Below are 56,517 nucleotides of genomic sequence, written 5' to 3' on the forward strand. Positions count from 1 at the left end.
CCTCCATGCCGTGACCGGCATCTTTGTCGGGGGTTTCATCGTCTTTCTGGCGCTGACCGGCATGCCCTGGTCCTCGGTCTGGGGGGACAAGGTCAATCAATGGGCCAATGGCAGTAACTTTGGCTATCCTGCGGGGCTGCGCATAGACGTGCCGATGTCGGATGAGCATCTCGGCCATGTGGCAAAAACCTCCTGGTCGCTGGAACAGGCGCAACTCCCGGAAAGCCTGCCGCCGGAAGGCCCTCCGGGCGCCATGACGATGGAGCCGGTCGGCCTCGACTTTGCCATCGGGGCTTTTGACGCCCTTGGCCTGCATCCGGGCTATGCCGTCAGTCTGCCGCAATCCGCATCCGGGGTCTATTCCGGCTCGGTTTATCCCGATGATCTGACGGCGCAGCGCGTGGTTCATCTGGACCAGTACAGCGGCGCACCGCTGATCGACATGAGCTATGGTGATTACGGACCGCTGGGGCGCGGCCTCGAATGGGGGATCAATACCCATATGGGCCAGACCTATGGCCTTGCCAATCAGATCGTGCTGCTGCTGGCCTGTGCCGGGATGGTGCTGCTTTCGGTCTCGGCGGCGGTGATGTGGTGGAAACGCCGCCCTTCGGGGTCGCTCGGGGTGCCGCCACTGCCGGCAGAGCGCAAAGTGTTCATCGGCCTCTTCCTGCTTCTCGGGATTGGGGGCCTGCTGTTCCCGCTGACCGGGCTGTCGCTCGTGGTGATGATCGGGCTGGATCTTCTGTGGCAGCGGATCGCGGCAAGGCGGCCCCCAACCGCCCTCGGATAAGCAAAGACCCCGGGCGTGCGCAGAATATCGGCACGCCCGGGCCCGGGTGCAATGTCCGGGTGGCTGTTCCGGGCCCCGATCCGCCGGACAACCTGACAGAGCCCCTTCGTGCAGGGCTTTGACCGTCCGGCGCGGAAAAGGGGGCCGGTCAGGGCGATTTACATGGGGATAGTCAGGCTGTTTTCATCGCCCATTCCGAGATGCGTTAGAGGGTCTTACCCCAGCAGTTCATCGGACACACCACTCCAGAGGCGCAAAGCGCCAGGCATGAGTTCAAATCCGTTGCCCTTCAGCCATGTCAAAGCTCTGTCGTGATAACCCGGACATAACGGGCTGTTCTTCTGCGTGAGGATCGTGACCCGAAGGGTCGGAGACAGCTGTCCCCGGCCATCCGGTGCTCATGGTGCTGATCGTCGAAACAGGGAACACCTGGAACGAAGGTCCGTTCAGGCTCTGCGCCGGCGCAGCACATCAAGCCCTGCCGCGAGCACCAGAACGATCCCGGTAACCATAAGCCCCATTTCGGCCCTGGCATTCATCAGAATAAGGCCGTTGGCGAGCATTCCCAGCAGAACCACCCCAAGCGCCACCCGCAAGAGCGACCCACGGCCACCCGCAAAAGGCACACCTCCCAGCAGAACTGCGGTCAGCACACTCAGTTCCATCCCGATGCCAAGCGTTCCCGATGGCGCTGAGTTGATCCGTGCGATGGTCATCAGCGCTGCAAGGGCAGTTGCGAGACCAACTGCAACATAAAGCCAGATCGTCGTGCGCGCCACACCGATACCAACCAGAAAGGCGGCTCGCTCGTTCACACCCAGTGCAATGGCATGCCGGCTCATGGTCGCGTAACGCATGAAGATCAGCCCGAGGATCAGCACTGTCAGCATGATCCAGGTCAGGACAGGCAGTCCCAGCACCCGGCCATAGCCAATCCAAGTGAAGGCCTCGGGAAAGCCAAAAAGCGGGTTGGGCGACAGCCATTGTGCGAAGCCGCGAAACAGGGTCAGTCCGCCCAAGGTCACGATGATCGGCGACATTTTCAGCGCGCCGACCAGCACGCCGTTGATCAGACCGGTCAAGGCCCCCGTGCCGAGGACAAGCAGGACCGTGCCGGCAATCCCCAGATATGGAAAGGCGAGGCCCGCAATGACCGAGAACAATGCCAGTTGCGATCCGATGCTCAGATCTACCTTACCCGCCATCATCAGCACCGCAAAGGGAATGGCGATAGTCATCAATGTGGCAATCTGCACCGAGATGCTGATCAGATTGTCCAGCGTCAGAAAGACCGGGGACTGCAGGGTAAAAAACAGTCCCAGCATCAGGACGGCAAGCGGCAGCGCAGCCATTCCGACAGGGCCGGAAAGGTTGCGACGCGGCGCCGCTGCCGTGGTGGATGCAGACGTTACCGGCGGGGTTTGGGAAATCGTCATCGGGCAGCCCCTTCCTGTGCCTTGACCTCTGGCAGCGGCGGCGCCTCGATGGTTGCGGCAGTTTCGGTCTGATGCGTGTATTTATGGGCATACTCAACGAGAAGCCCGGCGGTGATGTCTTCGTCCATGCAGGCCACCTGGCGCCCTCTGGCGAGGATGATTGCCCGGTCACAGAGGCTGGCAATCTCTTCAGGGTCGGAAGAGGCAACCAGAATGGAGCCCCCTGTTGCTGTAAAGCGGCGCAGCAGTTGATAAAGATCTTCGCGGGCACCGATGTCGACGCCCTGTGTCGGCTCATCCAGCAGAAGCACACGGATACCGAGATCCGGGAACAGCCAGCGTCCCATCATCAGCTTTTGTGCATTGCCGCCGCTGAACAGATGGCCGGCCTGACCAGGCAGATTGGGGCGCAGCTGCATGAGGTCAGCTATTTCAGCGAACAGGCGCTTCTGACGGCGGGCACCGCCCGCAAAATCGCCGAAATGCGGCATAAGCAGGTTTTCCAGCGCAGTCAGCTCTCCGAAAAGACCTTGCTCCTTGCGATCGGATGCGACAAGCGCCAGTCCGGCCCGCCGCGCCGTTCCCGGGTCTTTCGGCCGTATTTCGCGGCCTGCGAGGCAGCGCCGCCCTGCCTGCTGTGGTCGCACGCCTGCAAGGCTCTCCAGAAGATCCGTGCGCCCCGAGCCAAGAAGGCCGTAAAGCCCGATGACCTCACCCGCATGTAATTGCAAAGTCACCGGGCCGGTATAGTCTGATCGGTAATCCTGCAGGTCCAGAACAACCGGGGCCTTTGCCCGCCGGGCCGAAACCCGGGTCGTGGCCGTGGCCAGATCCGGCGCGATTGCCTGTGTGATGGCGCTGTGTGAGGCTTCGGAAGCGGAGCGGGTCCAGATCACGCGACCATCGCGCAGGATCGAGACCACATCCGCAATGAGGGCAATTTCATCGATAAGATGCGTGACATAGATGACCGCCAGATTCTCGACATGGGCGAGATGGCGCACCACCCGGTGCAAGGCCTCCATCTCGCGGGTCGAAAGGGCAGCCGTTGGTTCGTCAAGGATCAGCGCCTCGGGTTCAAGATGCAGGGCGCGGGCAATCTCGACCAATTGCCGTTCACCGACACTTAGCGTTTCGAGCCGCGCTTGCGGGTCAAGGCTGACGCCCAGCCGGGCCAGCAGCTTTGCTGCTTGCCGGTTCTGCTCTTTTGTCTGCACCCGGCCCAGAGATTTGATTTCGGCGCCGAGAAAGATGTTATCTGCAACCGTCAGTCCCTCAATGACCTGGAAATGCTGGTATATGATCGCAATCCCCTGGTTTCGCGCTTCCATGGGTGTCAGAGCGTGGTTGAGGCGGCCCGCGATGGTGATGCTGCCCGAGCCAGGCCTGACCGCGCCGGACAGACATCCCAGAAAGGTGGATTTTCCTGCCCCATTTGCGCCGAGAAAGGCGTGAATCTCGCCGCGCCGGAACGTCAGGCTGAGCCCCTTCAGCACGTCATTCGCGCCATAGGATTTCCGCAGATCGCGGATCTCGATCATATCGGTCATCGGTTCTGTCCTGTTGGCGGATGCACCAGCCCTGCCCGGGCCGGGCTGGCAAAGAGGGTCGTGCTGCTCAGTCAGTGAAATTCGCCAGCAGCTGATCCAACAGTTCCTGATCGGCCTTGCTGGCCAGAACCGTCGGCGTATAGGCAAAGCTCGGCCCGCTGGCATTGATCGCATTCAGCGCCAGATTGACGATGTTCTGTCCAAGATCGCTGACCATCAGCGCTGAACTGGCGCGGTAGCTGCCGCCCTTGTCGATCTCGACCAGCGCTTCATAAGATCCGTCCTGGCCCCCGACGAAAAGCCCCGCGGGGTCCTTGCCGGCCATCACGATGGCACGGTTGGCGCCAAGGGCGGCATCATCATTCAGCCCGATGATGATGTTGAGATCGGGGTGCTGGCGCAGGACGGCCTCGGCGATCGTCAGGCCAGAGGCCTGGTCAGCGGAATCCTGCATCGCGACAATGGTGATGCCGGCTTCGGCAAAGCGGCGTTCCACCTCGGTCCAGCGCGGCGCGACAGAGGGCAGGCCGGTCAGTGTGGTGACCAGCGCTTTCGCATCGGTGATGCCATTGGCTTTGGTCCAGTCGATTGCGGCCTGGGCGATCAGTTGCCCCGACTGGGCATGGTCAAAGCCGACAAAGCCATCGGCCCCTGCCATCGGGCTGACATAGGTCAGCCATCTGATCCCCTTTTGCTGTGCCTGAGCTTGCAGCGGCTTCAGCGCATTCTCGTCAATCGGTGTAACGATGATGGCGTCCACGCCAATGGTGATCCAGCCCTGAACCGCATTGATCTGCGCCTCGAGATTGTTGGCCTGGGTATTGTCATGCATCACTTCGACGCAGCCCAACTCTGCCGCCCGCGCATCGGCAAAACCACGCAGACGCCTCACGAAGGCCGCTTCAGAGACGGAATGGCTATAGGCGATGGTATAGGTCTTGCCACCCGCGCAGGCATTGGCGGTGGTCTCGCGCAGGAGGGATATTTCCACCAGTTCAACCGCTGCCACGCCATGTGGTGACGCGGTTTCGGCCCTGGCAGGGGTAACTGAGAGCCCGGCAGACAGGGCGAGCAGAGAAATGGCAAAAAGGAGCTGTCTTGGCATGGGGAAGGGTCCTCCAAAAGCGCTGTTGGGGTCGTTTCTTGTTATTTTGCCCCGCAGCCTCGTTTTGGGTTGCGGCGGGTTCGGTTTAAGGGGGGCGGATCGATCCGCCCCCCTTGGTCAGCCATCAGCCTTTGCCTGGCCCGGCGAAGTCGCGCAGCACATTGGTGAGCATCCGGGCCAGCGGATTGTCAAAACCGTTCCAGGCCACCGCGCCGATGCAGGCGATGGAACCTGCTGACAACACCTCGCCACCACCTTCGGTACGGAAATAGACGATATCGGCCCGCACCATGTCAGGGCGGTGCACACCGTCCTGATTGGGGGAGGTCAGCGTCGTGTCCTCGATCACCAGCTGGTATTCGCGCCCGAGCGGGGTCGAAGTGGCAAGGATCTCGGCATGGGCAGGGCTGCCCTGGTTCAGATCGAAGCGGTCAACCTCATCGGCCACCGCGCCGCCAAGGATATAGCCCTGATCGCCGATGATCTCTTCTTCGATCCCGACAAAGAAACGACTTCCCTCTCCTTCGTAGGACGCCGGCAGCCGTTTGAAGGCGGCGGCGCGGCCCCAGCCTTCGGCGGCAAAACCGATCCCGGCAATCATATTCGGTGCCCGGCCACGCAGGCGCCAGATCCCGCCCAGTTCGGCCGTAGAGGCATGGCGCCTTTCCCCGAATGGTGCATCCCAGCTGCGGGTCGATCCATTGTCGCGGCGGATCTCCATCACCCAGGGACGGTCGGGGAAACGGGTGGTGACCCAGTAGAAGCCGTTGCCGCCGAGATAGATCATCCTGCCCTGGCCGCCGAGCCAGGATTGCAGCGCATGAAGCGCGCCGCTTTCCCAGTATTCAGGATGCGAGCCGGTCACCACAACCGAATACCTGTCGAGAAGCGTGCGGCCTTCAATCTCAAGCAGTTCATCAGTGGCGACGTGATAGGGAATGCCAGCCTGTTCCAGCCATTCGATATAATAAAGATCGGTGGCGAAGTGGCGGTAGCTGTCGGTCAGCCAGCTGCGGGCGGTGGGTCGGGATGTCACGAGCGACCGCCGCGCACTTGCATAGCGCGCGGGGGTGCCGTCGCCGTGGGTGTCATAGACCGAGCGGCCAAATCGCGGATCCGACAGAACCTCACGTATTTCGGGATCGACATCGAGCTGATGCTCCATCGCGAATGACAGGTCCAGCGTCGCCAGCCGGTCATTGCCATAAGCGAGGTAGGTATTCGTCGGCACGAGGAACAGGACCGGCGCGCGCTCTCCAGCGGCGGCGGCGAGGAAAAATGGCACTTCGACGCGCTCTTTGCCGTCATCAAGCTGCACGGCATAGACACCGCTGCGCAGATCGGCCGGCAAGGTGAAGTCCAGATCATAGTCCCAGCCCGCATCCTCGACATCATCGTCATGGAACTGCAGCGCCTGATACTGATCCGGTCGGTCAAGACAGGATTCCGTCTCGCCGTTCCAGTTGCGGCCGGTGACGGCCTTTTCGGCGCCGTTGAAGATGCGACCCGCAGCGGCCTGTCCATGCAGTGCGGCGATCCGCACCGTTCCCCAACCGGCATCGTGATCGGGGCCGAGAGCCCAGGCGGCCAGCGGGCGCTCCCCCGGCAGATCGCCACGCCCGGCCAGAGCCAGGCCGGGATCACTCAGTGCTCCTGCATAAAGGCGTGGCAGATCGACCTTGCCATTGAAGGGCTGCACAGGTGCCCCATTCGCATGATGCCCCGCCGCCGAGAGCATCAACGCCGGGCCGTTCAACTCACCCCCGGCCTTTCCGCTGACCTGGACGGGTGCGGCTGTGGTAAAGCCTTTTGACTGGCGCAGATCCATCACGATATCGTTGCCTGCGACCCGCACGGCCACCGAGTACCAGCGTTTCGCGGTCAGGCGCAGCGACGAGGAAACCGATCCGTCGCGTCCGGTCACCTGCAACCGACCTGCAACAAGTTCCAGCCGGAAATCGCCCAGGCTCCAGATGGTTTGTGGCGTTTCGCGATCAGGGGCGGCAGGCCAGATCCAGCAATGGACCGTAAGGTCAGACGGGAGCCCCCCGGTCAGTGGCAATTCCGCCCATGAGCCGACTGCGGTATCCTGCACACGACCGGGAAGGGTTCTTTCCAGATGGGCCGCGTAATCCTCGACACGAAGGGCCCTTTCATCCCGCGCCCCGGGCCCGCCGACAAAGCGGACGAGTTTTGCCCGCACTTCTGGCTGTTCTGTACTGATGGCCAGCCGGGCAGTATCACCCGCCCGCAGCGTCCAGTTCTCAAAATATCCGTGAAGCGGCATGGCATTCCTCCTGTGGGTAGCGAGCTGGCAGACATGTGCCCCGGGTGGCAGTTCCCGTTCAGGGTCAGATCCCTGTGCCAGCCGGCGGATCGTTCCTCTTTCTTATGTGCCCCGGCCTTCGGGTCGCATGGCATTCAGCGGCGCGCGTTCAGGATGATTTCCTGTGCCATGCGATCAGCGGCGATATGGGGCGCGATATTCTCGCGCGCGGCCCGTTCCAGAACCTCCAGCGTCGTGCCACGGATGATCGCTGCGCGACGCTTGCGTTCTTCCATGCCGACCGTCTCACCCTGGAGCGGGATGCCCAGGACCCCCCCGGCATTCACCACATAATCGGGGCAATAGATGATGCCCTGATCCTTCAGGCGCTGACCATCGGCCGGGGTCTCAAGCTGGTTGTTCGCGGCCCCCGCGATGACACGGGCGCGGATTTGCGGGATGGTGCGGGCATTCAGCCCGGCTCCCATCGCGCAAGGGGCGAAAACCGCTGCTTCGACCATATGGCCCGTACCGGCAGGAACCGTGCTCGCACCAAAGCGGCGACAGGCCTCTTCGGTCTTTGCCTTGTCGATATCCGAGACGACGAGCCTTGCTCCGCCTTCGGCGAGGTGGTGCAGCAGGTCCATGCCGACCGCCCCCAGCCCCTCGACCGAGATCACCGCATCTGAAAGCGGAACCCCGGCAAATTCCAGCCCCGACTGAATGCCAAGCCAGGTGCCAAGGGCCGTTACCGGCGAGGGACTGTCGCCCGCACCAAAACCAAGATTGCGCACATGTGCGGTCCGTGTCGCGATGATTTCCATATCGGCGGGGGTACTGTTGGAATCCTCGGCCGTGATATATGCCCCGCCCAGGCGGTCGACCTGATCGCCGAAAGAGGCCAGCCGCTCCGGCGTCTTGCCGTTTTGCGGATCGGCGATCAGCACCGCCTTGCCACCGCCAAGCGGCAATCCGGCAAGAGCGTTCTTGTAAGACATGCCGCGCGAGAGCCGCAGCACATCACGCAGTGCCGCCGCATCACTTTCATAGGCGCGCACCCGGCACCCTCCAAGCGCAGGGCCGAGGGTTGTGTCATGGATTGCGATAATGGCGCGCAGGCCAGTCCTGGCATCGGCGCAGAAAACGATCGATTCATGGTCGTCGAATTCCGGATGATCGAAACAGGCCATCGGACCCTCCCCTGTTGACGGTTCTCTGGCTGGGGGCGTCTGCCTCCCCGCCAGAGGCTCTGTTCACATCCGCATCAGCAGGCCGCCATCGACCGGCAGCTCGGTGCCGGTGATATAGCCTGCGGCATCCGACAGAAGGAAAAGCGCGGCATTGGCCATATCCTGCGGGGTGCCGATCCGGCCAAGGGGGGCATAGGCCGCAACCGCCGCCAGGGTTTCATCATTATCCCAGCGGGCCTGGAGCGGCGTGACCGTCATGCCCGGACAAATCGCATTCGAGCGGATGCCTTCCGCCGCCAGCTGCATTGCCAGCGATTTCGACAATGCGCAGAGCCCGGCTTTCGACGCCTGATAGGCGTCCTGCGGATTGGGGTCGCCGCGATACCACTGGATGGTCGAGAAATGCACCATCGCCCCGCCGCGCCCGGTCTTGCGCATGAACGGCACTGCCGCGCGTGCGGTCAGAGCAGGGGCGGTCAGGTTGATGGCAAAGACCTGATCCCAGACAGCCATATCCATCTCAAGCACGGATCTGTCGCGCCCGAACCAGAGAACCCCGGCCACATTGGCCAGGTAATCGATGCCGCCATGCGCCTCGCCTGCACGGGTGATCGTGTCCGAGATAAAGGCCGGATCGGCCAGATCGCCGGTATAATAGGTCAACCGTCCCTCATGCCTGGCAAGGCTTTCGGGCTGCGGCTTGAGATCAATCGCCGTCACCGCAGCGCCCGCCTCCAGCAGCGAACGCGCGATGGCTTCGCCCATGCCTCCACCGGCCCCGGTGACGACAGCATGTCGCCCGGTAAAGTCGTAAGTGATCATTCTGTAACTCCCGGAGGCCGTTATCTGGGCCTTCATTCCTTGATTGGATCGAGCCTGAAGCCGTTTGAAATGAAAATCAAGCTGAAATAGAAAAAAGTTGCTAAAATAGAAATTTTACGATTGGATTGCGAAAATTTGGAAACTCAACAGGGTCTGACATGTCTCAGGATGGCTTCGCCGTGGTCTCTCCGGTCGATGGATCGGTTTATCTGCAGCGCCCCTATGCCCGTGCGGGCGAAATTGCAGAGCGGATGATCGCAGCGGAAGCCGCGCGCAAGGCATGGCGGCGGGTGCCGCTTGCTGAACGTGGTGCGATCCTTCTTCGCTTTGGCGAAGAGATGAAGGCGCGCGCAGGCCAGCTGGCTGAGGCGGTGACCTGGGGGATCGGGCGCCCGCTGTGGCAGGCGGATGAGACGCCGCGCCTTGCACTGATCGGGGAATTGCTGACGGTGGCGGCCTCCGGCACGCTGGCGGATACCGAGTTCCAGTCTGAAAGCGGCATTCAGCGATTTACCCGCCCGGTGGCCAGCGGGCTTCATCTTTCGATCTGCGCATGGAATTACCCGACCGCGATGCTGGGCTATCTGGTCAGCCAGCCGCTGCTGGCCGGGAATGTGGTGATCCTGAAGCACTCGCCCCAGGTGCCGCAGATCGGTGAACTGGCCGAAGAGGCATGGCTGGCGGCGGGCGGCATGGCGGGGGCCTTCCAGTCGCTGCATCTGTCACACCAGGACGCGGAAGCCCTGATCGCGGCAGGCCGCTTCCAGGCGGTGAATTTCATCGGCTCGGTTGCAGGGGGCAAACGGGTTCACGCGGCGGCGGGTGGCACCATGACCAGCGTGCATCTGGAACTGGGCGGCAAGGATCCGACCTATATCCGCGCCGATGCCGACATCGACCGTATCGTCGGTGACATTGCCGAGGGCTGTTTCTCGAATGCAGGGCAAAGCTGCTGTTCGGTCGAGCGTATCTATGTCGATCAGCGGATCGAGGCGCGCTTTACCGAGGCCCTGCTGGCCGAGGCCACGAAATGGACCATCGGTCACCCGGTCAGTGACAAGGCGATGCTGGGGCCGGTGGTCAGCATGGCGGCGGCAGAGCGGATCCGCGGCCAGATCGCAGCGGCGGTGGCGGCGGGCGGGCGGACCCTCCTGAGCGTCACCGGAGATATGGGCGGCGCGGCATATGTTCCGGCGATGGTGCTGGCGGGTCTGGATCATTCCATGTCGATCATGCGCGACGAACTGTTCGGGCCCGTGGCCTGTATCCAGACGGTATCGGGCGATGACGAAGCCATCGCGCTGATGAACGATTCCGCTTACGGGCTGGCCGCGAGCATCTGGACCTCGGATACCGAACGCGGTCTGGCGCTTCTGGATGAGGTCGAGGCGGGCACGGTCTATCTGAACCGTTGTGATCATGCCGATCTTTACCTGCCCTGGGGCGGCGTGAAGGATTCCGGTCTTGGCCGTACCAATGGCCGCGTCGGCCTGATTGAGACGACCGCCGCGAAATCTTTCCACGTGCGGACCCTGGACTGATCATGCAGCTGAACGCCAGGCTGGTCGAAACGCTTGCAGCCGCCTCGGTCGAGGTGCTGCGGGAGACCGAAATATCGCCACTTCTGCTGCTGTGCGAACATGCGGGGGCAGAGATCCCCGCACCCTGGGCAAATCTGGGGCTGGATCCGGCTTTCCTTTCCACCCATTACGCCTGGGATCCCGGGGTGGACGGGCTGACGCGCGATCTGTCGCAACGGCTCGGCGCCCCGGCAGTGCTGACGCGCTATTCGCGGATATTCACCGATTACAACCGTTTCGCCAATGACTGGGATCATATGCGCCCCGATCTGGGCGGCATTCCGGTGCCCGGCAACCAGCGGATCAGCCCGGAAGAGCGTTCACTGCGCCGCGCGATTGCGGTGCATCCGGTCGAGCGCGCGATCCGCCAGCTTGTCGACGGACGGCGGGCGGTGGTTTCGGTTCATTCCTTCACCCCTGTCATGGCCGGCGAGGAACGGGCGGTGGATATTGGCATCCTGTGGCGCGAGGACACGCCCTTCACGCGTGCCGCTCTCGACGGGCTGCAGCGTCTTGGACCGGGGCGGGGCTTTCGAATCGGGGACAATGCGCCCTATGACTGGAACAAGGTCGATGCTTACAGCCTTGATGCCCATGGGTTGCGGCGCGGATTGCCGTGCTTCTATCTGGAGATCAACAACAGCCTGTTCGGGACCGAACGCGCGGCGCTCATTGCACCGCTGCTGGCCGAGATCCTGACGGATGCGCTGGAGCTTGCGGGTTTTCAGGGCAAAAGCCGGAGTGTAACGACCGGCTGACAGCCAGGCCCACAGTGCCTATATAACAATGGACATGGTATAGCCGCTATCACAGAAGGAAACGAAATGCTCCCGGAGGAAGGTGGCGCGGGCGATCTGGGCGGTGCGATCCGCAAGACCCGCAAACAGCTGAAGCTCTCGCTGAAAGAACTCAGCGAAAGATCAGGGCTGGCCGTGTCACAGCTCTCGAAGCTTGAAAATGGCAAGCAGCGCATCTCGGTCGATCTTGCACTGCGCATTGCAGGTGTGCTGCATGTGCCGGTAACTTCGTTTCTGGCCTCGCCGGCGGCGCGACCGCTTGCGCGACGTTCGGTCGTGCGGGCGGGGACGGGCACCCGGCATGAGACGCGGGGCATGATTTTCGAGGTGCTCAGCAGCGATTTTCGCGACAAGAGCAATCTCTTCTGGAATGTCACTGTCACCGGTCGTTCGCTTGAGGAAACCGGCGGCTGGCGTTCACATGCAGGCGAGGAATTCCTTCAGATCCTTTCGGGCAGTCTTTTGCTCCATACCCAGCATTATGAACCGCTGTTGCTGGAAACCGGCGACAGCATTCTGTTCGATGGCGAGATGGAACATGGTTATGTCAATTCCGGCGAGGCGCCTGCGGTGATGTTCATGTCCAATTCCGTGCGCCCTGCTCTGCCGCCTGGCCTTGGACCGGCGCTGCTGCCTGATCCGCCCGGTTCCGCATCAAACGACGAAGGCAATGCCTGAATGCAGCGGCTTCTCATTCTGAAAGCGGGGACACTGGCTCCCTATTCCGAGGTTTTTACCCGCCGTTACGGGGATACCGAAGATACGTTCATCACAGCGGCTGGCCTCACGCCGGATCAGGTCGAGGTGGTTGACATCTATCTTGATCAGCCTTTGCCGGAGCCGGGCCGTCATGCGGGCGTTCTGGTAACCGGCGCTGCCGCCATGGTCACCGAAGAGGCGCCCTGGATGTTGCGCAGCGCCGCCTGGCTGCGCGAAGTCGCAGCTTTGGGCCAGCCTTTGCTGGGCGTTTGCTTTGGTCATCAGTTGCTTGCCCATGCGCTTGGCGGTGAGGTCGGTCCAAATCCCGCCGGGCTTGAGACCGGCTCGCTTCCCATCACGCTGCGGGCGCCCGGGGATGATCCGCTGTTTGGCGAAATTCCCGATGGCAGCTGCTTTCAGGAACATCACTACCAGACGGTGCTGACCCCGCCGCCCGGATCGGTGGCGCTTGGGTACAGCCCGATGGACGCGCATCAGGTGCTGCGCCATGGCCCGCGTGCCTGGGGGGTGCAATTCCATCCCGAACTCTCGGCCGGGATGATGCGCCTGCTGCTGGAGGGAATGCGGGAAGAACATGCCGCCCTGGGCATTGACCCTGATCAGCTGGATGAAACCATTGCCGATACGCCCGAAGGTCCGGCGCTGCTGCGCCGTTTCATGGCGCTGAGCGGGATCTGATACCGGCTTATCCGCCCGGAGATACGGCCCGTTCATGATGACCGGGCCGTTTTTCTTTCCGTCAGACGAAGTAGCGCTGCCATTCGAAATCGGTGATGCGCTGCGAGGCCCAGGTCTCATAGGCCGCGATCTCATTGCGGCGGCTGTCGGCATAGTGGTCGACAAACTGATCGCCAAAGGCCGCACGGCAGAAATCAGAAGCTGCGAAATCTGCCACCGCCGCGCCAAGGTTTGGTTGCAGGGGTCGGGCATCACGCGGCATCCCGGGCGAGGCCGGCAGCGGTTCCGTCTGTTGCGCGATTCCGTCGGCTCCTGCTGCGAGGATCGCCGCAAGCGTCAGATAGGGGTTGATGTCTGCACCAGGCACGCGATGTTCGAAACGGCAGGCCCCCGGGGTCGGCGTGGTGATGGTACGGATTGCCGCCGTGCGGTTCTCATAGCCCCAGGACACATCGGTCGGCGACCATGCGCCCTGGTCAAAGCGGCGATAGGAATTCAGGGTCGGGCGGAACATCACATGGGTGTCCCGCAAATGGTTCAGCATCCCGCCAAGGAAATGCTGCCCGACGGGCGAGAGCGCGTTTACCCCCGCCGCCAGCACCGGCACCTCATCCTGCCAGAGGCTGATATGGTGATGCGCGCCGCAGGCACTTTCTTTGCCCGGCGGCTGGAAACGGGTCATGAAGGTGGCGACAAGCCCGCGCTCGGCGCAAAGCTCGCGCAGATGCAGTTTCGCGCGCATCGCATCATCCGCCGCCTCGACGGCCGGCTTGGGTGTCAGCGCGAATTCATACATGCCATAGCCATATTCGGTGACGAATGAGGCGACGCCGATACCCATCATTTCCATCCGGCGCATGAATTCGGTGACCAGATCCTGGTAGTCACCGCTGCGCACCAGGTCATAATTGACCAGAGAATGTCCCCATGGCTGCAATTCGCGGTAGCGCCCCTGCTGCATCAGGGCGTGATCGGCATGGAAGATGCCGAATTCATATTCCAGCGCCACCTTCGCCTCATAGCCAAGTGCCCGCAGCCGGTTATCCGCTGCCTGCAGCACATGGCGCGGGTCCACGGGGCAGGGCGAGCCGTCGAGCATATAGCCGTTCATGATGATCGAGGCCGTATCTGGTCGCCAGCCATGGTGGCGGATGCTGCCGGGATCGGCCATTGCCTGGATATTGGGATAGCCGTTTTCATCCGAAGCCATCGCCGAGGCAAAGGCTGTGTCGCCGATCGGCTGGCCGTCGCCATGTGAAATGCAATAGAGGATGCCATTCAGCGCATCGCCCGAAGCCGAGAGTTTCAGGGGGGAGATCTTCGAGCGAAACCCGCCCGCCATATCGACCATATGGCTTTGCAAAAAGGTGACGCCCGCGGCCTTCAGCTTTTTATACTGCGCCTCATAGTCGGATGCCCAGGCCAGCGCCTGTTCGGCAAGTTGCATTTCAGTTCCTCCTGTTATTCGTCGCGTGTGCGCGGCGCTTTGCGCCATTTCGCCACGAAATCATCTGTTTCCCGGTGGCCAAGCAGGCCCTGGGGGCGCAGGGCCATGCAAAGGACGATCACACCTCCAAGGGCGACGCCCGACAGGCCCAGCAAGGTCGGTGTGGTATAGTTTCCGATGGTGATGCCGGATTCGACGGTGCGGATCAGTTCCAGCATCACGGAAAGGATCACCGCGCCCGCGACCGCACCAGAGACGCTGCCCATGCCCCCAAGGATCAGCATGGCAAGGGTCAGCATGACCTGCTGGAAGTAGAAAAGGCGCGGGCTGATCGTGCCGCTGAACAGCGCGAAGAGAATGCCCGCAAAGCCGCAGATCAGCGCCGACATGATCCAGGCCCGCCGTCGCAACGCCCGGCTGTCAATCGCGATGGAATCGGCGGCCAGCTGATCCTGTGCGGCGGCGCGCAGCTGCAACCCGCCGGGGCTTTCCCGAAACAGCCGCGCCACCAGGATCACCAGTACAGCCGCCAGCAGGATCCCCGGCAACCCCACCAGCTGCGGGATGCCGAAGAAAGCCTGATTGCCTTTGAAGAGTGCCGGCCAGTGCAGGAAGACGGCATGAACCACGATCAGAAAGGCAAGGCTGACAATCGTCGCCGCAATTCCGGAAATCCGCGAGATCACCCGCCCCGTGGCCCAGGCGATCACCAGCACCACCAGGAGCGCAAGCACCGCGCCGGGCAGCCAGTGCAGCTCGACCGTGGAAAGACCGAAAGGCGCATTCGGGATCGAGAGTTTTTTCATCGCCAGCGGCGTTGTCAGGATGGCGATGCCATATGCACCCATGCCGACAAAGGCGCTGTGCCCGAGATGGACGATACCGGAATTGCCGGAATAGACCTGCAAGCCCACCACAATGATCAGATTGATCAGCGCCATGGCGGCCAGATGCTGCACCCAGCCCGGCGCCAGCAGCAGAATGGCAAGACCGATTGCCACCACCGGCAATGCGGTCATGGCGCCGCCGGTCAGGGCTTTGGCCCACCATGTCGGGCGCTTTCGGGCGCTTGCTTGCGCGCTGTGGGTCGGTATGGAAGCCATGTTCAGAACTCCTTGTCGCCCAGTTCGCGCCGTGATCCGAACAAGCCCTCAGGGCGGTAGATCAGGATCAGCGTGACGATCACATAGGTCAGCGCTTCTTTCAGCCCGCCCATCTCCTGTGGCAGCAGAACCAGCAGGCCGACTTCGATGAAGCCAAGGATCATCCCGCCCGCCGCTGCGCCGAAAAGTGAGCCAAAGCCCCCGATCACGCAGGCGACGAAGGCCTTCAGCACCAGCGAAAAGCCCATATCCGGGGTCACGCCGCCGCGTCGTGCCAGGATGAAAACGCAGGCGATTCCCGCCAATGCGCCCGAGATCACGAAAGCCGCCGCCACAACCCGATTGGCGCGGATACCCATCAGCCGCACCGTCGAAAAATCCCGCGACGCCGCCCGCATCGCGATGCCCAGAGGCGAGCGCCCGAGGAAAAGCCCAAGCGCCAGCATTGCCAGAAGTGCCGCGGCCAGTTCCATCACCTGCAGGGATGAGACCGCCCATGGCCCGATATGCCAGGTCATGTTCAGCCCGTTCAGCGCGGGAAAGGCCTGAGGCCGGGGTGAGACCAGCAGCTGAAAGAGGTTCTGCAGCACGATACTGACGCCAAAGGCCGTCAGCAGCCCGGTTGTCACCGGCGCATTTCGGACCGGGCGAAAGGCCACACGCTCCAGCATAACCGAGACTATGACCGCCGCTCCGATCGCAAGGCCAATCACCAGCAAGGGGGCAGCAAGTCCCAGCCCGGCGAAAAGCAGCACCGAATAGGCGGCGGCCGCGATCACCTCGCCATGGGCGAAATTCACCAGTCCCATGATGGAAAACACCACCGCGAGCCCAAGCGCGATCAGCGCATATTCCGCGCCAAAGGCGAGGGCATTCAGCACTTGCTGGACCAGGTATTCCATCACGCGGCCCCGCCAAGATAGAGTTTCATCACATCCGTGCCCGCCAGATCCGCCGGAGTGCCGCGATAGCTGATCCTGCCCGAGACAAGTACACAGACCTGATCGGCAACGCGCATTGCCTGAGCTGCGTTCTGTTCGACAAGGATCACTGTCAGCCCTTCGGATTTCAGCTGGCCGATAAAATCGAAAATCCGGGTGACGATCATCGGCGCAAGGCCCAGCGACGGCTCGTCAAGCAAAAGCACCTTTGGCCGCGACATCATCGCGCGGGCAATCGCCAGCATCTGCTGCTCGCCGCCTGAAAGCGTGCCCGCGGGCTGGTTGCTCCGCTCTCCCAGCACCGGGAAAAGCGCGAGATAGCGTTCGGTATCGGCACGGATCCCCGCCGGGTCGCGGCGCAAAGCCGCCCCGAGGCGGAGGTTCTCCGCCACGGTCAGATTGACGAAAATGCGCCGCCCCTCGGGCGCCACTGCGATGCCGCCTGCGATCCGGGCCTCGACCGCAAGGGATGAGATATCCCGGCCGCCGAGGCTTATTCGGCCGCTGGCAGGAACAAGGCCATTGATCGCCCCGATGGTCGAACTTTTGCCCGCGCCATTGGGGCCGAGCAGGGCAATCACCTCGCCCTCTCCGGCCCTCAGATCAAGATCGGTGACCGCACGAACCGGCCCGTAGCGGACCGAGACCTGTTCCAGCCGCAGCATCGAATTCATCGCTTAACGCCAGTCCGGCACGAAAGTCGGGATGCTGTCCTGCAGCACAACGCGCTTGCCATCGCGAAAGCCGATGACCGGCACCGTCTTGACCGGCGCGCCGCCATTTTCGGCATAAGAGATCACCTCGGCAGTGATGCCCGGATTGCCGCCTTCGGCCCGCAACGCCTCGCGAATGGCCACGGGGTCGACGGAACCGGCATGCATTGCGGCCGCATGGGTTTCGAGCACCATATCGGCGCCAAGCGCGTCAAAGATGCCCTGAACCGCAAAGCCGCGTGCCTTGCAATCGGCCAGGAATTCATCGATCCGTCCGCCGGTGCCGGTCGGGCCATGGGTTGCGAAGATCACCTTTTCCAGCGTGGCAGCATCATCGACCGCGCCTTCCAGCGACGGGTCGTCAAAGCCGTCGGACCCGATCACCAGCCCGTCGAAGCCATTCGCGCGCAGCTGACGGATCAGGATTCCGACATCGGGCAGGACCGAGGAAATCATCACCGCATCGGGGGCGGGATCCATGGCGCGGATCTGCGCGATCTGCGGCGACCAGTCACTTGTGCCGATGCTGTGGCTCAGACGGCCCACCACCTTGCCGCCGTGATGTTCAAAGCTCTGACCGAACCATTCGGGCAGCATATCCGACCAGGATCCGGCATCCGCCGATTTGAGCAAGACGACATTGCGCGCGCCTGCCGCCCAGGCCGCCTCGGCGGTGGCGGCGGCATTGACCGGGTCAGGCACCGCGCCCGCGATGAAATTCTCGAACCCTGCCATCTGCATTTCGACCTGGGTGTTCGGCGCCGAAAAGACAGTCGCACCGCTGGCCTGGGCGACCTGGGCAATCGGGATCAGCGAATCCGGGAAGGGGATGCCGGTCACGACCTGGGCACCACGATCAAGGAATTTCTGCGCGATGGTCACAGAAAGCTGCGGGTCAGAGCGGGTATCTTCAACCATCAGCTCGATCTTCGGGCCCTTGCCCGCAGCGTTCAGCGTATCAGCCATGCAGCGCGCGCCTTCCACCTCGGCATAGGGCGCATAGGCCCCGGTCAGGGATGCAGCAATGCCGATGCGCAGATCATCGGCCAGCGCGGCTGCGGGGAATGCAAGCGTCAGTGCAAGGCCAAGGCCAGTATGTTTCATCGTTTTCATCTTTTATCCTCCCTGTTCGACGGCTGATTTTGTGTCAGCCCTGTTTCCGGGCCCTACATAGACCTCTATCACTGTCGGATCGCGCCAGACGTCCGCAGGGGTTCCACTGGCGATCAGCCTGCCCTGGTCCATCACAAAGAGCCGGTTGCAGACATTGTTGATGAATGTCAGGTCGTGATCGATCACGACGACACCGATGCCGCTTTTGTCCCGCAAAAGCGTAATAACCTGGTGCAGCCTTTCGGTTTCCTCGTCGTTCAGCCCCGCTGCCGGCTCGTCAAGCAGCAGGATGCGCGGGCCGGTCGCCATAGCGCGGGCCATCTCCATCCAGCGCCGTGTGCCATAAGGCAGATCCCCGGCAGGTTCGTCGGCGCGATCTGCGAGGCCGAACATTTCCAGCAGGTCATCCAGTCGCATCACCGGCGCGCGCCCGGGATGCAGCTGGCCTGCCCGCAACGCGGCAACCTCGATATTCTGCCGCACAGTCAGGTCACGGAAAATCCGCAGATTCTGAAAGGTGCGGGCAATGCCGCTGGCCGAAATCTGCTGCGGCGAGCGGCCCTGTAACAAGACCCCCTCCAGCCTGACCTGCCCCGCATCAGGGACAAGAAAGCCGCTGATCACATTGACCAGTGTCGACTTGCCGGCCCCATTGGGTCCGATCAGACCGACGACCTCGCCGCGAGAACATTCAAGGGCTGCACCGGCAAGCGCATGCACACCCCCAAAGGATTTGTTTATCGCCGAAACGGACAGCACAGCCCGAGACCCTTCCCTGAAGCGCCCGGTCTTGGGCCAGGCTGCATCAGGTGAGCCTTATGGAAAATTGGTCATTGAGCAACATAAATTTTCTAATTTGGAGAATTATTTCCAAACTGGAAAGTGTGGGCGCAGAACTTCTACCCGTTCAGAGGCGCAGAATGACCCATGCCCGGCCTGTTCAGCGCTGTGCAGGCTTTACGGCGTCAACGGTTCCTGCCTGACAGGCATTCGGCCAGGAGCCGCCCGGCAGCCATCGCAGCAGGCAGGTGGGGTCAGAGCCGGTCGCTGTGTCGAAACAGGCAGCTGTCCGACAGCGTCCGGAACTCCGGGCCATGATATGGGTGGCTGAAGCGAAAGTGTCGCGATCAGGGGGAGGTGGCCGCCCTTGCGCTGACTGCCGTCAGTTGCTTTTGAAAGCGGGCGCGCGCTTTTCCAGAAAGGCGCGCATTCCTTCCTGCTGATCGGGGCTGCCGAACAGGCTGTGGAAGATGCGGCGTTCGAACAGCACCCCTTCGGCAAGGCTCAGCTCTTCGGCGCGGGCGACAGCTTCGCGTGCAAGGCGCAGGGCCGGTGCCGAATGGCTGGCGATCATTGCTGCGGCAGAAAGTGTTGCGGGCAGCACTTCGCCATCGGGCACAACGCGGGCGATCAGACCCGCGCGCAGCGCTTCGGGCGCATCCATCATCCGGCCCGTCAGATGCATGTCCATTGCAAGCGCCCGGCCAATCAGCCGGGTCATCCTTTGCGTGCCGCCAATCCCTGCGATCACGCCCAGCCGGATTTCGGGCTGGCCGAACTTCGCGCCCGCGCCGGCAATGGCGAAATCGCACATCATCATGAGCTCGCACCCGCCGCCTAGCGCATAGCCGTTGACGGCGGCCAGCCGGGGTTTTTTCAGCCGTGTAAAGGCATCCCATTCGCCGAACCAGTCCTGCGCGGCCATATCGCCTGCGCTCATCCCGGCCATTTCGGCGATATCCGCCCCTGCGGCAAAGGCCCGCTCGGATCCGGTCAGCACGATGCAGCCAATGGCGGGATCGGCCTCGGCCTCGACAGCGGCTCTTATGATGTCATGGCTGAGTTGACGGTTAAGGGCGTTCAGCGCGCCGGGCCGGTTCAGGCGGATCAGCCGCACCCTGCCATGGGTTTCGGTGAGGATCGTCTCCTGTGTCATGCCCGACCCCTTTTTTCGAAACGCGGCAGCATGGCCGAGAAGTCACGACCCCGCCCGTTTTCTTCCTCGACGAATTGCCGGTAAAGCCCCGCCGCCAGCTGCCCCATCGGCGTATCGGCATCGGCGGCGGCGGCGGCCTCTTGCGACAGGAGCAGATCCTTGAGCATCAGTTCGGCGGCAAAACCCGGACTGTAGTTATTGTCGGCGGGGGACCGGGGGCCCACACCCGGCGCCGGGCAATAGGCGTTCAGTGACCAGCTGGAACCGGAAGAGGTGGAGGCCACATCGAACAGCCGCGCCCGGTCAAGCCCCAGCTTGTCGGCAAGGGCAAAGGCCTCGCAGGTGGCGATCATTGTCACGCCAAGGATCATATTGTTGCAAATCTTGGCGGCCTGGCCTGCGCCTGCCGTGCCGCAACGCACCGATTTTTGCCCCATCACAGCGAAAAGCGGCTGCAGCGCGGCAAAATCCGCTGTCTCTCCGCCCGCCATGAAGGTCAGCGTACCCGCTGCCGCGCCTGCAATGCCGCCTGAGACCGGGGCATCAAGGGCACCAAGCCCTGCCGCCGTCGCCGCTGCGGCCACCATACGGGCGCTTTCGACATCGACCGTCGAACAGTCACAGAATATTGCTCCTGGCCGCATGGCGGGGATCACCTCATCCGCGACCGCCCGCAGGATGGCACCATTTGGCAGCATGGTGATCACCACCTCTGCTCCGACGGCTGCGGCACCGGCACTTTCCGCCCGTCGGGCACCCTCGGGCAAGGGGGCGGCCGGGTCAAAGCCCCACAGCTCATGCCCCGCCCCAACGAGCCGCGCGGCCATGGGGCCGCCCATATTGCCAAGGCCGATGAAACCGATCTTCATGGGATCTCCTGTTGGATTGGGTCGGTGGACAGCACCAGATCGCCGCCGGGGGCGGGCAGGGACATTCGGTCCAGAAGCGCCTTCGGCACCGCGTCGGATGTGGGATAGCGCCAGCGGGGCTGGCGGTCGCGGTCTATCAGAGCGGCGCGAATGCCCTCGATGAATTCACCTTCGCGCACGGCCCGGCTGGTGACGCGATACTCAGTCCTGAGTGCAACCTTCAGTCCCCCGCCTGCCCGTGCCGCGCGGATTGTCTGCAGCGCAAGCAAGAGGGCAAGCGGCGCGCCGCGCCCGATGGTTTCCAGCGTGGCCCGGGCGAAATCGCTGTCTGATGCACGCAGCGCCGTCAGGATTTCGGGCAGATCGGGTGCGGCAAAAAGCGTGTCGATTTCCGCCTGCATCGCCATGAGGTCAGAGGCCGGGGCTGCGCCTGCGAAAGTGGCAACCGTCTCTGCCGCGCCGGTTTCGCAAAGCTGCGCGATCAGCGCGGGCAGCATCCCGGAGGGTACATAGTGATCGGCCAGCCCGGCCCAGAGGCAATCGGCCGCCGCCAGCCGTGCCCCTGTCAGACCGGCATATTCCCCTGTCCGCCCCGGCATCCGCGCCAGAAGATGACTGCCGCCTGCATCGGGGATCAGGCCGATCGCACATTCGGGCATGGCAAAGAGTGTCCGTTCTGTGACCACGCGCTGCGAGCCATGCGCCGAAAGACCGACGCCGCCGCCCATGACCACTCCATCCATCAGCGCCAGATAGGGTTTGGGGTAATCTGCGATCAGCGCATTCAGCCGGTATTCATCGCGCCAGAAAGCCTGCGCGCCGTCGTCTTCGCCCAGGATGCCCGCCTGATAGATCGAGACGATATCGCCTCCGGCACAAAAAGCTTTGTCCCCGGCCCCATCGATGATGACCAGCGCGATATCCGGCGCGCAAGCCCAGGTGCGAAGCGCCGTTTCGATCGAAAGGCACATGTCATGGCGCAGCGCATTCAGCGCTTCGGGCCGGTTCAGCGTGATGCGTCCGGCACGGCCTTCGCGCCGGATCAGAACCCCGGTCATGCCGCAACCAGACTGCGGGCCACGATCAGGCGCATGATCTCATTCGTACCCTCAAGGATCTGGTGCACCCTGAGGTCACGCAGGATCTTTTCGATGCCGTAATCTGCCAGATAGCCGTAGCCCCCATGAAGTTGCAGGCATTGGTTCGCCACATCAAAGGCGGTGTCGGTGACGCTGAGTTTCGCCATAGCGCAGTGCTTGGTGGCATCGGGCGCATTCCGGTCCAGCAGCCAGGCTGCCTGACGCAGGAAGGTCCTGGCCGATTGCAGGCGGGTCTCCATTTCGGCCAGCCGGAACTGCAATGCCTGAAAACGGTCCAGCGCCTGGCCGAAGGCCTCGCGTTCGGCCATATAGGCGAGCGTCGCGTCAAAGGCGGCCTGCGCGCCGCCAAGCGCGGTGGCGGCAATGTTCAGCCTTCCGCCATCCAGCCCGGCCATGGCCTGGGCAAAGCCGCCGCCTTCTTCCCCAAGAAGATCGCCCGCTTCGACCCGGACCGCATCCAGATGGACGGCGCAGGTCGGTTGCGCGCGCCAGCCCATCTTGTCTTCGGGCGGACCAAAGGACAGGCCCGGCGCATCCGCCTCGACCACAAAGGCCGAAATGCCGCGCGGCCCCGCCGCGCCGCTGCGGGCCATGACAATATAGGCATCGGAATAGCCGCCCCCCGAAATGAAGGCCTTGCTGCCGGTGAGCCGCCAGCCGGTACCGTCGCGCTCGGCCCTTGTGCGCAGGGCCGCCGCATCCGAGCCCGAGCCGGGTTCTGTCAGGCAGTAAGAGAGCACCCGGTCCATGCGGCAGGCCTCGGGCAGGATGCGCGCCCGCAATGCGGGGCTGCCAAATCGGTCCACCATTGCGGCACACATATTATGGATCGACAGAAAGGCCGCGACCGAGGGGCAGGCCATGGCCAGCCCCTCGAAAACCAGAGTGGCGTCAAGCCGGGTGAGCCCGCTTCCGCCATGGTCCGGCCCGACACAAAGCCCCCCAAGCCCGAGTGCCGCGAGCTTTGGCCAAAGCGTGCGGGGGATGGTGCCCGCGGTTTCCCAGGCGCGGGCATGGGGGGCGATCTCGGCCGTGCCGAGGTCACGGGCCATGTCGAAAATCGCCTGTTGTTCTTCGCTTAAGGCGAAATCCATGTCGATATCCTCACAGATGCAAAGGCTGGCCGAGCGCGCGCAGGCCGGCCTCATGAAAGGCCTCGCCCCGGCTTGGATGGGCGTGGATGGTGGCGGCGATATCGGCAAGGGTTGCGCCCATCTCGATGGCAAGCGCGAATTCCCCGGCGAGTTCCGCCACGCCTGCGCCGGTTGCCTGGATGCCGAGGATCTCGCGGCCCTGCGGGTCGGCGATGACCCGGACAAAGCCGTCGGACTGTGCTTCGGTCAGGGCTTTGCCATTGGCAGCAAAGGGGAAAATGGCGATTTTAACCGCGCCGCGCGCTGCGGCCTCTTCGGGCAAAAGCCCGACCGAGACGATTTCGGGATCGGTGAAGCAGATCGCCGGCATGGCGCGGTGATCGGTCGGATGACGTTCGCCTGCGATCAGGCGGGCAACCCTTTCGCCCTGCGCCATGGCGCGATGCGCCAGCATCGGGTTGCCGGTCACATCCCCGATGGCAAAGACGCCTGCCATCGAGGTGCGGCAATCGGCATCGACCCGGATGAAATCCCCGTCACGGGCCAGATCAAGCCCGGGGATCCCGGCCTCGCGGCTGCGCGGACGTCTGCCGATGGTGACCAGCACCTTTTCTGCAGTGACTTCACGCGGCCCGCTGCCATCGGTCAGGTGCAGAACACCGTCGGCATGGGATCCGGCGCGGGCCCCGGTCAGCACGGTAACGCCCAGCCGGTCCAGCGCGGCATGCAGCGGCGCCGTCAGATCCCGGTCCCAGACCGGCAGGAGGCGCGGCCCCGCCTCGGCCACAGTGACCTGCACGCCCAGCTTTGCGAAAGCCATGCCGAGTTCCAGCCCGATATAGCCGCCCCCAACCACCGCCAGACTTGCGGGCAGGCTGGTCAGGGCAAGCGCCGCGGCTGAAGAGAGGATGGCGCCGCCAAAGGGCAGGGCGGCCAGTTCAGCCGGCGCAGAACCAGTGGCAATGACCAGGGTTTCCGCCCTGATCTGCAACATGCCATCTGGCGTTGTCACCACTGCCGTTTTGCCGTCGCGCAGTTCGGCATGGCCGGTCACCAGCCTGACCTTTGCCTTGCGCAACAGCGTGACCACCCCCTGGGAAAGCTGGCGCACCACACCGTCTTTCCATTCAAGCGCCTCACCCATATCGAAAGCGGCACCTGTCGCGCTCAGCCCGGCAAAGCTCCGGCGTGACAGGCTTTTGATCCGATGGAACTCTCCCGCGACATGGATCAGCGCCTTTGACGGGATGCAGCCGATATTGAGGCAGGTCCCCCCTGCCGCAGCTTCTTCGACCAGCACCGTATCGATGCCCAGCTGCGCGGCGCGCAACGCGCAGACATAACCGCCGGGCCCACCGCCGATGATCAGCAGCCGACAGGTGATTTCGTTCATCTCATGGCCTCAAGAAACAAAAGAGCGGGGGTTTCCAGCAGCTCTTTCAGGTGCTGCACGAAAAGCGCGGCATCATGGCCGTCGATGATGCGGTGATCGAAGCTGCATGAGATATTCATCATCCGGCGTGGCTCGAAACCCGATCCGTTCCAGAAGGGGCGGATCGCCATACGGTTGACGCCGATAATGGCAACTTCGGGCGCATTCAGGATCGGCGTCGTTGCGATGGCCCCAAGGGCACCCAGCGAGCTGATGGTGATGCTTGAGCCGGAAAGTTCTTCGCGGCTGGCGCGGCCATCGCGGGCGGCCTCTGCCAGACGGGCGATTTCTGACGCGATCCCGGTCAGATCAAGCGTTTCGGCATGGCGCAGAACCGGCACCACCAGCCCCGCTTCGGTCTGGGTTGCAATGCCCGCATGAAGCCCGCCGAAACGGCGCAGGATGCCTTCATCGGCCAGATGATGCGCGTTCATCACCGGCTGATCGGCGACCGCAATCACCAGCGCGCGGATGAGAAAGGGCAGAAGCGTCAGCTTCGCCACGCCGGGTCTGTTCTTTGCCCTAGTGTTGAGGCTCTGGCGCAGGGTCTCAAGCGCCGAGACATCGATCTCTTCGATGATGGTGATATGGGGGATGCGGTTTGCCTCCTCCATCCGCTGCGAGATGCGTCGGCGCAGCCCGATCACCCGGCTTTCCGTGACCGAGAGATCCGGGCGTGGCCCGTGCCGGCTTGCGAAAGGATCGAACCGCTCGATATCCTCGCGCAGGATGCGGCCTTCGGGACCGGAGCCGGTGAGAAGCCGCAGGTCGATGCCGCGTTCGCGCGCGAAGGCCCGCACCGAAGGCGCGGCGAGGACAGCGCCCGTCGCAGGCTGCGCTGCCTTTGCCGGAATGGCGACAGGTTTCACCGGATCAGATGCCTGGACCACGGATGCGACTGTGGCGGAAGTGTCTGCCACAGGGGCGACGGTTTCCGGGGCAAGCGGGTCAGAGGACAGGAGATCCGCGGGCAGGGGGGCGCTGCCAGGCCCATCTACCTCAAGCCGTATCAGTTCGGCCCCGACAGCAAGGATCGTGCCGGTCTCGGCCGCAAGCGCTATCACCCGCCCCGCCACCGGCGAGGGGATCTCGACCGTGGCCTTGTCGGTCATTACGGCAGCGACCGGCTGATCCTCGGCCACCAGGTCACCGGGCGAAACCAGCCATTCGGCGATTTCGGTTTCAGCGATGCCTTCGCCGATATCGGGGACACGGATGCTGTGAATGCCCATCAGCCTTGCTCCATCACGCGGCGACAGGCCGCGGCCACCCGCGCCGGTCCGGGAAAGTAATCCCATTCATTGGTATGGGGATAAGGCGTATCCCAGCCCGCCACCCGTTCGACCGGGGCTTCGAGATGCCAGAAACATTCCGCCTGGATCAGCGCCGCCAGCTCGGCCCCGAAACCCGAGGTCAGGGTGGCCTCGTGCAGGACAAGGCAGCGCCGGGTCTTGCGCACCGATGCCGTGATGGTTTCCAGATCCAGCGGCAGCAGGCTGCGCAGGTCGATCACCTCGGCATCGATCCCGGCCTCAGCCACCGCAGCAAGTGCGACATGGACCATGGTCCCATAGGTCAGGACACTGAGCGCCCGGCCTTCGCGGCGGATAGCGGCCTGACCAAGCGGCACGTGGTAGCGCCCCTGCGGCACCTCGCCCAGCGGATGCCTGCGCCAGGGCGTGACGGGGCGGTCGTGATACCCGTCAAACGGGCCATTATAGAGCCGTTTCGGCTCCAGAAAGATCACCGGATCGGGATCGTCGATCGCGCTGAGCAAAAGCCCCTTTGCGTCAAAGGGGTTCGAGGGCATCACGGTTTTCAGCCCGGTGACATGGGTGAACAGTGCCTCGGGGCTTTGGCTATGGGTCTGAGCCCCGAAAATGCCGCCACCGGTCGGCATCCGCACCACCATCGGGCAGGTGAATTCCCCCGCCGTGCGATAGCGCAGCCGCGCCGCCTCGGATACGATCTGATCATAGGCGGGGTACATGTAATCGGCGAACTGGATCTCGACCACCGGTTTGCGGCCATAGCTGGCCATGCCGATGGCGGCCCCGACAATGCCCAGCTCGGAAATCGGAGTGTCGAAACAGCGGTCGGTGCCATGGCGCGCCTGAAGCCCGGCAGTGCAGCGGAACACGCCACCGAAATAGCCGACATCCTCGCCAAAGACGGTGACAGCGGGATCATCGGTCAAAGCCACATCCAGCGCATCGCGGATCGCTTCGATCATTGTCATGGTCGTGGTCTTTGCAGCCGGGGGTGGGGAAAGGGTGGCTGTCATGGCTCAGAACCCCGCCTGCTGGCGCTGCCGCCGCAGATGCGGCGGCATTTCGGCATAGACATCCTGGAACATCTCTGCCGGGCTGGGCCGATTGCCGGAATGCAGGGTGCCAATCGCTTCGGCCTCTTTCTGTGCGGCGATGACTTCGGCCAGGATTTCTGCCTCGGCCTGGGTATGGCGTTCCTCTGACCACAGGCCTTTGGCGATGAGATGCCGTTTCAGCCGGGCGACCGGATCACCAAGCGGCCAGCAGTCGCCTTCATCCGTGGGGCGGTAGGCCGATGGGTCATCCGAGGTGGAATGCCCCGCTGCGCGATAGGTGACATATTCGATCACGGTCGCACCCAGATTGGCGCGGGCGCGCCCGGCTGCCCAATGCGCTGCTGCCAGCACCGCCAGATAATCGTTGCCATCGACCCGCAGCGCGGGCAGCCCAAAGCCGTGACCGCGCGCCGCAAACGTATCTGCATCGCCGCGCGCCACACCCTGCCAGGTCGAAATCGCCCATTGATTGTTCACGATATTGAGGATCACCGGCGCCCGATAGCCCGAGGCAAAGACCAGTGCGGCATGGAAATCGCTTTCCGCGGTAGAACCGTCGCCGATCCAGGCGGCTGCGATCTTGTCGTCCCCCGACAGCGCCGATCCCATCGCCCAGCCCACGGCCTGGATATATTGCGTGCCAAGATTGCCGGAGATCGAGAAAAAGCCGTGCGCCTTCGAGGAATAGAACACCGGCAGCTGGCGTCCGCGCACCGGGTCGCCGTCATTGCCATAGACCTGGCACATCATGGTTCTGACCGGATAATCGCCTGCAATCAGCAATCCGGCCTGGCGATAGGTGGGGAAATTCATGTCGCCCGGCCGCAATGCGCGCTGAAAGGCACAGGACACCGCCTCTTCGCCGAGATGCTGCATGTAAAAGCTGGTCTTTTGCTGGCGCTGCGCCAGCAGCATCCTTGCATCATAGGCGCGCAGCTTCAGCATATCGCGCAGCCCCGCCAGCAGGGTTACATCGTCACAGGGCAGGGCATCGGCCCAGGGGCCGACTGCATTCCCGTCATCATCCAGCACCCGGATCAGGCCAAAAGCCAGATCGCGCATATCGCTTGCCGGGCTGTCGGAAGGGGGGCGTCGCGTCTCGCCGGCCCCGGGCACCACAAAGCCCGAGAAATCCGGTGCGGCGCCCGGGCGCACGGGAGGGGCCGCGAATTTCAGCTGCAGCGGCATTGATGCCCCGGCGCGGGTCATGCCAGGCCTCCCCGATCTGCAAGCCCGGCTTCGCCTTGCGCATCCGCTCCGCCCGTCAGAACCGAGACGCCGGGCATCCGGCGCAGCCGTTCCAGATAGGTTTCCGGCGAAATGGTGCCCCCGGCGAAAAAGCCGATGCGGACCTGACTTGCCGCCCCGTTCCCGGTGACCTCAAGCCTCCCGAAGCCAAGCCCGGCCCGTGCCAGCTCGTCCAGCGCACGGGGCACATGATCGAGCGGTGTTTCTGTCGCGAAACTGGCAAAGTACATGCTTTTCCCCCCCCTGGCCCAGCCCTCGCAACAAGGCGTCTGTTGCGACGGATCGGCGGGCCTCCCGGTGAAAGGGTAGCGGCGGGTCAGAAAAATATCCTTTCGATCTTCTATGATTTATGTAAAAATACAGAAGATACTTTTGCGCAGGTGTAATATGTCAGCAGATAGTTCTGACAGGGGATTGGATGCGATTGACCGGCGCATTCTGCTGGAACTCAGCCGCGATGGCAGGCTGACCAACAGTCAGCTGGCGGAAAAGGTGGGACTTTCGGCCAGCCCCTGCTGGCAGCGCACGCGCCGGCTGGAAACAGAAGGCTATATCCGCGGTTATACGGCGACCATTGACCGGGCGCGGCTTGGAGTGCCCGACACGGTTTTGATCGAGGTCACGCTGGATCGGCATGACGATGCAGTATTGGAGAATTTCGGCCGCCAGATGGCCGGCATGCCCGAGGTGCTGGAGGTCTGGCTGGTCACCGGAGAATACGACTACATGATCCGGGTCGCGGTAAATGGCACGCGCGGCTATGAGGAATTTCTGCGCAAACGGCTATACCGTGTCCCAGGGATCCGACATTCCCGGTCAAGTTTTGCGCTGCGCTGCCTGAAGGAAGGCGGCACGCCCGTAATCATATGATGCGGCCAGGGTAAGGCGCGCGTTCTCTTTGTGATTTCGGCGGTTCAGCCTCGCGTTTGATGCCGAAACCGGGCTGCCCGGTTTTGGGTCAGAACCCATTGATCATGCGCTTTGAGAATCCTCCAGGCTCCGCAAGGAGACCGGTGAATGAGCAGGCTGTTATGACGGACAAGCTGCACAGCTGCGATGTCGCTGCTCGGAAGCTGTGCCCCGCTGCGGATCCCCGCCAACGGAATCCCTTTTGTCAACAGGACCTCACAGTCTGAACTGACTGGCCATCATCCCGCCTGCAACTTTGCCTCCAGCGTATCCAGCGCAAGCTGGAACACATGGTCATGCACCAGCGGGATCAGCGTTACATCGTCATTGGGAGATGCTACCCAATCCGCGGTCCAGACCGCCAGCGTGCTGTTGTCGGCGGTGACAGGCCAGAGCCGCGCGCCCGCGTGATAATTCATCCAGGGCTGCGGGCTTTTGAGGATCCGATAGCGGAAGGCGCGGTCGGTATCGGACAAAAGCGTGAGCTGCTCATGCAGCTGCCCCGCTCCGAACTGAAAGTCACGCACAGCCGAAACCCGATCCGATGGAGCGCCCTGCAGCATTGCCATCGAGCGGATATCGGGGTGCCAGCCATCCATTCCGGCAAAATCGCGCATGGTCTGCCAGACACGGTCCACCGCAACCGCCATCGGGGTCGAGACAAAGACCTTTGCCGGGCGCCAGCCCTGCCAGAGCTGCTCATCGACTGCCGGCAGATCCTTCACGAATTCTGCAAGCGCCTCCAGTCCGGCGGAAAAGACCGCCGCCGATATGATATCGACATATTTTCCCTGATCATCCGGTGCCTCGTCGAATTCGGCCCACCACTGCACATAGGTTCCGCCGGTTTTCGTGACCGGGATCAGATCGATTCCGGCGCGGTAATTGCTGACAGGGAAGGCCGGGGTCTCGAAATTGTAGCTGAAGCTGTAACGGCTGTCGTCAAGCGACAAAAGCCGCTCGCGTACCAGCGCTCCGTCCTGAAGATGGAAGGCCCGGATCGCCCCGACCTGATCGGCGGGGGCACCGCCCTCGATTTCGCTGTCGCGGATTGCAGGATGCCACTTCGGCAACCCGTTGAAATCGCGAACGACATTCCAGACCGCCCCGACGGGTGCGGTGATGATCCGGCTGGCAAAGGCACGCGCCATGGCAATCTCCCTCGTCTTTGGGTCAGTTCAGAAGGTAAGCGATTTGAAGCGCCGCGTCTGATCGACAAGCGCCAGTTCGGCCGGCAGCCGCTCCATCGAGCTGGCGCCGTAAAAGCCGTTAATGTCCGGCGCGTTGCGCAGCACATATTCCGCATCCGAGGGCGAGGAAATCGGCCCGCCATGGCAAAGAACCAGCACATCCTTGCGCACCGCCCGCGCTGCTTCGGACCATTCGGTGATGTCGCGCACACAATCATCCAGCGTGCGCGCGGTCTCGGCTCCGATCGAGCCGCCGGTCGTCAGCCCCATATGCGGCACGATGATATCGGCCCCGGCGCGGGTCATAGCTGCGGCCTCATCGGCGGAAAAAACATAGGGTGTGGTCAGCAGATCCTTGGCATGGGCCGCCGCGATCATGTCGATCTCCAGCGAAAAGCTCATACCGGTCTCTTCGAGATTCTGGCGGAAGACACCGTCGATCAACCCGACCGTGGGGAAATTCTGGACACCGGAAAAGCCAAGCGCCTTCAGCTGGTCAAGGTGGTGGTCGAGGATCAGAAAGGGATCGGTGCCGTTCACCCCGGCCAGAACCGGCGTGTGGCGGGTGACGGGCAGCACCTCGCGCGCCATATCCAGCACGATCTCATTGGCATTGCCATAGGCCAGCACGCCCGCAAGCGATCCGCGCCCCGCCATGCGGTAGCGACCGGAATTGTAGATTACGATCAGATCGATACCGCCTTCTTCCTCGCATTTGGCTGAAAGGCCGGTGCCAGCGCCACCGCCTATGATCGGCTGACGGCGTGCAGCCATATCCTGGAACCGCTCCATCAGGGCTTTGCGGTCGGGCACGTTTCTTCTGCTCATTGGATGGTCTCCCGGTAGTGACGCGCAAGCTCCACTGCGAAGGCGGGCGCGTTGATATGGTGGTCTGTCTCGATCAGGTGGCGCTTTGGCCCGGGGCGGAAAGTCGCGCGGATCTCATCAAAGAGCGCCTGATCTGCCGTGGGGTCGTGGAAGGGCATGCCGGGCGCATCAATCGCGGAAACGCCCCCCAGCGGCAGCAAAAGCCGCACTTCGCCCTCGCAGGTATTCAGTGCATCTGTGATGAAACGCGCGATGGCGCGGTTTTCGTCCGCCGTGGTGCGCATTAGCGTGACCTGGGTGTTGTGGACATAGAGGTTCCGGTCGCGGTATTTCTCCGGCACCGTTTCAAGTGCCCCGAAATTCACCATATCCACCGCCCCGACCGAGCCGATCCAGGGACGCTGGCTGCGGGCAAAGACACGGTAGCGGTCAGCTGTGCAGGGAAAGACGCCGCCCATCAGCAGATCGGGCACTTCGGTTGCCGTCACATCCAGCGCTGCCGATAAAAGCCCCCCCTCAACCAGCTTTTCCATCGACTGGCCGCCGGTGCCGGTGGCATGGAAGACATAGGGCTCGACCTCGCCGGCAAGCTCTGCGCGCAGCTGGTCGATACAGGTGGTGGTGACGCCGAACATGGTCATGCCAACCCCAGGCCGGTCCTGCGCTGCAAGCGGCACCGGCCATTTCACCATCCCGGCCAGCGCATGGGCCGCATTGCCGATCACCCGGCGCGAGATCGCGTTCAGCCCCGCTACGTCGGTCACCGAATACATCATCGCGATATCGGTCGGCCCTACATAGGGCGCGACATTGCCGGAGGCGACGGTCGAGACCATCAGCTTTGGCAGCGTGACCGGCAGCGCCCGCATCCCTTCGGTCACCAGCGCCGTATTACCCGAGCCGCCCAGCCCCAGCACGCCGCCGATATCCTTTTGCGCCAGCAGCCAGTGTGACAGCGCCAGCGCCATGCCCGACACCGCCTGCCCGCGGTCGCCAAGCCCCAGTACCGCCGCCTGTCCGCCGGGGTGGTGGGCGGCAACCTCTGCCGCGCTCACATCGGGGCCTGTCACCGTTCCGGCGGTTGAAACATCGACCAGCCGCACCGGCACACCGGCCGCGCGGATCAGATCTGCCGCAAACCGCAGCTCATCTGCCTTGGTGTCCATCGTTCCGATCACGAGAACCGTTTTCATCCCTGCTCCTCCTCCCCGATCTCACCCGTCAAATCATGCTCCCACGCCCAGCCAGCGCTGTTGCGCGGCCGGATCATTCGCCAACACTGACGAGGCCATGGGCTCTGTCAGCTGGCCGTTCACCATGACCGCCACCTGGTCCGAAACCGAGGTGGCAACATGCAGTGCCTGTTCGATCAGCAAGACGCCCATGCCCTCCGCAGCAATCTGGCGCAGCACCCGGATCAGATGGTCAACGATCACCGGCGCAAGGCCCTCTGATGGCTCATCCATCACGACCAGTGCCGGGTTCATCAAAAGCGCGCGTGCGATGGCGACCATCTGCGCCTCACCCCCCGAAAGCTGATTGCCGTGGTTCTGGCGGCGCTCGGCAAGGCGCGGGAAGGTGTCATAGACCCTTTCGATGGTCCAGGCTGGAGCCCCGGGCTGTGCCACCAGCCGCAGATGTTCTTGCACCGTGAGCGAGCGAAAAAGCCTGCGCCCCTGCGGCACCAACGCGATTCCGGCGCGGGCGACAGTGGTCGGCCCGGCCCCCCGAAGCGCCCGCCCATTCAGGCGGATCTCGCCTTTCTGCGCCGGAACCAGCTCCGCAATTGCCTGGCACAACGTGGTCTTGCCCATGCCGTTGCGCCCCACAATCGACAAGGGCGCGGCCCCCAGCTGCAACGAGACGCCCTGCAGAATATGGGCCTTGCCGAAATGGACATGTAGGTTTTCGATATGCAAAAGGCCCATCAGTGATGCCCCGCACCCAGATAGATCTCGCGCACCACGGCATTGTCAGAGATGCGATCGGGCAGGTCTTCGGCGACCAGGCGGCCATCCTTCATCACCGTGACCATATCGGCATTTTTAAGCGCCACATCCATGTCATGCTCGATCAGCACCAGCGTCAGATCGCGCGGCAGGCTGGCGAGGATCCTGTTCAGCTCGGGACGTTCGGCGGCGGAAAGCCCTGCGGCGGGCTCGTCCAGCATCAGAACCTTCGGCTCTGTCGCCAGCGCCATGCCGATCTCGACCTGGCGGCGCTGACCATGTGACAGATCGCTGACATCGCGGGCAAGCAGATGGCTGATCCGCATCCGCTCGGCCGTGGCGCGCGCCTGGGCCAGCGCGCTGTCGCCCTTGCGCGGGCGCATAAGGGAAAGCCGGTTCGCCCGCATGCCGCGTACCGCGAGATAGAGGTTTTCTTCGACACTCAGCCCGTCAAACAGAAGCGAGGTCTGATAGGTGCGCGCCATCCCGCGCCGGATCCGGTGCTGAGGCCGCATCCGGGTGATATCCTCACCGAAAAGCGCAATCGTGCCCGAGGTCGGCGGGAAATCCCCCAGCAAAGTATTGAAAAGCGTTGTTTTTCCGGCCCCGTTCGGCCCAAGGATCGCGCGGCGTTCGCCCTTTGCAATGGCAATCGTCACATCCGCCACCGCCTTCAGGCTGCCAAAAGCGCGCCCGACGGAGCGCAGATCAAGCGCGGGTGGTGCAGCGGTGTTCGGGGGGGCTGTCATCAGGGCCTCATGGGAAACAGGTCGTGGCCCGGGCCGAGGGAAATGCCCCCGGCCCGGCAGTGTCGGTTAAGGATCAGGGCGCGCAATCAGGGTTGTCACGCGATGGCGCCCCGAGGGCGAGGAAGGCTTCCGTCTCCATCCCGAGGCTTTGCGAAACCCCTTCGGTCTTGCCGAAGGCTTTGGTCCGCATGGTGCCGTCATCATTGATGATCTCGGTCAGGAAGATGTCGGAAATCGCCTGGCGGTTGGCATCAAGCGAGACCTTCGCCCCCACCGGATTGACGAATTCAACCTTTGCCAGTGCCTCCTGGAAGGCCTTCTGATCGCCTGAAAGATCGCCATCAACCGCTTCCAGGGCGAGCAGCACTGCTTTGGTATTGGTGTAATAATTCACCCCGTGGATCGAGGGACTTTCAAACCCGTCCGGGAATTTCTCGCGATAGGTGGCGACGAAAGCGTTCCAGCCCTCATCATCGATCACATCGGCGATCGGACCGGCCGCAACCATCCCCTCCATCAGCCGCTGATGCGGGCCGCGCGCAGAGAGGAGCGTCTGATCGGCGGTAATCGAGCCGCCCATGATTGGCAGCTCGCCGCCGTTCTGGGCATATTCCGTCAGGAAAGCCAGCGCATCCGTACCGCCCTGCACCACCAGAAGTCCGTCAGAATCCGCCGGGATCGAGGTGATGATCGACGCGAAATCGGTGGTGTTCAGCGGCGACCAAAGCTTGGTGACCTTGCCCCCTGCCGCACAGTATTCATGCATGAAGCCAAAGACCTGCGCATAGGGGAAAGCATAGTCCGCCGCGACAATGGTCACATGGCGCATCCCCTTTTCGTTATAGGCATGGCTGCCGAGGCCCGCCATCCACTGGGTGCCCTCGGTGTTGAAACGGAAGAAATTCTCCGACACATCGCGCAGCGTTGCATCCGCAGCCGCAGCCGAGCCATTGACGAAGGTTTTGCCCGGCACGGTTTTAGAATAGTCGCGCAGCGCCATGCCTTCGGCGCCAGAAAGCGGCCCGATCACGATATCGACGCCATCCTGTTCGATCAGCTTCCGCGCGCGTGCAAGCGCCACATCCGCCTGCGCGTTAGAGCTTTCGCGGATCCATTCGATCTTCTTGCCGTTGATCTCCCAGCCGACCTCGTCAAAGGCCAGTTCCATCATGCGGTAGGCATCCTGGCCGCCGGTGGCGAATGGCCCCTCCAGCGTGGTAACGGATCCTATACGGATCACATCGCCATCTGCAAAGGCCGGACTGCCGAAGGCCGCGAGAAGGGCAATCGCTGCGACCATTGGTCGGAACGGGTTCTGTTTGACAGCTTGCATGTTTTCCTCCCTCATGCGTGCTTCATCCCTGGTTGCCGGGGTGCTCCTCAACACTCCGGAACAGTTTGCGGATCTGACGGCCGGCGATTTGGATCAGGCCTGGCACCCCATCGGGCGACAGAAGGACGATCCCCAGAAAAACCATGCCAATCAGGGTATTGAAACGGTCGCGATCATAAATAGAGGCCGCGAATGTATCGAGCAGCGTGAAGATCAGCGCCCCGATGAAGGCGCCTGCGGGATGGCGCATTCCGCCGATCACGCACATGACCAGAATATTGACGGTCGCTCCCATGCCGATGGAGGCAGGCGTGATGCCGATATTGTAGATCGTCACCATGATGCCACCGACACCCGCGATAAGGCCTGCCACCGCAAAGGCCATCACCCGATGCAGCCTGGCATCAAAGCCAAGCGCCGAGACCCGGCGCGGATGGCTGCGCAGCCCCTGCAGGACCAGCCCGAACGGCGTTTTCACCAGCCAGAGCACTGCCAGATAAAGGGCCACCGCAATTGCCAGCGCAGTCAGATAGAAGGTCAGCGGATTGCGCAGGGGCAGGCCAAAAACCTCGGGCCCCAGCACATTGCGGATGCCCTCATAGCCGTTCAGAAGTGCGGTATTGGCCTGGGCAAACAGGCTGACCCCCACCGCCAGTGCCAGCGTGATCATAAGCAGGTAGATGTCATTGGTGCGCATCGAGATCAGGCCTACCAGAAGCCCGGCAAGGCTTGCGGCCATGAGCGCAAGCGGGATCGCCAGCAGATAGGGCAGCTGCGCGCCATTTGCCGGCACGGCCTCGGGAACAGTGATCGCGACAGCATAGCCCGCAACCCCGGCAATCATCGTCTGCGCCAGCGAGACAAAACCGCCATAGGTGGCCAGAAAGGTCAGCGAAAGCGCAACGATGCCATAGACCAGAGTGCGCCCCAGGATATTCATCAGCCAGAAATCAGACAGCAGCAGCGGCGCGGCCAGCAGGCAAAGCGCAGTGGCCAGATTTAAAGCGCGGATCATTTCACCGCTCCCATGATGCCCTGCGGCCGGATCGCCAGTGTCGCCACCATGATTGCGAAGGTCAGGATCACCGACCAGGTCGGGAACAGCGCCAGGCCCCATTGCTCAGCCAGCCCGATCAGCAGCGCGCCGATCGCTGTGCCGCCGATCGAGCCCATACCACCTACGATCACCACCACCAGCGAGGACAAAAGGAACCGCGTATCGACCCCAAGTGCGACCGGCTGCGCCGTGGCGCCGATCACGCCGCCAAGGCCCGCGAGGGCCGCACCAAGCGCGAAAACCAGTGCCGAGGTGACCGGCACATTGATGCCGCAGGCCGCCAGCATCTCGCGGTCATCAACGCCCGCGCGCACCACGATCCCCAGCTTCGTGCGGTTCAGGATCAGCCACAGGCCAACCCCCACCGCCACCGCCGCCATGATCTGAAACAGGCGGAAGAACGGATAGCGCCCAACACCCGGCAGCACCACCGGCCCGAACAGCGCATCCGGCGCAAAGAACTGAAAGGGCGAGCCGCCGAATTGCGCCAGGATCTGATCGGCGATGATGATCGAGAGGCCAATGGTCACCAGCGCCTGGCGCAGCTCCTGGCCCTGCATCCAGCCAAGAAAGGCCACCTGCATCACCACGCCGGTCAGCGACGCCGCCGCCATCCCGGCAAGTATCGCCAGATACCAGGCATAGGCGAATGTCGCATCATTGGCATATAGCGGATCATAGACCGCGTAGCCGACATAGGCCCCGATCAGATAGAGCGAGCCATGGGCCATGTTCACCGTACGCATCAGGCCAAAGATCAGCGAAAAGCCGCAAGCGACGATGAAATACAGCGCGGCAAGGGTCACCCCATTGAGCGTGACAGTCAGAAACCAGGCCAAGGCAAAACTCTCCCCCACGCGCGGAAGGCAGGGCCGCCGCACGTCTCTTTTCAGCAGTCAGGACAAAGGCCGGCAGGGCTCCTCTCCCCGGCGGCTTTCTATTGGTTGCATGGGACAGCGAGGCTGAGTAGTGGCCTTCTGGCGGAATTATGGGTAAAAACGGGTAAATTCCGGCATGCAGATGAGGTTCAGAATGATGCTCTCCGGTGAGCTCCCTTGCCCCGAAGGGCCTGCAGCACGACAGGACTGGCGGCTGTCCAGCGAGGCGACAGGAGCGGCGGGCTGGCGCAGCATAATCTGTCCGGGCCTCGCTCTGTTGCCGCCGGGCCTTGAAGAAATCGCGACATTGCTGCCGCTGGCGGATCTGAACGGCGTTGCGCTCAGCTATTGCGGCAACCGGGCCGGGACACCTGAACCGGGCCAGAAACGGGGGCAGGATCAGCCAGGGGCGCTCGCCCTGATGATGTCGGACCCGTTCCTGAATCCTGGCCGCATCGCCGACACATTGCGCGCTGCGGGGATGGACACCGTGATCAACTGGCCAAGTTGCCAGATCCTTGACGGAGATACCGCCCGCGCCGTGGCCAGCGCCGGATTGGGCGTTGCGCGCGAGGCAGCGATGATTGCAGAATTCAGCGCCCTCGGCTTTCGGACCCTGGGTCTGGTCAGGGGGGCAGGCCATGGAGCGCTGATGGCAAAGGCGGGGGCCACGCAGATCGTGCTCCATCCCGGCATCGCTCTGCGCGACTGGCGCAGCAGGGCCATGGCCGCCCGGCTGCTGGACGAGGAAATGCAGGCGAGCGCGGGGCTGGAGCTTCCCCTTCTGGTATTCCGCTCGCGGGGCTATGGCAGCGAGCTTGATGCGGTGATCTCCCGCAGCGCAGGGGTGGTTTCGCTGGTCGAGGCGGCCATATGATCCCGGGTGACAGCCGCCGTGCTCTGATCGCCCGTGCCGAGCGCCGCCTCGGGGCCGGCGAGCCGCTGGTGGGCGCAGCGGTCGGCGCGGGTCTTGCCGCCCAGGCCGCCGTTCAGGGCGGTGCAGATTTCGTCCTTGCGCTGAATGCCGGGCGCTACCGCATGATGGGGGCGGCGTCGGTTGCGGCCATGCTGCCTCTGGCCGATGCCAATGAATTCACCGATGATTTCGCGCAGCGCGAAATCCTTGGCACGGTGGCGGCACCGGTCCTGCGCGGCGTCTCGGGCTTTGATCCCCGGCTGGATCTGGCCCGGCTTGCCGCCGGGACGCATCAGGCGGGCTATGCCGGCATCGCCAATTTTCCCACCGTCATCCATCATGACGGCCAGTTCCGTCAGGCGCTGGAAGAGGCCGGCATGGGGTTCTCGCGCGAGATAGCCCTGATGCGCGCCGCGCAGGCGGCGGGGCTTGCCACCCTCGCCTATGTCAAGACCCGCGCCGAGCTTGAGGCCATGGCCGAGGTCGGCCCCGATATGATTTGCCTGAATTTCGGCTGGAATGCCGGCGGGATGCGCGATGTGGCTCAGGAATTCACTCTGGACGAGGCCGCCGACCGCGCCCGCCACATGTTCCGCCGGCTGCGGCGCACCAACTCTGACATCTTGTGCCTGGTCGAAGGCGGGCCGATCATCAGCCCCGATGATATGTTCCGCGTCTGGCAAAGCTCCGAGGCGGATGGCTATCTCGGCGGCTCGACGCTGGACCGCATGCCATTGGAACGCGCGATCATCGAGGCGACCTCCGCCTTTAAAACCGTGGGGGCGCTGCGTGCCGCCGAAAGTTCCCGCAGCCGCACCCTGACCGAGATACGCCGTCTGACAGGAATCTTTGGCCATTCCGACAGCATGACCCGCGCCGTGGATCAGATAAGCCAGCTTGCGGGGCTGGAACTGCCGGTGCTGATTCTGGGCGAGCCGGGCTCCGGGCGGATCAACATCGCGCGGAGCCTGCACACGCTCAGTCGCCGTGAGGGCGGGCTGTTGCAGATCACCGCCGAAGAGGTGAACCGCGATCCCGAAGCCGCGCTGCTGGGCCGCGGCCGTGCGGACCGGCGCGCGGCCCTGTTGCGGCGCAAGGGCGTGACGCTGATCTTCCCCGATGCCGGAAATCTGCTGCCCAGGGCACTGCAAATCATCCATGACTGGGCAGAGATGAGCGATCCCGGCCCTGATCGCAGCCGCGCCATTCTGATCGGCGGATCGGCTGCCGAATTCGACCGCGAGACTTTGCGGCTCTTTCGCGCCGCGCTGATCGAGATCCCGCCTTTGCGCGACCGGCCCGAGGACATCCTGCCCTATCTGCGGCAGTTCCTTGCGCATCTCACCGCGCCCGATGCGCCAGGACCGCGCCCCGAGATTTCGCCCGACGGGCTGCGGCGGCTGTTTTCCCATTCCTGGCCGGGCAATATCCGCGAATTGCGCCGCGTGGCCGAAGGCGCATTGGCGAGGATGCGCGGCAATGTGATCGGCGCGACCGAGTTGGCAGGGCTGATCGGTGGGCCGGAAACTGCTCCGCCAGTTACCGCCATGGCACAGATTGCCGATGAAGCCGAATGGCTTCTGGATGCGCTGCGCCGCAACCGATTCCGAAAGGGAGATACCGCCAACTTTCTCGGCATCTCCCGCAAAACACTTTATAACCGCATGAAGGCGCTCAGGATCGGAAAATGAGCCGGCTTTTACTTTGCAATCCACGCGAAAATCGCGGCTTCTGCCACTTCGCGGTCCTGGACCGCTCGGAGCCACCTCCTGGCCCGTGGACGAGACCTGTATCAAGGTGAAGGGCAAGTGGACCTATCTCTGCCGGGCTGTGGATCGCGACGGCCAAATCCTTGATTTAATGCTGTCCAATCACTGCGACCTTGCCGCAGCCCGGCGTTTCTTCAGGCAGGCGATCGCCGCTCATGGTACGCCCGACCGGATCGCGTTCGACAAGAGCGGCGCCAATCTCGCAGCTTTGCAGGCAGTGAACGTTTCTCTGAAATTCACTGACAACGGGCGCGTCATTGAGGTACGGCAGGTCAAATAGCTGAACAACATCCTCGAGCAGGACCACCGCTTCATCAAGCGGATCACCAACCCGATGATGGGCTTCAGGGCGTTTCGCCCGGCAGCCGCTACCATCGCTGGCATCGAGACCGCATACATGATCCGCAAAGGCCAGGTCCCGCTAACGGCACCACGCCGTTCCAGACCTTAGCGAGCCTTGCTGCATAAGTCTGTCCAACGTGACGCCGATCTCAGCCTGAGGCATCATTTGCGACAGAACCCCAAGACGTACCCGGGGCGTAACATTGTCACTTTCGCGGTCATTCTGCCCCCTGTTACGGCTATCGCCACAGGGGGATATAAGAACATCGCCCCAAACAGACCGCCTTGCTGAACGACCGGACGCTGAGGACGGCCAGAAGACTGATCCCCCGACCTTCCGCCCAAAAGGGGCCGGAAGGCCGGAAGATAAGCAAGGTGCCGCGAGGCTCATCCCTTTGACGCCACGTCGCCGAAATAGCGGGCGGTTTCGGACAGGAAGCCCTGGCCAAAGCCGCCGTCCGTCAGGCTTTGCAGTGCCCCGTAAACCCCGCTTGCCGTCTGGTGACCGGCAGAGACGTCTTCGGCCATCTGGACATAATAGCTCAGATCCTTATGGGCGTTCGAGATGAAGAACTTCATTTTAGAGTTGTCGCCCTCAAGCAGGAAGGGGCTGACCCGGTCGAAAGCCGCGCCATAACCGCCGCCTTTCGCCAGAACTTCGGTAAAGATCTCCGGCGAGATACCGCCGCGCTCGGCACAGGCCGCCGCTTCGCCGATCAGCGTCACCATGCCAAGCGAGCAGAAATTATGCAGCAACTTCAGCTTATGGCCCGCACCGGCACCGCCTGCGTGGAAGATGTTCTCGGCAAAGGTTTCCAGCAGCGGGCGGATCCGCGCGAAAAGCTCCGGATTCGCACCGACCAGCAGGTTAAGGCGCCCGGCCTCGGCCTCCAGCGGCGTGCGGGTCATGGGGGCATCCATGAAGAGCGCGCCGGCGGCCTCGGCCTGTTTGGCAATCGCCTCGGTTGAACTCGGGATCGCGGTCGAGCAGTCGATGATGATCGTACCCTTTTTCACCGTTTTCAGGATGCCGTTCTCGCCCAGAAGCACGTCTTCGACCTGGGGCGTGCCGGAAACGCAGAGGATGACCACCTCGGATGCCGCCACCAGATCATGCTTGTCGGCAAATCTGCCCGCGCCAAAGCCGATCAGGTCGCTGCAGTCCTGGTTGCCCGGATGGTCGAGGAACCCAAGCGCCCAGCCCTTGGAAACCACGTTTTTCGCGATGCCATGCCCCATCAGGCCGACGCCGATAATTCCAACTTTCAGATTGCCCATGAGACCCCTCCTCACGCCAGAGCGCGGCAGATCGCATCTGCCATTTCAGTGCATTTCGCGGAACCGCCCAGATCGGTTGGCACAGTCTCGCCCGCCGCCAGCACGCGTCCAACGGCGCTTTCGATCCGGTTACCGGCATCAAGCAGGCGCGCATCACCTTTGCGGTCGCCCAGCCAGCGCAGCATCATCACCGCTGACAGCACGCTCGCGACCGGGCTTGCGATATTCTGCCCGGCAATGTCCGGGGCCGACCCATGCGCGCCCTGGAAAAGCGCGTAATCATCGCCGATTTCACCCGAGGGCGAGATCCCCATGCCGCCAACGGTCGCGGCGCCGAGATCCGAGATGATATCGCCGAACATATTCTCGGCCACGATCACGTCATAGAAATCGGGGCGCTTGACCATATGGACGGTGATCGCGTCGGCATAGGCATAGTCGATGCCGATGTCCGGGTAGCCCTGATGCACCTCGTCGCAGATCTTGCGGAAGAAGGCATAGGTGCGCAGGATATTTGCCTTGTCGCAGACCGTGACCCGCGACGTGCCGTCACGCGGTGCGCCATTTCGCTTTTTCGCCAGCTCAAACGCGAATTTCGCCACGCGCTCGGTGCCTTTGCGGGTGACAACAAGGCTGTCCGATGCGAATTCATCGCGCAAGACCACACCCGCGCCACGGCTGGCGTAAAGCCCCTCGGTGTTCTCGCGGATGATGACATAATCAATCCCGCCGCCCTCAAAGGCGCGCAGCGGTGACAGCACCCCCGGCAGCAGTTTCACCGGCCGCACATTGGCGTAAAGATCCAGCCGGAACCGCAGCCGCAGGTGAAGGTCATTGCCGACTTCTGTCCCGTCCGGATAGACAACACCCGGCAGACCGGCAGCGCCGTGCAGGATTGCGTCAGACGAACGGCAGGCGGCATAGGTGTCGTCGGGCAGCACATCGCCAGTCTTGACATAGTGACCAGCGCCACCATCAAACATCTGGAAATCAAGCATATTTTCTCCGACCGCCGCTTTCAGCACCCTGATCGTGGCATCGGTGATCTCGGGGCCGATTCCGTCACCGGCAATGGTCGCAATCGTGTAGTTGGTCATGTTTCAGATCCCCGTCGCTTACCAGTTGGTCGCGATATATTTGGCTTCCATGAATTCGAGCATCCCGTGATGGGCGCCTTCGCGTCCCAGCCCGCTTTGCTTGACACCGCCGAACGGGGCTGCCGGGTCAGAGACCAGACCCCGGTTCAGCGCCAGCATCCCGGCCTCCAGCTTTTCTGATACCCGCAGGCCCCTTGCGAGGTCTTGCGTATAGACATAGGCCACCAGGCCATATTCCGTGTCATTGGCGCGGCGGATCGCTTCTTCCTCGGTGTCGAAGGTGTAGATCGGCGCAACCGGCCCGAAGATTTCTTCGCGGGCGAGATCGGCGGAGTCAGGCACGTCAGCCAGAACGGTGGCCGGGTAGAAATAGCCCTCGCCTTCAATCGCCTTGCCACCGGTGGTCACGCGTGCGCCTTTGGCGACCGCGTCATCGACCAGTTCGCCAACCTTTTTCACCGCCGCCGCATTGACCAGAGGGCCGAGATCGGTGGTCTCTGCCGCGCCCGGGCCAACCCGTAAGGCCGCCATGCGTTCGGTCAGGCGGCGGGTGAATTCCCCGACCACGCCACGCTGCACATAGATGCGGTTCGCTGCCGTGCAGGCCTCGCCGCCATTACGCATCTTGGCAACCATGGCGCCCTCAATGGCCGCGTCCAGATCGGCATCATCGAAGACGACGAAAGGCGCATTGCCGCCCAGTTCCATCGAGGAATGGATCACCTGATCGGCAGCCTTGCGCAAGAGCACCCGGCCCACTTCGGTCGAGCCGGTGAAGGACAGTTTGCGCACACGCGGATCATCCAGCATCGCGTTCACGACCTGGCCGGTGGTCGAGGTGGTCAGCACGTTTACCACTCCATCCGGCACGCCGGCCTCGGCGAGGATCGCAGCGACGGCATAGGCGGTCAGCGGCGTCTCAGTCGCGGGTTTCAGCACGCAGGTACAACCAGCGGCCAGCGCAGGCGCGATCTTGCGTGTCGCCATCGCGGCAGGGAAGTTCCAGGGCGTGATCAGCAGAGAGACGCCGATCGGCTGGTATTGCACAAGAATCCGGTTCGCACCGGAGGGCGCCACCCCCAGATCGCCATGACCGCGCACGGCTTCTTCGGCGAACCAGCGGAAGAATTCAGCGGCATAGGCCACTTCGCCGCGCGCATCTTTCAGTGCCTTGCCGTTTTCCAGCGAGATGAGGCGGGCCAGCGCTTCGGCGTCGCGCACCATCAACTCCCAGCATTTCCTGAGGATCTCGCCACGTTGGCGGGCGGGCGTTGCGGCCCAGCCGGCAGCGGCGGCAGCGGCAGCGTCAACGGCGGCGATAGCGTCTTCGGGCGAGGCATTGGCGACCGAGCCCAGAACCGACCCGTCGGAAGGGTTGGTCACGTCGATCCGGGTCGGGCGGGCGCCTTCGCGCCATTTGCCGCCAATGAAAAGGTCGGTCGGCCAGGTATTTTCTTTGGTCATCTTACGGTCCTCAGGGTCTCAGGCGGACGCCATGGCAGTGTCGAGAATTTCACGGATCGCCTGCGGCGACAGCGGGCGGGGGTTGTTTTCCACAAGGCGGGCTGCGTTCATTGACAGCGTCGCGATGGAATCGAGGCTGGCCTCCGTCACACCGATCTTGTCGATGGTGGCGGGCATGCCGATACGGGCGAACAGCCCCGACAGCGCCTGGATCAGCGCGTAAGAAGCTTTGGCATCCTCATCCGCAGCTGTCGCCACGCCGATCTCGCGCGCGATTTCAGCATAGTCGCCCGCCGCCACCGGCGCATTGAATCGCATGGTGAAGGGCAGCAGCACGCCGACCCCAAGCCCATGCGCGGTATGGGTTTCCGCGCCGATCGGATATTGGATCGCATGGGCGGCAGCGGTGCCGGCCGAGCCGAATGCCAGCCCGGCAAGGGTGGATCCCAGCATCACCGCCGAACGCGCTTCGATATTCTCCGGCTGGTTCACGGCGGTTTCCAGGTGATCGTAGATCAGCTTGATTGCCCGCAGCGCATAGACATCGGAAAGCGTGTTCTTGCCAACGAAAACCCGGGTCACCGCCAGATCCGGCGTCGCCGCGCGGCTGACGGCGGCAAAGCCCTCAATCGCATGGGCCAGAGCATCGGCACCCGAGATCGCGGTCAGCCCCTTCGGGCAGGTCACCGTCAGTTCCGGGTCGCAGATCGAGGTATGCGGGATCAGTTCGGGTGACGAGATGCCGACCTTCATCACGCGTTCCGGATCAGCCAGAACCGCGACCGGGGTAGCCTCGGATCCGGTGCCGGCGGTCGTGGGGATCGCGATGATCGGGCGCACCGGGCAAGGGATCTTGAACTCGCCGTAATAGTCGGACAGCGGGCCCGGGAAGGTCAGGAGCAGGCTCACAAGCTTCGCGAGGTCAAGGCAGCTGCCACCGCCAAAGCCGATCACCATATCCGGCGCGAAATCCTTGTAGCGGTCGGCGCAGGTGGTGATGCCATCGAGCGGCAGCTCGGGTTGGGTTTCCGCAAAAACCTCGACCGTGACGCCATTTGCCTGAAGATCGGCCACCAGTTCGCCCAGCAGTGGCAGCCCGCCGAGGCGCTCATCGGTGCAGATCAGCGCGCGGGTGCCAAGGTCTCGGGCCAGCCGGCCAAGCGCGGCACGCTGGCCGGGGCCGAAGACCAGACGCTGCGGGGCGCGGGTGACGCCATAATCGAACCGCATGAAACTACTCCTTCTTTGCCCGGCAAAGGGGCGGATCGTTGAAATTCTCAGGCCAGTGCGCAGATGCGTTGCCAGACCTCGGAGGCGACGTTCAGCCCGTCGCGGCCCGCGTGCGCGCGGGTGACAGTGGCACGGTCGCCGGGGATGCGGACGGGCTGTGCCGGATCGGCCGGCGCCGATTGGCGCAGTTCTTCCAGAAAGCCCGAGACCAGCGGCATGAAGCCCGAGGCAGGCTCCATCACCACGAAAAGATCGCCCTTGTTGCAGGGCTCGGTGGAATCGAGAGTGCCTTTCACAGCCGTGCCGATCGCCGATCCGGTCAGGGCGGATACAAGCACCTCGAAGGCCAGCCCCAGGCCGTAGCCTTTCGCGCCGCCGAAAGGGGCAATCGCACCAAGTTTGGCGGCATTCGGGTCGGTGGTCGGATTGCCCTCGGCATCGAGCGCCCAGCCCTCTGGGATCGGGGCGCCGCGATGGGCGTGATCATGGATCTTGCCCATTGAGACAAGGCTGGTGGCCATGTCGAAGACAAAAGGCAGCGGCTCTGCCGGCACGCCGATGGTGATCGGATTGGTGCCAATCATCGCATGACGCCCGCCGTAAGGATGCACCAGCGCCTCAGACACGGTCATGCCCAAAAGCACCTTGCCTTCGCGGGCCAGCTTTTCGGCGTAGAAGGCGAGCATGCCAAGATGGTCGCAATTGCGGATCGCCACCACGCAGGAGCCGGTCTCCGCCGCCCGCGCCGTTGCCGTCTCCAGCGCGGCAAGCGCCACGACTGGCCCGAGCCCCTGCTCGCCGTCAACATCCAGGAGCGCCTGTCCGCGCCAGGACTGCGCTCCGCGCGTCGCCGGATTGGTCACGCCATTCGCGACACGCTCGATCACGCGGGGCAGTCGCAAAAGACCATGCGATGGCACGCCACGCATTTCGGCATCAAGCAACAGCTCCAGCTGGATTGCGGCGTGCTCGGGCGAAAGACCACCTTTGGTCAGCGCGCGGATCGCGACAGATCGGATTTCCTCGACAGGGATCATGGGTCAGCCTTCGTATCTGAAAGTGGCGGCAACCGGGGGAGCGCCGATCGCCGCCGGGGTTACCTATTGCGCCAGTGAGAGATCGCGGAGGAACAGCGATATCTGTGGCACATAGGTGATGAGCATCAGTGACAGGATGATCGTCGTCACCGGCCAGATCAGCGGTTTGAACATCCGCTGCACCGGGATCTTCGCGACCGATGCAGCAGCGAAGAGGTTCACCCCAAGCGGCGGCGTGATCATCCCCATGGCAAGGTTCACGATCATGATCATGCCGAAATGCACCGGGTCGACGCCGTAAGCGATGGCGATCGGCGCAAGGATCGGCGCCAGCACCAGGATCGCCGCCGAGGTCTCGACAAACATGCCGACCACGAACAACAGCAGATTCACGAAGAGCAGGAAGGTGATCCAGCTCTCGAAACTGTCCGAGGCCCAGGCGCCAACCAGTTTCGGCAGGCCCGACATCGAGACGAGGAACGAGAACAGCCCCGCCGCCGCGATGATCAGCATGACCGCGCCGGTCGAGACCACCGACTGGCGGAAGATTTTCGGCAAATCAGAGAAACGCAGCTCGCGATAGATGAAAAGCCCGATCACCAGCGCAAGGAAGACGGCAACGGCTGCGGCTTCGGTCGGGGTGAAGATCCCGCCATAGATGCCGCCCACGATCACCACCGGCATCATCAGCGACCAGAAGGCACTTGCCGCGGATTTCAGGAAGGGCTGACGGTCATTTCCATCCTCTTTGCCGTAGCCTTTCATGCGGCACCAGATCTGCGTCATCACGATCAGTGCAACCGCGATCAGGATGCCCGGTCCGATACCGGCAATGAATACCTGCGTAACAGAGGTCTCAGTGGAGACCGCGTAAAGGATCATCGGGATCGAAGGCGGCAGGATGACGCCCAGCTCCGCCGAGGCCGCCTGAATCGTGCCCGCGACCGGGGTCGGATAGCCGTGCTTTACCATGGCCGGGATCAGGATCGCGCCCACGGCAAAGGTGGTTGCGACGGAGGAACCCGAGATCGACGAAAAGATCATACAGGTCAGCACGCAGGAGGCGGCAAGCCCGCCCTGAACGCCGCCGACCAAGGATTTCGCAAAATCAACCAGCCGACGCGACACGCCGCCATGGCTCATCAGATTGCCGGCAAGGATGAAGAACGGGATCGCCAGCAGCGGAAAGCTGTCCAGCGCGTTGAACATCTTTTGCGGCACCACCATCAGCGGCAGATTGCTGAACATGGTAATGCCGAAGATCGCCGAAAGCGCGATGGCAACCGCCACCGGCACCGATAGCGCGAAGAGAACAATCAGCGCGGATACGAGAGCGATATTCATTCGGGCAACCTTTCATCCGCGACCGGGCGGAAATGGCCGAGCAGCACGCCCGGCAGCGCGCAGATGCAGCCAACGGGGATTGCCGAATAGAACCAGGCCATCGATACGCCGAGCATGGCGATCTTCTGGTTCGCGACCCGCATCGCCATCTGGATCCCGTACCAGGACATCACGAAGAGGAAGACAAGCGTCAGCACAAAGACCGCCCAGAGCACCAGAGACTTGATCGGCGCCGGCACCACGTCGCGAATGAATTCCAGCGGAATCATGGCGTTGAGGCGGAACCCGGCACAGGCGGCCATGAAGACCATCCAGATCACCGTGCCGCGCGCCAGAATTTCGGTCCAGGCCAGCGAATGCCCGCCCCCGAAACGCGACACCACCTGCAGGAAGACCAGAATTGCGGATACGGCAAGCAATGCAGCCGCGATATTATGTGTAAGAGAGACAAATTTCTCTCCGGCGTGCACAAGCCTGCGCATCGCTCCTCCTCCATATGTTGTTGTGGGAGAGTTGGGTCGCGCCCCTGTCCTGGCTCTTCAGCAGGGCCTGTCCAGACGAGGCGCGACGGGCTCAGCTCACTGCTGTGCGGCGCGGATTTTCTCGAGCGTCTCGCTGCCATAGGTCGAGGTGAAAACGTCATAGACCGCGGAAACCGCCTCGGCGAAAGCTTCCTGGTCGACGGTTTCGATCACTTCCATGCCATTGGCGCGCAGCATTTCAAGGCCGCGCTTTTCGTCGTTTTCGACATAGGCGCGATTGGCGGCAACACCGGCGGCGGCCGCTTCTCGCACCCAGCCCTGCTCTTCTTCGCTCAGCTGGTCCCAATGGACTTTCGACATCATGATCAGCGAGGGCGAATAGAAATGGCCAGTCAGCGTCGCGTATTTCTGCACTTCCCAGATGCGGTTCGCGATGAAGATCGACATCGGCGTTTCCTGGCCGTCGATGGTGCCCTGTTGCAGCGCGGTGATGACCTCGTTCCAGGACATCGGCAGCGGTGCGGCCCCAAGCGCGGTGAAAGACCCCAGATGGATGTCATTTTCCATCGTGCGGATCTTCATGTCCTTCATGTCTTCCGGGGTCTCGATCGGCTTTTTCGAATTGGTGACATAGCGGAAGCCGTTTTCGGCCCAACCAAGCGCCATGATCCCGATCGGTTCGAAATCGTCCAGAAGGTCCTGGCCAATCGGACCGTCAAGGATGGCGCGGGCATTGGCGTAATCTTTGAACAGGAACGGCAGGTCGAGAACATAGGTCGAAGGCACGAAGCCACCAACCGGACCGGTCGAGGTGACACCCATTTCGATGGAGCCGATCTGCATCCCCTCGAGGATCTCGCGCTCGCCACCAAGGACGCCATTGGCTTTGATCTCGACCGTGATATCGCCGCCCGAAAGCTCTTCGATCTTTTCCTTAAAGGCCTTGGCTGCCGCGCCGTAATGCGATTCTTCCGGCGGCGTCATCGCTATATTCAGAGTGCGGGCTTCAAGTGCAGTCCCAGCCAGCACGGCACAAGCCGAAACGGCAGAAAGCGCCAGAGCGCGGAAATTAAAAGACATTTTATCCTCCCTGGGGTGGCGGGACTCCCTCCAGAAACGCGCACCACCCTTGTCATGATATCAACGTATGGATCGGAAAATCCGATACGATACGATTTTACGCTAGACATCCGATGCGGAAGGGTCAAGAGATTACGGACGGGGAGGAGACGGAAAATGTCAGGGAAGACGCTTAGCCCACAATTATCTTCTGCGGCGCAGCCCCCGCGGGAGAAGCATGTGTCGCAGCCGCTCGGGGATGAGATTTATGACGCTTTGCTGGGGGATCTGATCTCGCTCCGGATTCCACCGGGCGAAAGGCTCTCGGTCGATGCGCTCGCAAGGCATTTCGGCGTCTCGCAGACGCCGATCCGGGCGGCTCTGATCCGGCTGGAATCCGAAGGGCTTGTGCAGCAGAAATTCAATTCCGGCTTTTCCGCCGCCCCCCTTCCCGAGGGCAGATATTTTCGCGATGTCTATGCCTTTCGCCGCATGATTGAGCCGGAACTGGCGGCGCTGGCGGCAGAGAAGGCAACCGCCGAAGACATCGCGGCCCTCGAAGAGCTTTGCGCAGAGATGAGTCGCATCGCCGCCGAAAGCCGGCCCGATAATTTCGGCAGCTTTGCCGAGCGCGACAATGCCTTCCACGCCCGGATCGCTCGGATCGCTGGCAACCAGGTCGCCGCCGAAGCGCTGGCGCGGCTCTATATCCATTCGAATCTGTTTCGCCTGCGCTATCACGCGACGATCACGACAAGCGCGGTCAGCGAACATATGGACTTGCTGGATACTCTCAGAAACAAGGATGCCGCAGCCGCAAGGGAAACCATGGCCCGCCACCTTGGCCATTCGAAAGACCGGGTTGAGCCGTTCTTTATCGAAAGCTGAAACCCGTCTGAAATCAGATACCTATGAGGCGCGCAGCCGCCTCTTGTCAGATATGGAGGAAAATCATGGCACTTGATCAACTGATGTGGATCGATTCCACGAAAGTGTTCGTAAACGGCGCATGGGTCACGCCCGCGGGCGCTGAGACGATCCCGGTTGAGAACCCCTCGACCGGGGAAGTGATTGGTCAGATCGGGCGTGGCACCACCGCCGAGGTCGATGCCGCCGTCGCCGCTGCACGTGGCGCGCTGAATGGCGAATGGGGGAAGCTGACCGCGACACAGCGCGGCCGGATCCTCATGAAAATGTCCGCGCTGGTGCTGGAACGCGCCGAAGAGCTCGCGATGATCGAGACGCTGGATGTCGGCAAACCGCTGAACCAGTCGCGCAATGATTCCATCGCGCTCGCCCGCTACCTGGAATTCTACGCCGGTGCCGCCGACAAGCTGATGGGCACCACGATCCCCTATCAGGAAGGCTTCACGGTCTACACCTTGCGTGAGCCGCATGGCGTTTGCGGCATCATCATCCCGTGGAATTACCCGATGCAGATCCTCGGGCGCGGTGTCGGTGCGGCGCTCGCTGCCGGGAATACGGTTGTGCTGAAGCCGGCAGAAGACGCCTCGCTTTCGTCACTGGCGGTTGCCGCCATCGCGGCTGAGGCCGGGGTTCCGGCAGGTGTGATCAACGTGGTCACCGGCTATGGCCATGACGTGGGCGCACATCTTTCGTCGCATCCGGGCATCAACCATGTGTCCTTCACCGGCTCGGTCGGAACCGGGGTCCGCATCCAGGAGGCGGCGGCGAAGAATGTCGTGCCGGTGACGCTCGAGCTCGGCGGCAAATCGCCGCATATCGTGTTCGACGATGTCGATCTGGAGAAAGCTATGCCGGTGCTGGTCGGCGCCTGTATGCAAAATGCCGGCCAGACCTGTTCAGCCGCCTCGCGCGTGCTGGTGCAAAAGGGCATCTATGAAGAGGTCAAGGCCCGTATGATCGCGATCTATGAGGGCCTGACGGTTGGTCCGGCGATTGAAAGCCACAATCTCGGCCCTGTCGTCTCGAAAAAACAGCATCAGATCGTTCAGGGTTTCATCGACCGTGGTCGTGCCGAACTGACCACCGCAGCCCAGGGCAAGCTGCACGCTGACGCACCGGCAGGCGGCAATTACATCCTGCCGACGCTCTTCTCGGAAGTCTCGCCGGATCACGCCCTGGCACAGCAGGAGATTTTCGGGCCGGTACAGGTTCTGATTCCCTTCGAGGATGAAGAAGAGGCCCTGAAAATCGCCAATGGCACCGATTACGGCCTGGTGACCGGCGTCTGGACCCAGGACGGCTCGCGTCAGCTGCGCATGGCAAGGAAGATCCATTCCGGCCAGGTCTTCATCAACAATTACGGTGCAGGCGGCGGGATCGAGCTTCCCTTCGGCGGTGTCGGCAAATCCGGCCATGGCCGCGAAAAGGGCTTCGAGGCGCTGAACGGCTTCACCCATATCAAGACCGTGACCATCAGCCACGGCTGAGACAGATCCCTGCGGGCGCGTGAAGGAACGCGCCCGCCCCTTCTCATATCGCAACGGCAAGCCCCCCGTTTTTGCGGGCCGGCCTGTTGTTGCCGCGAACCCGCTGGGGACATCACCATGACCAGAATAGCTCTGTTCGGCGCGGGCGGAAAAATGGGCACCCGCCTGACCCGCAATCTCTTGAAAACCGATTTCGATGTGGCCCATGTCGAACTGTCACCCGAAGGTCAGCAGCGCCTGAAAGATGATTTCGCGGTCACCTGTGTCGCGCCCGATGAGGCGATCATCGGTGCCGACGTCGTGGTGCTGGCCGTGCCCGATGCGGTGATCGGCAAGGTCGCAAGCCTGGTGGTGCCGAAGCTCGCCTCTGGCACGGTCGTCATCTGTCTTGACCCCGCTGCGCCCCATGCCGGCCATCTGCCACCGCGCGATGATATCGCCTATTTCGTCACGCATCCCTGCCATCCGGGCCTCTTCCGCAATGAGGACAGCGAGGCCGGACGGCGTGATTTCTTTGGCGGCGTTGCGGCACCCCAGGGCATCGTCAACGCACTGATGCAGGGCAGCGAGGCGCAATATGCGCTTGGCGACGCGGTTGCCCGCGCGATCTTTGCTCCGGTTGCCCGCAGTCACCGCGTGACCGTCGAGCATATGGCCTATCTGGAGCCCGGGCTGACCGAAACCGTCTGCGCCTCGCTGGTCACCGTGCTTCGCGAAGCGATGGAAGAAGTGATCCGGCGCGGCATTGACCGCGACTGCGCGCGCGAGTTCCTGCTTGGTCATATGAGCGTGCTGACCGCCGTGATGTTCGACGAGATCCCAGGCAAATTCTCGGAGGCCTGCGAGAAGGCTATTGAATTCGGCAAGCCGATGCTGATGCGCGATGACTGGAAAAAGGTGTTCGAGCCCGAGGAAATCCGCGCAAGCATCGTACGGATCACCTGAACAGCCAGACGAGGCGGAGACCGGTTTTCCCGGTCTCCGTATCCCGGCAATATGCCTGTGGCGACAATAGTCCGGCGCAGTGGCGCCAGGCTCCGGGTAGTGTCAGGTCCCGGTCGGAACCGACATCGCCGCTCGCAGGAATTACCTGCGCAGCCATGTATCCGCCATGACATGTATTGACCCGGCGAAACCTGCTCAGGTTACCGCAGATCTGCGGGGCGCTGCTTTTCACAAAGTCATGCATGTTCTTTGCCCATTGCATGGCGACAGGGAAGCATTTTGCACTGGGCAGGATCAGGAACGTTATCGGCAGCACCGTCGCCAGCACGATAGTGGCAACCGCAAGCGAGCTGAGGTTGGTATCGGTCATCAGGATCTGGACCATAAAGCGCGCGATATGGCAGATGATCAGCATGGTGATATAGGCTGGCCCGTCATCCGCGCTGAGGCGAAAGATCCTCACCGCAGGCAGGGCAATGCTGGCGCATGGCACGGAACAGGGCCGGCTTCAGCGGGCGCAATTCATAGCCGTTGTCATCGCGCTGAGTATCCGACATGGAATCCTCCTGACTTGCCACGAATGCTACTCATACATATGCGATAAATTGTATTTTTATGTGAAAAACAATTTACCGCATATGTATGTTTTCTTGCAGGGCTCAAGCCAAGCCTGGCCAGGATTGCGCCCATTTCGCGGCAATGCCGATCCCGCCGAAAGGGTAGAGATGAGCGTCGATGCGGCCGGTATCCATATTGGAAAGCCGCTCTTTCAGCACTTGGAGGAATGGCTCGGGTGCGGTGATCAGTGCCGGATCATCAGGCATTTGATACCGGGCAAGAATGGAGGCATTGGCCTTTGTACCGAACATCCGCGCATAGGTCAGCAGCCGCCCTGCCGGGGCCGGAGCATTGACACCGAGCCGGACAAGGTTGGCGATCCCGCGGGCCCGCAGCTCAGAAAGCCAGGCTGGGATGGCCATTGGATCCAGCACGAACTGCGTCGTGATTTCGAAGGATACCCCTGCCTCATTGAGGAAGTGACGCTTCCATTCGAGCGCCTGCCAGAGGGTGTCTGTGGGTATAGCAGGGTGCCCCTCGGGATAGGCCACGATGCCGATTGAGGTAATGCCAAAGCGTTTCAGAACACCGCTTTTCATAAGCTCCATAGAGTTCTGATAAGGCCCCTGCGGGGTATCGGGGTCGCCACCGACAAAGAGGAACCGCTCCGGTGCGGCGGCTTCCTGGTAGCCCGAGATCACCGTAGCCGCATCGGTCTCTGACATCAGACGGCGCGATGAAATGATAGGAACCGGCTGGAACCCGCAAGCCCGGATCACGCGGGCGGCGTTGAACCGCTGTGCATGCGTCTCATTGCCGAGAAAGGCGATATTGATCTGGGTGCCGGGAGGGATCAGCGCCTGTGCCTCTTCGATCTGGCGCACGGCTTTTCCGGTGATTTCCAGCGCATATCCCATGGTGGTTCCTGCCTGATGACGAGTGATGCTCCGCGCCAGTATCCATGCATTTCGTGGATCGTGTATGCTATAAATGCGACATTGTATGCTGCTTCCCGCCTCCGTTCCGGCATCCACAGCGCGCTCATGAGCGACATCAGGAGGTTGATCTTTTTTGCCGCCTGGTTTCGGAGACCCGTTACCTTGGGGAAGTCGGACTTGATGGTGGAGATGAGTTCGCACGGCACCTTGTTGTTCAAAAGGAAGTCTTCAACAGGGTGTCACGGTCCGCCGTGGATCAGGGGGCGGATGCGGTGATCGTCTCGAACCATGGCGGCAGGCAGCTGGATGGCGCGCCGTCAAGCATCAGTGCATTGCCTGCGATCGTGGCGAAGATCGGATCCCAGGCCGAGATTCATATCGATGGCGGTATCCGCAGCGGCCAGGATCTTTTGCGCGCGCGCGCTTGGTGCCCATGCGGCCCATATCGGCCGGCCCTTTCTCTATGGGCTTGGCGCAATGGGAGAAACCGGTGTCCGCCGCTGCCTCGAAATCATCCATCGCGAGCTTGATATCACCATGGCACTCTGCGGCCAGACCGATATCGCGCAGGTCGATACAGCCATTCTGGCTGCCGCAGACCTGCCGGCCGGCTTTCCCCATACCTCTCTGACCGACTGAAAGGACAAAACATGTTCGGCAATTACAAGATGCATCCCGACAGCGGTATGATGCCGCCTTACGCCCCCGCTTATCCGCTGGAATGGGAATGCCAGCTGCGAAATCTTGAGGTGATGACCCGCGTCAATACGACAAAGCTGCATGATCTGCTGGCCCATACCCCGTTTGAGCCGGTAAATGACCGGGTGGCCTTCCGCTTCATGGCCTCGCCCGGCCATACGCTGTCTTACCACAATGACCGTATGTTCGACCTGATGGTGACAGCCGCCGTCCGCTGCGAAGGGCTCTTTACCCAGACCCATCTTTATATGTTCTGCTCGGATCGGGGCGCATCCCCATAAGGCGCATCGTCCTCCGGAGGATCGGACAACGCCGCAATGGGCGCTGCACTTCGCCGATCCGTGGCCCACGAGACGCCGCACCCCATTTCAGCGGCCTTTTGACAATGTGCCCGTCGAAGACACTGACTCGTTCGGATTGCTTTTTCCTTTGACGACGCAATTCGGAGCCGCGTGGCCCAGAAAATCCTTCGCTGTCAATGTTCCCTGCGCTTCGCCAGGCACAGGCCTGTTTCCGCGGGCGCACCAGGCAATCCGGTCTGGACTGTCACCATCGCAATCTCGCCCGAGCAATGAGGTCCGGCAGGAGGTGAATGCTGCGATCCGCGCAAGGCGACGAGAAGAAGGAAAGCTGGGCGGTGACGAAACCAGAATTCAGGGCCTTGCGCTGCACAACTTCACACGCGCCGAAGCAGCAGAGGCTGCCAGCTACAGGCTCGGCGATGACGTCGTCCCGATCCGAAACCTGAGAGCGGCCGGGCTGACCGCCGATGTGCTCAATCATGTGAGTGAACCAGTATTCGCAGCAATACGATTTCACTGCAGCTTGCGGATGGTGGGACACCCATCCGCATTCCTCTCTCCGGACGGAAAGGTCGCAATCAGCGCCGTCTCAGCGCTGCCAGATGCGCAGCTCGCGGGCGGAGGCATCCGGGTGGCGGGGCGGGCGGATCGTTCGGGTGCATGCCGCAGATGAGGCATTCTTCACCTCTGCTTCTTCCTTCGCGCTGGCGGTGATCGAGATCGACAGTCAGCGTTTGCCCGCCGGTCAGCCCGGTCCCGCAACACGGCGGCTGTGCGGAATCTATATCCGAGAAGCACGTAAAGCCGCCATATGATCCTCTGGCCCGGCGGGCCTGTCGCGCAGGGCGGTCAGTCTGGCAAAAGCAATCCTGAGCCGTTGCGGCGCAGGGCCGCTGACAGTTCCGCCGCCGGTTCGCGATCTGTGATGAGCGAAAGCCCGTCATGCCACCGGTCAAGCAGCACAAGCGCCCGCTTTTCAAACTTGCTGTGATCGGCCAGCACATAAGAGCGGCCCGCACTGGCGAGCATGGCGGAATAGACTTCGCCTACCCCCAGCATCGCCTCGCTGATCCCGTCAACGCTGACCCCCGAAGCACCGATCAGGACCACAGGCGCCCGGTAACGTTCGACCGCGCGGATGGTTTCGGGGCCGCAGACCATGCGTTCCTGCGGCTCGAACCCGCCGGGCAGAAGAACGATCTCGATGAGCGGATTTGACGAAAGTTCCAGCGCGATCGGGTAGGCCGGGGTAATCACGGTGATGCGGCGTGCAATATTTCGCAGCACCCGCGCGAATTGCAGCATCGTGGCGCCGCCGCCAAGCAGCAATGCCTCTTCGCCCGCCACCTCTTCCAGCGCCCGGGTGGCTATGGCCTGACGTTCGGCGACATTGAGATTGATGCGGTCATTGAGCAGGGGCTCGAACCGGTTCTGCGCCACGATTGCACCCCCATAGGTGCGGCTGAGCCGGCCGGCCTGATCCAGTTCGGC

The 56,517-nt window shown here is 62.7% G+C and carries 54 protein-coding genes, 2 pseudogenes and 1 other annotated feature (2 of these 57 cut by a window edge); of the genes and pseudogenes, 14 read left to right on the top strand and 42 right to left on the bottom strand.

The features are described from left to right. Nucleotides 1–793 carry the 3' portion of a PepSY-associated TM helix domain-containing protein gene (locus tag BLW25_RS21185; RefSeq protein ID WP_092903885.1) on the top strand. Its footprint begins 599 nt before the window's first position, so 793 of the gene's 1,392 nt are visible here — the last part of the coding sequence; its start codon lies off the left edge, out of view; the stop codon is at nt 791–793. A 35-nt stretch (nt 794–828) separates the two neighbouring features. Next, nucleotides 829–886, top strand: a sequence feature (sul1 is cis-regulatory element that is thought to sense ions involved in sulfur or methionine metabolism; They are found in Alphaproteobacteria). Nucleotides 887–1,239: 353 nt separating this feature from the next. Here the strand turns inward: BLW25_RS21185 and BLW25_RS21190 are convergent. The 6 genes from BLW25_RS21190 to BLW25_RS21215 form a co-directional block, all read right to left on the bottom strand. Beyond that, nucleotides 1,240–2,229, bottom strand: a complete 990-nt coding sequence (locus BLW25_RS21190; protein ID WP_092903887.1) for an ABC transporter permease — start codon at nt 2,227–2,229, stop codon at nt 1,240–1,242. Next, on the bottom strand, nt 2,226–3,779 hold the full coding sequence (locus BLW25_RS21195) for a sugar ABC transporter ATP-binding protein (protein ID WP_171909693.1): 1,554 nt from the start codon (nt 3,777–3,779) through the stop codon (nt 2,226–2,228). The genes BLW25_RS21190 and BLW25_RS21195 overlap by 4 nt, the downstream gene beginning before the upstream one ends. 67 nt (nt 3,780–3,846) lie before the next feature. Further along, nucleotides 3,847–4,884, bottom strand: coding sequence for a sugar ABC transporter substrate-binding protein (locus BLW25_RS21200; protein WP_092903891.1), 1,038 nt, complete (start codon nt 4,882–4,884; stop codon nt 3,847–3,849). Nucleotides 4,885–5,008: 124 nt separating this feature from the next. Then, nucleotides 5,009–7,171 (bottom strand): N,N-dimethylformamidase beta subunit family domain-containing protein, encoded by a 2,163-nt coding sequence (locus BLW25_RS21205; RefSeq protein ID WP_092903893.1) that lies wholly within the window; start codon nt 7,169–7,171, stop codon nt 5,009–5,011. A 134-nt stretch (nt 7,172–7,305) separates the two neighbouring features. Continuing rightward, complete coding sequence (locus BLW25_RS21210) at nt 7,306–8,340, bottom strand: Glu/Leu/Phe/Val family dehydrogenase (RefSeq protein ID WP_092903895.1); 1,035 nt, start codon at nt 8,338–8,340, stop codon at nt 7,306–7,308. Nucleotides 8,341–8,403: 63 nt separating this feature from the next. After that, nucleotides 8,404–9,162 carry an SDR family NAD(P)-dependent oxidoreductase gene (locus BLW25_RS21215; RefSeq protein ID WP_092903897.1) on the bottom strand — a complete coding sequence of 253 codons (759 nt, stop codon included), beginning with the start codon at nt 9,160–9,162 and terminating at the stop codon, nt 8,404–8,406. A gap of 158 nt (nt 9,163–9,320) precedes the next feature. Between BLW25_RS21215 and BLW25_RS21220 the strand changes: the two genes are divergently transcribed. The 4 genes from BLW25_RS21220 (at nt 9,321) to BLW25_RS21235 (ending at nt 12,937) form a co-directional block, all read left to right on the top strand. Further along, entirely contained in the window at nt 9,321–10,703 is a 1,383-nt protein-coding gene (locus tag BLW25_RS21220) for an aldehyde dehydrogenase family protein (protein ID WP_092903899.1), read from the top strand. Between the two features lie 2 nt (nt 10,704–10,705). Then, a complete protein-coding gene (locus tag BLW25_RS21225; RefSeq protein ID WP_092903901.1) occupies nt 10,706–11,500 on the top strand; it encodes an N-formylglutamate amidohydrolase in 795 nt (264 codons plus the stop codon). 66 nt (nt 11,501–11,566) lie between these two features. Beyond that, a complete protein-coding gene (locus tag BLW25_RS21230) occupies nt 11,567–12,217 on the top strand; it encodes a helix-turn-helix domain-containing protein (protein WP_092903903.1) in 651 nt (216 codons plus the stop codon). Then, nucleotides 12,218–12,937, top strand: coding sequence for a glutamine amidotransferase (locus BLW25_RS21235; protein ID WP_092903905.1), 720 nt, complete (start codon nt 12,218–12,220; stop codon nt 12,935–12,937). Nucleotides 12,938–12,998: 61 nt separating this feature from the next. On the opposite strand, the gene BLW25_RS21240 is transcribed toward BLW25_RS21235, so the two are convergent. The 15 genes from BLW25_RS21240 to BLW25_RS21310 all read right to left on the bottom strand — a co-directional run bounded on the left by BLW25_RS21240 (nt 12,999) and on the right by BLW25_RS21310 (nt 28,489). Further along, the gene (locus BLW25_RS21240; RefSeq protein WP_092903907.1) at nt 12,999–14,384 is read right to left on the bottom strand and encodes a glutamine synthetase family protein; all 1,386 of its coding nucleotides are present in this window, start codon (nt 14,382–14,384) and stop codon (nt 12,999–13,001) included. Nucleotides 14,385–14,398: 14 nt separating this feature from the next. Then, complete coding sequence (locus tag BLW25_RS21245) at nt 14,399–15,487, bottom strand: branched-chain amino acid ABC transporter permease (protein ID WP_092903909.1); 1,089 nt, start codon at nt 15,485–15,487, stop codon at nt 14,399–14,401. A gap of 2 nt (nt 15,488–15,489) precedes the next feature. After that, entirely contained in the window at nt 15,490–16,389 is a 900-nt protein-coding gene (locus tag BLW25_RS21250; protein ID WP_092903910.1) for a branched-chain amino acid ABC transporter permease, read from the bottom strand. Further along, entirely contained in the window at nt 16,389–17,102 is a 714-nt protein-coding gene (locus BLW25_RS21255; protein ID WP_216279460.1) for an ABC transporter ATP-binding protein, read from the bottom strand. The genes BLW25_RS21250 and BLW25_RS21255 overlap by 1 nt, the downstream gene beginning before the upstream one ends. Before the next feature lie 3 nt (nt 17,103–17,105). Next, nucleotides 17,106–18,254 (bottom strand): ABC transporter substrate-binding protein, encoded by a 1,149-nt coding sequence (locus BLW25_RS21260; RefSeq protein ID WP_092903912.1) that lies wholly within the window; start codon nt 18,252–18,254, stop codon nt 17,106–17,108. Between the two features lie 3 nt (nt 18,255–18,257). Continuing rightward, on the bottom strand, nt 18,258–19,013 hold the full coding sequence (locus BLW25_RS21265; protein WP_092903914.1) for an ABC transporter ATP-binding protein: 756 nt from the start codon (nt 19,011–19,013) through the stop codon (nt 18,258–18,260). A gap of 403 nt (nt 19,014–19,416) precedes the next feature. Continuing rightward, nucleotides 19,417–20,190 (bottom strand): enoyl-CoA hydratase-related protein, encoded by a 774-nt coding sequence (locus BLW25_RS21270; protein WP_092903916.1) that lies wholly within the window; start codon nt 20,188–20,190, stop codon nt 19,417–19,419. Beyond that, entirely contained in the window at nt 20,187–21,059 is an 873-nt protein-coding gene (mmsB, locus tag BLW25_RS21275; protein ID WP_092903918.1) for a 3-hydroxyisobutyrate dehydrogenase, read from the bottom strand. The genes BLW25_RS21270 and mmsB overlap by 4 nt, the downstream gene beginning before the upstream one ends. After that, complete coding sequence (locus BLW25_RS21280) at nt 21,056–22,117, bottom strand: enoyl-CoA hydratase/isomerase family protein (protein ID WP_092903920.1); 1,062 nt, start codon at nt 22,115–22,117, stop codon at nt 21,056–21,058. Before BLW25_RS21280 ends, mmsB begins: the two co-directional genes overlap by 4 nt. Then, a complete protein-coding gene (locus BLW25_RS21285; protein WP_092904038.1) occupies nt 22,114–23,253 on the bottom strand; it encodes an acyl-CoA dehydrogenase family protein in 1,140 nt (379 codons plus the stop codon). The genes BLW25_RS21280 and BLW25_RS21285 overlap by 4 nt, the downstream gene beginning before the upstream one ends. A 10-nt stretch (nt 23,254–23,263) precedes the next feature. Beyond that, nucleotides 23,264–24,646, bottom strand: a complete 1,383-nt coding sequence (lpdA, locus tag BLW25_RS21290) for a dihydrolipoyl dehydrogenase (RefSeq protein ID WP_092903922.1) — start codon at nt 24,644–24,646, stop codon at nt 23,264–23,266. Then, entirely contained in the window at nt 24,643–25,917 is a 1,275-nt protein-coding gene (locus tag BLW25_RS21295) for a dihydrolipoamide acetyltransferase family protein (protein WP_092903924.1), read from the bottom strand. The genes lpdA and BLW25_RS21295 overlap by 4 nt, the downstream gene beginning before the upstream one ends. Continuing rightward, entirely contained in the window at nt 25,917–26,969 is a 1,053-nt protein-coding gene (locus tag BLW25_RS21300; RefSeq protein WP_366268631.1) for an alpha-ketoacid dehydrogenase subunit beta, read from the bottom strand. The genes BLW25_RS21295 and BLW25_RS21300 overlap by 1 nt, the downstream gene beginning before the upstream one ends. Nucleotides 26,970–26,972: 3 nt before the next feature. Then, nucleotides 26,973–28,220 (bottom strand): thiamine pyrophosphate-dependent enzyme, encoded by a 1,248-nt coding sequence (locus BLW25_RS21305; RefSeq protein ID WP_092903928.1) that lies wholly within the window; start codon nt 28,218–28,220, stop codon nt 26,973–26,975. After that, nucleotides 28,217–28,489 carry a hypothetical protein gene (locus tag BLW25_RS21310; protein ID WP_092903930.1) on the bottom strand — a complete coding sequence of 91 codons (273 nt, stop codon included), beginning with the start codon at nt 28,487–28,489 and terminating at the stop codon, nt 28,217–28,219. The genes BLW25_RS21305 and BLW25_RS21310 overlap by 4 nt, the downstream gene beginning before the upstream one ends. Nucleotides 28,490–28,673: 184 nt before the next feature. On the opposite strand from BLW25_RS21310, the gene BLW25_RS21315 reads away from it, so the two are divergent. Continuing rightward, nucleotides 28,674–29,129, top strand: a complete 456-nt coding sequence (locus tag BLW25_RS21315) for an Lrp/AsnC family transcriptional regulator (RefSeq protein WP_253188611.1) — start codon at nt 28,674–28,676, stop codon at nt 29,127–29,129. Nucleotides 29,130–29,407: 278 nt separating this feature from the next. Here the strand turns inward: BLW25_RS21315 and BLW25_RS21320 are convergent, their stop codons facing one another. From BLW25_RS21320 to BLW25_RS21355, 8 genes are all read right to left on the bottom strand, one after another. Beyond that, nucleotides 29,408–30,319, bottom strand: coding sequence for an SRPBCC family protein (locus BLW25_RS21320; RefSeq protein ID WP_092903933.1), 912 nt, complete (start codon nt 30,317–30,319; stop codon nt 29,408–29,410). Between the two features lie 27 nt (nt 30,320–30,346). Beyond that, nucleotides 30,347–31,186 carry a phosphoenolpyruvate hydrolase family protein gene (locus BLW25_RS21325; protein WP_092903935.1) on the bottom strand — a complete coding sequence of 280 codons (840 nt, stop codon included), beginning with the start codon at nt 31,184–31,186 and terminating at the stop codon, nt 30,347–30,349. Next, nucleotides 31,183–32,379, bottom strand: a complete 1,197-nt coding sequence (locus BLW25_RS21330; RefSeq protein ID WP_092903937.1) for a Tm-1-like ATP-binding domain-containing protein — start codon at nt 32,377–32,379, stop codon at nt 31,183–31,185. The genes BLW25_RS21325 and BLW25_RS21330 overlap by 4 nt, the downstream gene beginning before the upstream one ends. Nucleotides 32,380–32,412: 33 nt before the next feature. Further along, entirely contained in the window at nt 32,413–33,114 is a 702-nt protein-coding gene (locus tag BLW25_RS21335; protein ID WP_092903939.1) for an ABC transporter ATP-binding protein, read from the bottom strand. Next, nucleotides 33,114–33,884: an ABC transporter ATP-binding protein gene (locus BLW25_RS21340; protein WP_092903941.1), complete on the bottom strand. Its 771-nt coding sequence runs from the start codon at nt 33,882–33,884 to the stop codon at nt 33,114–33,116. Before BLW25_RS21340 ends, BLW25_RS21335 begins: the two co-directional genes overlap by 1 nt. A gap of 73 nt (nt 33,885–33,957) precedes the next feature. Beyond that, the gene (locus tag BLW25_RS21345) at nt 33,958–35,217 is read right to left on the bottom strand and encodes an ABC transporter substrate-binding protein (RefSeq protein ID WP_092904039.1); all 1,260 of its coding nucleotides are present in this window, start codon (nt 35,215–35,217) and stop codon (nt 33,958–33,960) included. Nucleotides 35,218–35,239: 22 nt separating this feature from the next. Beyond that, entirely contained in the window at nt 35,240–36,232 is a 993-nt protein-coding gene (locus BLW25_RS21350) for a branched-chain amino acid ABC transporter permease (protein WP_092903943.1), read from the bottom strand. Continuing rightward, the gene (locus tag BLW25_RS21355) at nt 36,229–37,113 is read right to left on the bottom strand and encodes a branched-chain amino acid ABC transporter permease (RefSeq protein WP_092904041.1); all 885 of its coding nucleotides are present in this window, start codon (nt 37,111–37,113) and stop codon (nt 36,229–36,231) included. Before BLW25_RS21355 ends, BLW25_RS21350 begins: the two co-directional genes overlap by 4 nt. A 193-nt stretch (nt 37,114–37,306) precedes the next feature. On the opposite strand from BLW25_RS21355, the gene BLW25_RS21360 reads away from it, so the two are divergent. The 3 genes and pseudogenes from BLW25_RS21360 to BLW25_RS21370 all read left to right on the top strand — a co-directional run. Beyond that, nucleotides 37,307–38,029 (top strand): phosphoenolpyruvate hydrolase family protein, encoded by a 723-nt coding sequence (locus BLW25_RS21360; protein ID WP_171909694.1) that lies wholly within the window; start codon nt 37,307–37,309, stop codon nt 38,027–38,029. Beyond that, nucleotides 38,026–39,759 carry a phosphoenolpyruvate hydrolase family protein gene (locus tag BLW25_RS21365; protein WP_092903947.1) on the top strand — a complete coding sequence of 578 codons (1,734 nt, stop codon included), beginning with the start codon at nt 38,026–38,028 and terminating at the stop codon, nt 39,757–39,759. The genes BLW25_RS21360 and BLW25_RS21365 overlap by 4 nt, the downstream gene beginning before the upstream one ends. 70 nt (nt 39,760–39,829) lie before the next feature. Then, nucleotides 39,830–40,305: pseudogene (locus BLW25_RS21370) on the top strand (IS6 family transposase); the annotation flags it as partial. Nucleotides 40,306–40,566: 261 nt separating this feature from the next. Here the strand turns inward: BLW25_RS21370 and BLW25_RS21375 are convergent. From BLW25_RS21375 to BLW25_RS21410, 8 genes are all read right to left on the bottom strand, one after another. Then, nucleotides 40,567–41,457: an NAD(P)-dependent oxidoreductase gene (locus BLW25_RS21375; RefSeq protein WP_092903949.1), complete on the bottom strand. Its 891-nt coding sequence runs from the start codon at nt 41,455–41,457 to the stop codon at nt 40,567–40,569. Nucleotides 41,458–41,468: 11 nt separating this feature from the next. Beyond that, complete coding sequence (locus BLW25_RS21380; RefSeq protein ID WP_092903951.1) at nt 41,469–42,554, bottom strand: isocitrate/isopropylmalate dehydrogenase family protein; 1,086 nt, start codon at nt 42,552–42,554, stop codon at nt 41,469–41,471. 18 nt (nt 42,555–42,572) lie between these two features. Then, a complete protein-coding gene (locus tag BLW25_RS21385; RefSeq protein ID WP_092903952.1) occupies nt 42,573–44,018 on the bottom strand; it encodes an NAD-dependent succinate-semialdehyde dehydrogenase in 1,446 nt (481 codons plus the stop codon). Between the two features lie 18 nt (nt 44,019–44,036). Further along, nucleotides 44,037–45,248, bottom strand: a complete 1,212-nt coding sequence (locus BLW25_RS21390; RefSeq protein WP_092903954.1) for an iron-containing alcohol dehydrogenase — start codon at nt 45,246–45,248, stop codon at nt 44,037–44,039. A gap of 47 nt (nt 45,249–45,295) precedes the next feature. Next, on the bottom strand, nt 45,296–46,285 hold the full coding sequence (locus BLW25_RS21395; protein WP_092903956.1) for an Ldh family oxidoreductase: 990 nt from the start codon (nt 46,283–46,285) through the stop codon (nt 45,296–45,298). A gap of 63 nt (nt 46,286–46,348) precedes the next feature. Beyond that, the gene (locus BLW25_RS21400) at nt 46,349–47,629 is read right to left on the bottom strand and encodes a TRAP transporter large permease (protein ID WP_092903958.1); all 1,281 of its coding nucleotides are present in this window, start codon (nt 47,627–47,629) and stop codon (nt 46,349–46,351) included. Continuing rightward, nucleotides 47,626–48,111 (bottom strand): TRAP transporter small permease, encoded by a 486-nt coding sequence (locus BLW25_RS21405; RefSeq protein ID WP_092903960.1) that lies wholly within the window; start codon nt 48,109–48,111, stop codon nt 47,626–47,628. The genes BLW25_RS21400 and BLW25_RS21405 overlap by 4 nt, the downstream gene beginning before the upstream one ends. 96 nt (nt 48,112–48,207) lie before the next feature. Further along, the gene (locus BLW25_RS21410) at nt 48,208–49,191 is read right to left on the bottom strand and encodes a TRAP transporter substrate-binding protein (RefSeq protein WP_092903962.1); all 984 of its coding nucleotides are present in this window, start codon (nt 49,189–49,191) and stop codon (nt 48,208–48,210) included. A gap of 219 nt (nt 49,192–49,410) precedes the next feature. Between BLW25_RS21410 and BLW25_RS21415 the strand changes: the two genes are divergently transcribed. From BLW25_RS21415 to BLW25_RS21425, 3 genes are all read left to right on the top strand, one after another. Then, complete coding sequence (locus tag BLW25_RS21415) at nt 49,411–50,058, top strand: GntR family transcriptional regulator (RefSeq protein WP_171909695.1); 648 nt, start codon at nt 49,411–49,413, stop codon at nt 50,056–50,058. Between the two features lie 65 nt (nt 50,059–50,123). Then, nucleotides 50,124–51,584 carry an aldehyde dehydrogenase family protein gene (locus tag BLW25_RS21420; protein WP_092903966.1) on the top strand — a complete coding sequence of 487 codons (1,461 nt, stop codon included), beginning with the start codon at nt 50,124–50,126 and terminating at the stop codon, nt 51,582–51,584. A gap of 117 nt (nt 51,585–51,701) precedes the next feature. Next, nucleotides 51,702–52,529, top strand: a complete 828-nt coding sequence (locus tag BLW25_RS21425) for a phosphogluconate dehydrogenase C-terminal domain-containing protein (protein WP_092903968.1) — start codon at nt 51,702–51,704, stop codon at nt 52,527–52,529. On the opposite strand, the gene BLW25_RS21430 is transcribed toward BLW25_RS21425, so the two are convergent. The 3 genes from BLW25_RS21430 to BLW25_RS21435 all read right to left on the bottom strand — a co-directional run bounded on the left by BLW25_RS21430 (nt 52,522) and on the right by BLW25_RS21435 (nt 54,004). Next, complete coding sequence (locus BLW25_RS21430; protein ID WP_092903970.1) at nt 52,522–52,944, bottom strand: hypothetical protein; 423 nt, start codon at nt 52,942–52,944, stop codon at nt 52,522–52,524. The two genes, BLW25_RS21425 and BLW25_RS21430, sit on opposite strands and share 8 nt — an antisense overlap. 19 nt (nt 52,945–52,963) lie before the next feature. Beyond that, nucleotides 52,964–53,086, bottom strand: coding sequence for a DUF983 domain-containing protein (locus BLW25_RS24780; protein WP_216279461.1), 123 nt, complete (start codon nt 53,084–53,086; stop codon nt 52,964–52,966). A 102-nt stretch (nt 53,087–53,188) separates the two neighbouring features. Further along, the gene (locus tag BLW25_RS21435) at nt 53,189–54,004 is read right to left on the bottom strand and encodes a methylenetetrahydrofolate reductase (protein WP_092903972.1); all 816 of its coding nucleotides are present in this window, start codon (nt 54,002–54,004) and stop codon (nt 53,189–53,191) included. Nucleotides 54,005–54,048: 44 nt separating this feature from the next. Between BLW25_RS21435 and BLW25_RS25425 the strand changes: the two are divergent. Both BLW25_RS25425 and BLW25_RS21445 read left to right on the top strand, forming a co-directional pair. Continuing rightward, nucleotides 54,049–54,664 (top strand): annotated as a pseudogene (locus BLW25_RS25425) (alpha-hydroxy acid oxidase). 11 nt (nt 54,665–54,675) lie between these two features. Next, on the top strand, nt 54,676–55,005 hold the full coding sequence (locus tag BLW25_RS21445; RefSeq protein WP_216279462.1) for a hypothetical protein: 330 nt from the start codon (nt 54,676–54,678) through the stop codon (nt 55,003–55,005). 265 nt (nt 55,006–55,270) lie between these two features. Here the strand turns inward: BLW25_RS21445 and BLW25_RS21450 are convergent, their stop codons facing one another. Both BLW25_RS21450 and BLW25_RS21460 read right to left on the bottom strand, forming a co-directional pair. Next, entirely contained in the window at nt 55,271–55,567 is a 297-nt protein-coding gene (locus BLW25_RS21450) for a hypothetical protein (RefSeq protein WP_143040584.1), read from the bottom strand. Between the two features lie 308 nt (nt 55,568–55,875). Next, nucleotides 55,876–56,517, bottom strand: partial view of a DeoR/GlpR family DNA-binding transcription regulator gene (locus BLW25_RS21460; RefSeq protein WP_171909696.1) — the 3' portion only. Its footprint extends 135 nt past the window's final position; the window shows 642 of its 777 coding nt (coding positions 136–777); the start codon falls outside the window, past its right edge — the gene reads right to left on this strand; its stop codon occupies nt 55,876–55,878.

It is taken from the genome of Rhodobacter sp. 24-YEA-8, assembly GCF_900105075.1.
In the GTDB taxonomy this organism is placed as follows: Bacteria; Pseudomonadota; Alphaproteobacteria; order Rhodobacterales; family Rhodobacteraceae; genus Pseudogemmobacter.

Bases quoted from the DNA above. Each gene is read 5' to 3' on its own strand.
- BLW25_RS21205 (WP_092903893.1), bottom strand. From the start codon at position 7,171: ATGCCGCTTCACGGATATTTTGAGAACTGGACGCTGCGGGCGGGTGAT.
- BLW25_RS21345 (WP_092904039.1), bottom strand. From the start codon at position 35,217: ATGCAAGCTGTCAAACAGAACCCGTTCCGACCAATGGTCGCAGCGATT.
- BLW25_RS21300 (WP_366268631.1), bottom strand. From the start codon at position 26,969: ATGACAGCCACCCTTTCCCCACCCCCGGCTGCAAAGACCACGACCATG.
- BLW25_RS21340 (WP_092903941.1), bottom strand. From the start codon at position 33,884: ATGACAGCCCCCCCGAACACCGCTGCACCACCCGCGCTTGATCTGCGC.
- BLW25_RS21255 (WP_216279460.1), bottom strand. From the start codon at position 17,102: ATGAATTCGATGCTGCGGCTGGAACAGGTCTCGGTCCGCTACGGGCCG.
- BLW25_RS21260 (WP_092903912.1), bottom strand. From the start codon at position 18,254: ATGAAAACGATGAAACATACTGGCCTTGGCCTTGCACTGACGCTTGCA.
- BLW25_RS21360 (WP_171909694.1), top strand. From the start codon at position 37,307: ATGATGCTCTCCGGTGAGCTCCCTTGCCCCGAAGGGCCTGCAGCACGA.
- BLW25_RS21430 (WP_092903970.1), bottom strand. From the start codon at position 52,944: ATGCTGATCATCTGCCATATCGCGCGCTTTATGGTCCAGATCCTGATG.
- BLW25_RS21365 (WP_092903947.1), top strand. From the start codon at position 38,026: ATGATCCCGGGTGACAGCCGCCGTGCTCTGATCGCCCGTGCCGAGCGC.
- BLW25_RS21420 (WP_092903966.1), top strand. From the start codon at position 50,124: ATGGCACTTGATCAACTGATGTGGATCGATTCCACGAAAGTGTTCGTA.
- BLW25_RS21400 (WP_092903958.1), bottom strand. From the start codon at position 47,629: ATGAATATCGCTCTCGTATCCGCGCTGATTGTTCTCTTCGCGCTATCG.
- BLW25_RS21445 (WP_216279462.1), top strand. From the start codon at position 54,676: ATGTTCGGCAATTACAAGATGCATCCCGACAGCGGTATGATGCCGCCT.
- BLW25_RS21335 (WP_092903939.1), bottom strand. From the start codon at position 33,114: ATGGGCCTTTTGCATATCGAAAACCTACATGTCCATTTCGGCAAGGCC.
- BLW25_RS21230 (WP_092903903.1), top strand. From the start codon at position 11,567: ATGCTCCCGGAGGAAGGTGGCGCGGGCGATCTGGGCGGTGCGATCCGC.
- BLW25_RS21225 (WP_092903901.1), top strand. From the start codon at position 10,706: ATGCAGCTGAACGCCAGGCTGGTCGAAACGCTTGCAGCCGCCTCGGTC.
- BLW25_RS21245 (WP_092903909.1), bottom strand. From the start codon at position 15,487: ATGGCTTCCATACCGACCCACAGCGCGCAAGCAAGCGCCCGAAAGCGC.
- BLW25_RS21295 (WP_092903924.1), bottom strand. From the start codon at position 25,917: ATGGGCATTCACAGCATCCGTGTCCCCGATATCGGCGAAGGCATCGCT.
- BLW25_RS21210 (WP_092903895.1), bottom strand. From the start codon at position 8,340: ATGGCCTGTTTCGATCATCCGGAATTCGACGACCATGAATCGATCGTT.
- BLW25_RS21325 (WP_092903935.1), bottom strand. From the start codon at position 31,186: ATGAGCAGAAGAAACGTGCCCGACCGCAAAGCCCTGATGGAGCGGTTC.
- BLW25_RS21285 (WP_092904038.1), bottom strand. From the start codon at position 23,253: ATGGATTTCGCCTTAAGCGAAGAACAACAGGCGATTTTCGACATGGCC.
- lpdA (WP_092903922.1), bottom strand. From the start codon at position 24,646: ATGAACGAAATCACCTGTCGGCTGCTGATCATCGGCGGTGGGCCCGGC.
- BLW25_RS21220 (WP_092903899.1), top strand. From the start codon at position 9,321: ATGTCTCAGGATGGCTTCGCCGTGGTCTCTCCGGTCGATGGATCGGTT.
- BLW25_RS21235 (WP_092903905.1), top strand. From the start codon at position 12,218: ATGCAGCGGCTTCTCATTCTGAAAGCGGGGACACTGGCTCCCTATTCC.
- BLW25_RS21380 (WP_092903951.1), bottom strand. From the start codon at position 42,554: ATGACCAACTACACGATTGCGACCATTGCCGGTGACGGAATCGGCCCC.
- BLW25_RS21305 (WP_092903928.1), bottom strand. From the start codon at position 28,220: ATGACCCGCGCCGGGGCATCAATGCCGCTGCAGCTGAAATTCGCGGCC.
- BLW25_RS21240 (WP_092903907.1), bottom strand. From the start codon at position 14,384: ATGCAACTTGCCGAACAGGCGCTGGCCTGGGCATCCGACTATGAGGCG.
- BLW25_RS21310 (WP_092903930.1), bottom strand. From the start codon at position 28,489: ATGTACTTTGCCAGTTTCGCGACAGAAACACCGCTCGATCATGTGCCC.
- BLW25_RS21405 (WP_092903960.1), bottom strand. From the start codon at position 48,111: ATGCGCAGGCTTGTGCACGCCGGAGAGAAATTTGTCTCTCTTACACAT.
- BLW25_RS21280 (WP_092903920.1), bottom strand. From the start codon at position 22,117: ATGACCGGGGTTCTGATCCGGCGCGAAGGCCGTGCCGGACGCATCACG.
- BLW25_RS21195 (WP_171909693.1), bottom strand. From the start codon at position 3,779: ATGACCGATATGATCGAGATCCGCGATCTGCGGAAATCCTATGGCGCG.
- BLW25_RS21375 (WP_092903949.1), bottom strand. From the start codon at position 41,457: ATGGGCAATCTGAAAGTTGGAATTATCGGCGTCGGCCTGATGGGGCAT.
- BLW25_RS21330 (WP_092903937.1), bottom strand. From the start codon at position 32,379: ATGAAAACGGTTCTCGTGATCGGAACGATGGACACCAAGGCAGATGAG.
- BLW25_RS21320 (WP_092903933.1), bottom strand. From the start codon at position 30,319: ATGGCGCGTGCCTTTGCCAGCCGGATCATCACCGCACCCGTCGGGGCG.
- BLW25_RS21270 (WP_092903916.1), bottom strand. From the start codon at position 20,190: ATGACACAGGAGACGATCCTCACCGAAACCCATGGCAGGGTGCGGCTG.
- BLW25_RS21190 (WP_092903887.1), bottom strand. From the start codon at position 2,229: ATGACGATTTCCCAAACCCCGCCGGTAACGTCTGCATCCACCACGGCA.
- BLW25_RS21390 (WP_092903954.1), bottom strand. From the start codon at position 45,248: ATGCGGTTCGATTATGGCGTCACCCGCGCCCCGCAGCGTCTGGTCTTC.
- BLW25_RS21350 (WP_092903943.1), bottom strand. From the start codon at position 36,232: ATGATCCGCGCTTTAAATCTGGCCACTGCGCTTTGCCTGCTGGCCGCG.
- BLW25_RS21215 (WP_092903897.1), bottom strand. From the start codon at position 9,162: ATGATCACTTACGACTTTACCGGGCGACATGCTGTCGTCACCGGGGCC.
- BLW25_RS21435 (WP_092903972.1), bottom strand. From the start codon at position 54,004: ATGGGATATGCGCTGGAAATCACCGGAAAAGCCGTGCGCCAGATCGAA.
- mmsB (WP_092903918.1), bottom strand. From the start codon at position 21,059: ATGAAGATCGGTTTCATCGGCCTTGGCAATATGGGCGGCCCCATGGCC.
- BLW25_RS21385 (WP_092903952.1), bottom strand. From the start codon at position 44,018: ATGACCAAAGAAAATACCTGGCCGACCGACCTTTTCATTGGCGGCAAA.
- BLW25_RS21395 (WP_092903956.1), bottom strand. From the start codon at position 46,285: ATGATCCCTGTCGAGGAAATCCGATCTGTCGCGATCCGCGCGCTGACC.
- BLW25_RS21425 (WP_092903968.1), top strand. From the start codon at position 51,702: ATGACCAGAATAGCTCTGTTCGGCGCGGGCGGAAAAATGGGCACCCGC.
- BLW25_RS21200 (WP_092903891.1), bottom strand. From the start codon at position 4,884: ATGCCAAGACAGCTCCTTTTTGCCATTTCTCTGCTCGCCCTGTCTGCC.
- BLW25_RS24780 (WP_216279461.1), bottom strand. From the start codon at position 53,086: ATGTCGGATACTCAGCGCGATGACAACGGCTATGAATTGCGCCCGCTG.
- BLW25_RS21250 (WP_092903910.1), bottom strand. From the start codon at position 16,389: ATGGAATACCTGGTCCAGCAAGTGCTGAATGCCCTCGCCTTTGGCGCG.
- BLW25_RS21410 (WP_092903962.1), bottom strand. From the start codon at position 49,191: ATGTCTTTTAATTTCCGCGCTCTGGCGCTTTCTGCCGTTTCGGCTTGT.